Below are 56,918 nucleotides of genomic sequence, written 5' to 3'. Positions count from 1 at the left end.
CACGGCAAGTACCGGTTCATCGTGGGGTTCCTGATCGTCCCACTGGGAATGTACGCGCTTTTCGTCATATGGCCGTTCGTCCAGTCCATCTACTATTCGTTCACGGACTGGACCGGTCTCAGCCCGGACTTCAAGATGGTCGGCTTCGGCAATTACTCGCGGATGCTCGACGACGACACCTTCTGGAGTTCGCTCCAGCACAGCCTGACCCTCGCGCTGTTGCTGCCTGTCGTGGTGCTCGGCCTGGCGCTCTTCTTCGCGTTCATGCTGAATGTCGGTGGACGCCGCAGAAAGGGAGCCGCCATCGCGGGCGTTCGCGGCTCCTCCTTCTACAAGATCGTGTACTTCTTCCCGCAGGTGCTCTCGATCGCCATCGTCGCGCTGCTTTTCCAGTTCGCGTACAACCCGAACAGCGGCGCCATCAACTCCGCGCTCGGCGCGGTCGGTCTGGACAGCGTGCAGCCGGAGTGGCTGGGCGACCCGGACCTGGCGCTGTGGTGCGTGATGGCCGTCCTGGTATGGAGCCAGGTCGGCTTCTTCGTGGTGCTCTTCTCGGCCGGTATGGCCTCCATCCCGAAGGACTTCTACGAGGCGGCGCTGCTGGACGGCGCGAGCCGCGTCACCACCTTCTTCCGTATCACGCTGCCGCTGCTGTGGGACACCGTGCAGTCCGGATGGGTCTACATGGGCATCCTCGCGCTGGGCGCGGAGTCCTTCGCGGTCGTGCAGATCATGACCGTGGGACCGGGCGGCCCCGCCGATTCCACCAATGTCATGATCCTGTTCGTCTACCAGAAGGCGTTCCGTGACGGTCAGGCGGCCTACGCGACGACGATCGGTGTCGCCCTCCTCGTCGTCACGCTGGTCTTCTCCGCCATCGTGATGCGGCTGGGTCGACGTGAGCGGCTGGAGTTCTGATGAAGACCACTGACACCCCTCCCACGCCTCCGCCGGCCGGCACCGTGGAGCCGCGGCCCGCCGTGACCAAGACGGACGTCCCGGCTCCCGGCGAGACGAAGAGCGGCGGCGTCCTCAACGTCTTCTCGCACGGCGTCCTCGTCATCTGGGCCGTCCTGGTCGTTCTGCCGCTGCTGTGGGCCGTGATGACGTCCTTCAAGGACGACAGGTCCATCTTCACCTCGCCCTGGTCCCTGCCGGACACGCTGCACTTCGAGAACTGGTCGCGCGCCTGGACCCAGGCGCACATGAGCGACTACTTCCTCAACACCGTTCTGGTGGTGGCCGGTTCCCTGATCGGCACGCTGCTGCTCAGCTCGATGGCCGCCTATGTGCTGGCGCGCTTCGAGTTCCCCGGGAACCGCTTCATCTACTACCTGTTCATCGGCGGGATGAGCTTCCCGATCATCCTCGCGCTGGTCCCGCTGTTCTATGTCATGAACAACCTGGGCCTGCTGAACTCCATCCACGGTCTGATCCTGGTCTACATCGCCTACTCGCTGCCGTTCTCCGTCTTCTTCCTCACGGCCTTCTTCAAGACGCTGCCCACCTCGGTGGCGGAAGCGGCGATCATCGACGGCGCCTCGCACACCCGGACGTTCTTCCAGGTGATGCTGCCGATGGCCAAGCCCGGCCTCATCAGCGTCGGCATCTTCAACTTCCTGGGGCAGTGGAACCAGTACCTGCTGCCCACGGTGCTGAACACCGACCCGGACCACAAGGTGCTCTCCCAGGGCCTGGTGCAGCTCGCGGTCAGCCAGGGGTACAAGGGCGACTGGTCCGGTCTCTTCGCCGGCCTGGTGATGGCCATGCTCCCGGTGCTCGCCGCGTACATCATCTTCCAGCGCCAGGTCGTGGCCGGTCTGACGGCGGGCGCGCTGAAGTAGTCGCTTTTCCTGGTGAATCGGTGCACATAGCGACATAAGTGAACGAACCGCTCGCCCACTCGATCCGGCGGGCGGTTCGTCGCGTTCCACGCCCCGTCCTGACGGGATGAAGACCGCTCATCCGTAGCCGTGCTCGCTCAAGGTCTTGACGGGAGGTAGCCCGAAAGGCTGAGCTTAGGGTTCACAAGTTGGAGATACGTCGGGGTCTCATTGGCGCGGCCCCGGCCGGGGGCGGTGGTCGTGCCGCCTGCCAAGGGCAGGAGTGGATGAGTCGTGGAGACTCCAGGGTCGCAGTCGTCTCTGCACCGGGCCAACCTCGAGCGGGTCGTACGCGCGGTGCGCATGGCCGGTTCGCTCACCCAGGCGGAGATCGCCCGGAGCACGGGACTGTCGGCGGCCACGGTCTCCAATATCGTCCGCGAGCTGAAGGACGGCGGGACCGTGCAGGTCACGCCCACCTCCGCGGGCGGCCGCCGGGCCCGCAGCGTCTCGCTCAGCGGTGACGCGGGCATTGTCATCGGAGTGGATTTCGGCCACACCCATCTGCGCGTCGCCGTCGGCAACCTCGCCCATCAGGTGCTCGCGGAGGAGTCCGAGCCCCTCGATGTGGACGCCTCGTCCGCCCAGGGCTTCGGTCGGGCCGAGGAACTGGTCGAGCGGCTGATCGTGACCACCGGCGTCAGCCGTCAGAAGGTGATAGGTGTCGGCCTCGGTGTCCCCGGGCCGATCGACGTCGAATCCGGCACGCTCGGCTCGACGTCGATACTGCCCGGCTGGACCGGGATCAACCCCAGTGAGGAGCTGGCCGGGCGCCTCGGCGTACCGGTGTACGTCGACAACGACGCCAATCTCGGCGCCCTCGGCGAACTGGTCTGGGGGAGCGGGCGCGGGGTCAAGGACCTGGCGTACATCAAGGTCGCCAGCGGGGTCGGCGCCGGTCTGGTGATAGGCGGTCAGATCTACCGGGGCCCCGGCGGTACGGCCGGCGAGATCGGGCACATCACGCTGGACGAGTCAGGCCCGGTCTGCCGCTGCGGCAACCGCGGCTGCCTGGAGACCTTCACGGCGGCGCGCTACGTCCTGCCGCTGCTCCGGTCCAGCCACGGAGCCGGTCTGTCCATGGAGCGCGTCGTACAGCTCGCCAGGGAGGGCGACCCGGGCTGCCGCCGGGTAGTGGCCGACGTCGGCCGGCACATCGGCAGTGGCGTGGCGAATCTGTGCAACCTCTTGAACCCCAGCCGGGTGGTGCTCGGCGGAGATCTGGCGGAGGCTGGGGAGTTGGTGCTCACGCCGATCCGGGAGTCGGTCTCCCGGTACGCGATCCCGAGTGCCGCGCGGCAGCTCTCCGTTCTGCCCGGGGCGCTCGGCAGCCGCGCCGAAGTGCTCGGCGCACTCGCTCTCGTGCTGAGCGAAATGGGCGATTCGCCCCTACTTGAGAGCTCCCTCTCGGCCAGTGCACCCGCCTTCACTTAGATAACGAATGGCACCGTTGTCATCTCGTTAAGAATTTACTCCTTGACGCTGGCTGCGGAGCCGAGTTGACTTTCAGCCACCTCGGCCGCAAGGACGCGGCCTCGTCAGGGAGGTTTTTGAAGTGAACGCAACGATGCGTCGTGCCGCCGTGGCCACCGCCGCTACCGCGATGGCCGTCTCCCTCGCCGCCTGTGGCAGCGCCAAGGAGTCCGGCGACAAGGCTGAAGCGTCCAAGTCGGACAAGAAGGGCCCGATCACGATCGGCCTGCTCCTGCCCGAGAACCAGACCGCTCGGTACGAGAAGTTCGACAAGCCGCTGATCGAGAAGAAGGTCGCGGAGCTGACGGACGGCACCGGCAAGGTTCTCTACGCCAACGCCAAGCAGGACGCGACTCTGCAGAACCAGCAGGTCGACACCATGATCACCAACAAGGTCGATGTGCTGGTCGTCGACGCGGTCGACTCCAAGGCCATCGCGGGATCGGTCACGAAGGCCAAGGACGCCGGCATACCGGTCGTCGCCTATGACCGTCTCGCCGAGGGGCCGATCGACGCCTACACCTCCTTCGACAACGAAGAGGTCGGCCGGGTCCAGGGCAAGGCCCTCGTCGAGGCGCTCGGCTCCAAGGCCAAGTCCGGTCAGATCGTCATGATGAACGGTGCCGTCACCGACCCGAACGCCGCTCTGTTCAAGAAGGGTGCGCACTCCGAGCTCGACGGCAAGGTGAACATCGGCAAGGAGTACGACACCAAGGAGTGGAAGCCGGAGAACGCCAACGCCAACATGGAGGGCGCCATCTCCGCCCTTGGCAAGGACAAGATCATCGGCGTCTACTCCGCCAATGACGGCATGGCCGGCGGTATCATCACCGCCCTGAACGCGGCCGGCTTCTCCAAGCTCCCGCCGGTCACCGGCCAGGACGCCGAGCTCGCCGGTGTGCAGCGCATCGTCTCGGGCGAGCAGTTCATGAGCGTCTACAAGTCCTACCCGCAGGAGGCGGCCGTGGCCGCCGAGATGGCCGTCGCGCTCGCCAAGGGCGAGAAGCTCGACTCCATCGCCAAGAGCTCGGTCGACAGCCCCACCACCAAGGGCGTCCCCTCCGTGCTGGTCCCGGTCGTCTCGCTGACCAAGGCCAACATCAATGACACCGTCCTCAAGGACGGCATCTACACGGTGGACGAGATCTGCACCGCGAAGTACAAGGCCGCCTGTGACGCGGCCGGTGTGAAGTAGGTCTCCGCCGGGCCCGCCCGGCGACCTGCTCACGATGAAGCCTGTCCGGCACCCCGCCCATCAACAGCCCCGCAGCCGGGGCGGGGTGCCGGACGGAACGCTTCCCCCCGGCCGCCGTTCCGCGCGTTCGCCGCGGTCCGGGCGGCCGGCGCCTCCGTACTCTTCTGCTCGACCTCCGCGCCTCCCCCCGGCGCGGCATCCCCGCCGGTCAGGCGGCGAAGGAGATGGTTCACGTGACCGCTACGCCCGTGTTGGCGTTGCGAGGGGTCTCCAAGCGATTCGGTGCCGTCCAGGCGCTCACCGACGTAGAGCTTGAGGTCCACTCCGGTGAGGTGGTCGCCCTCGTCGGCGACAACGGCGCCGGGAAATCCACGCTGGTGAAGACCATCGCCGGCGTGCACCCCATCGATGAGGGAGTCATCGAGTGGGAAGGCAGTCCCGTCTCGATCGGCAAGCCGCACGACGCCCAGAACCTGGGCATCGCGACCGTCTACCAGGACCTCGCGCTGTGCGACAACATCGATGTCGTCGGCAACCTCTACCTGGGCCGTGAACTCCGCAGCTGGGGTGTCCTCAACGAGGTCGAGATGGAGCGCCGCTCGCGCGAGCTGCTCACGACGCTCTCGATCCGTATCCCCAGCGTCCGTATCCCGATCGCCTCGCTCTCCGGCGGCCAGCGCCAGACCGTGGCCATCGCCCGGTCCATGCTCGGCGAGCCCAAGCTCGTCATCCTCGACGAGCCGACGGCGGCCCTGGGCGTCGAGCAGACCGCCCAGGTGCTCGACCTCGTCGAGCGGCTGCGCGAGCGCGGCCTCGCCGTGCTCCTCATCAGTCACAACATGGCCGACGTCAAGGCCGTCGCCGACAAGGTGGCCGTGCTCAGGCTGGGCAGCAACAACGGCGTCTTCGATGTCGCGTCCACCTCGCAGGAAGAGATCATCGCCGCCATCACCGGTGCTACGGAAAACGCCGTGACCCGTCGCGCGTCGCGCAATGTGGAGGTTCAGAAGTGAGTACCGACAAGGCCTCCACGTCCCTCGGCAAGGGCCCCGGCGACAAGGCACCCGCCCCGGTCGACGCCCCCGCCGCCGCGGACGGCGCGCTGACCGCGGTCGACCCGCGACTGCTGGTGCGTGAGCAGGGATTCGCGGGCTATCTGTCGGAGTTCCAGCGCAAGATACGCGCCGGTGATCTGGGGTCCATTCCCGTCATCACCGGTCTGATCATCATCTGCGTGGTCTTCCAGAGCCTGAACTCGAACTTCCTCTCGGCGCAGAACCTCAGCAACATCTCCGTGGCCATGGTCGGCACGGGCATGATCGCCGTCGGTATCGTCTTCGTCCTGCTGCTCGGCGAGATCGACCTGTCGGTCGGCTCGGTCAGCGGTGTGTCCGGGGCGATCGTCGCCGTACTGAGCGTCACGCACGGCATGAACGAGTGGCTCGCCCTGGTGATCGCCCTGGTCAGCGGCGCGGCCATTGGCGCGATCCACGGCTTCTTCTTCGCCCGCGTCGGTGCGCCCGCGTTCGCCGTCACCCTGGCAGGTCTGCTCTTCTGGCTCGGCTTCATGCTCCAGATCCTGGGCGACAACGGCACCATCAACCTGGACTCCGAGGGCTTGGTCGCCAAGCTGACCAGCTACTACTTCGCCGATGTCGCGGCCGCCTACGGCCTCGCCCTGGTCGCGGTCGTGGTGTTCTTCCTCACCTCGTTCCTGGAGAACCGCCGCCGTGAGGCGGCCGGAGTCCCGTCCCGCCCGCTCAGCGAGATCGCGCTGCGCACGGCCGTGCTCGCGATCGTGGCCTTCGCCGCGGCGATCATGTTCAACCAGTACAAGGGCCTGCCCCTCGCCCTGGTCATCTTCCTTCTGGTGCTCGTGGTGACCGACTTCGTCCTGCGCCGCACCACGTACGGCCGCAAGATCTTCGCGCTCGGCGGCAGCGTCGAGGCCTCCCGCCGCGCCGGTATCAATGTCACGCTGATCCGCGTCTCGGTGTACTCGATCGCCGGTACGTTCGCGGCCATCGGCGGGCTCTTCATGGCCTCCAAGATCGCCGCCGCCAACCAGGGCGCCGGCACCGGCGACCTGCTGATGAACGCCATCGCGGCGGCCGTCATCGGTGGCACCAGCCTCTTCGGCGGCCGGGGCCGCACCTGGAACGCGCTGCTCGGTGTCATGGTCATCACCTCGATCCAGTACGGCCTGGCGCTGGAAGGCATCGCCACGCCGATCGTGTACATGATCACCGGTGGTGTGCTGCTCGCCACGGTCGTCATCGACTCGGTCACCCGGAAGACCCAGAAGACCGCCGGTCGCGCCTGAGAGACCGTCGGAGCAACTCCGGGCCCGTGCCCGGCACCCACCCCCGGGTGCCGGGCACGGGTGCGTCCCGGGTGCCGTCGATATGACGTACATACAGCCGATCGGGTGACGCATAACGCACCGCCCGATGACTGGTCGCCCGAACGGAACATTAGACTCGGCGGATCGGCAAGCTCGACCAGCTCAAACCCAAGGAGGCACGGGTGGCGTTGCTGACCCACATCAGGGGACCGCGCGATCTGGACCGGCTCGGCCCGGAGCAGCTGGTACAGCTGGCCGGCGAAATCCGGTCTTTTCTCGTCGAGGAAGTCTCCAAGACCGGCGGGCATCTCGGCCCCAATCTCGGTGTCGTCGAGCTGACCATCGCCCTGCACCGCGTCTACGACTCCCCGAAGGACAAGGTCCTCTTCGACACGGGTCACCAGTCATACGTGCACAAGCTGCTCACCGGCCGTCAGGACTTCTCGAAGCTCAAGAGCAAGGGCGGCCTGTCCGGCTACCCGTCCCGTGCCGAGTCCGACCACGACATCATCGAGAACTCCCACGCCTCCACCGTGCTCGGCTGGGCCGACGGTCTCGCCAAGGCCAACGAGGTCCTGAAGAAGGACGACCGGGTCGTCGCGGTGATCGGTGACGGCGCGCTGACCGGCGGTATGGCCTGGGAGGCGCTGAACAACATCGCCGCCGCCAAGGACCGCCCGCTCGTCATCGTCGTCAACGACAACGAGCGCTCGTACGCACCGACCATCGGCGGCCTCGCCAACCACCTCGCGACCCTGCGGACCACCGACGGCTACGAACGCTTCCTGGCCCGCGGCAAGGACCTGCTGGGGCGCACGCCTGTCGTCGGCAGGCCCCTCTACGAGACCCTGCACGGCGCCAAGAAGGGCCTCAAGGACTTCATCGCCCCGCAGGGCATGTTCGAGGACCTCGGCCTGAAGTACGTCGGCCCGATCGACGGCCATGACATCGAGGCCCTGGAGTCCGCGCTGCTGCGCGCCAAGCGCTTCGGCGGCCCCGTCATCGTGCACTGCCTCACCGAGAAGGGCCGCGGCTACCAGCCCGCCCTTCTCGACGAGGCGGACCGCTTCCACGCCGTCGGCAAGATCCACCCCGACACCGGACTGCCCATCGCCTCCTCCGGCGTCGACTGGACCTCGGTGTTCGGCGAGGAGATGGTCAAGCTCGGCACCGAGCGCGCGGACATCGTCGCCATCACCGCGGCCATGCTCCAGCCGGTCGGCCTCGACAAGTTCGCGAAGGCCTTCCCCAAGCGGGTGTACGACGTCGGGATCGCGGAGCAGCACGGCGCGGTCTCCGCGGCCGGCCTCGCCACCGGCGGCCTCCACCCCGTCTTCGCCGTCTACGCGACCTTCCTCAACCGGGCCTTCGACCAGGTCCTGATGGATGTAGCCCTGCACCGCTGCGGGGTGACCTTCGTCCTCGACCGGGCCGGCGTCACCGGCACGGACGGCGCCTCGCACAACGGCATGTGGGACATGTCGATCCTGCAGTGCGTGCCGGGTCTGCGGATCGCCGCCCCGCGCGACGCCGACCAGGTGCGTGCGCAGCTGCGCGAGGCGGTGGAGATCGACGACGCCCCGACCGTGGTGCGCTTCTCCAAGGGCGCGGTCGGCCCGGCGGTCGCCGCCGTCGGCCGGATCGGCGGCATGGACGTGCTGCGCAGGGCCGAGGAGGGTGTGGCGGACGTCCTGCTGGTCTCCGTCGGCGCGCTCGCCCCGATGTGCCTGGAGATCGCCGCCCTCCTCGACAAGCAGGGCATCACGACGACGGTCGTCGACCCCCGTTGGGTCAAGCCCGTCGACGAGGCGCTCGCCCCGCTCGCCGAGCAGCACCGCGTGGTCGTCACCGTCGAGGACAACAGCCGCGTCGGCGGCGTCGGTTCCGCCATCGCCCAGGCGCTGCGCGACGCCGGGGTCGACGTACCACTGCGTGACTTCGGCATTCCGCCGCGCTTCCTCGACCACGCCTCCCGCAAGGAGGTCATGGCCGAGATCGGGCTGACCGCACCGGACATCGCCCGCCAGGTCACCGGGCTGGTCGCGAAGCTGGACGGCCGGCTGGTGGACTCGCCCACCGAGGCCGCCCGCGACTGATCCGCCGTCACGACGCTCTGCCGATGGGCCGGTCGGCCACCCTGTACGGGTGGTCCGACCGGCCCATCCGTGTGAAAAACGCCGTTGCCAGGTATCCGGGGGCCGCAACCTCTCGATCATGGCCGCAACGACGCGCACACGGAGGTACGCCGGTGAGTACGCAGCAGGATCCGGGACGAGCCAGAAACGGAATGTTCCGGACAAAAAACGTAGAACAGTCGATCCGTGACACCGAAGAGCCCGAGTACGCGCTCAAGAAGACTCTCTCCGCGCTCGATCTGATGGTCTTCGGCATCGGTGTGATCATCGGGACGGGCATCTTCGTCCTCACCGGAGTCGTCGCCAAGCAGGCGGCCGGCCCCGCCACCGCGCTCGCCTTCGTCGTCTCCGGCATCGTCTGCGCTCTGGCCGCCCTCTGCTACGCCGAGTTCGCCTCGACGGTGCCGGTCGCCGGATCCGCGTACACCTTCTCGTACGCCTCCCTCGGCGAGCTGCCCGCCTGGATCATCGGCTGGGACCTCGTCCTGGAACTCGCGCTGGGCTCCGCGGTGGTCGCGGTCGGCTGGTCCGGCTATGTGCGCTCCCTGCTGGGCAACGCGGGGGCGAGCCTGCCCGACTTCCTGTCCGGCACACAGAACGGGAAGTTCGGCTTCGACCTGCTCGCCTTCCTCCTCGTGCTCGTGCTGGCCGGCATCCTCATCGCCGGGGTGAAGCTGTCCTCGCGGATCACCGGCATCATCGTCGCCATCAAGGTCACCGTCGTCCTCATCGTGATCATCGTCGGCGCGTTCTTCATCACCAGCTCCAACTACAAGCCGTTCATCCCGCCGTCCGAGCCCAGGCCCAGCGGCAGCGGACTGACCGCGCCGATCATCCAGCTGATGTTCGGCTTCACCCCCAGCAACTTCGGCGTCATGGGCATCTTCACCGCTGCGGCCGTCGTCTTCTTCGCCTTCATCGGCTTCGACATCGTCGCGACCGCCGCCGAGGAGACCGTCAACCCGCAGCGTGACGTACCGCGCGGCATCCTCGGCTCCCTCTTCATCTGCACCGTGCTGTACGTCGCCGTCTCGATCGTCGTCACCGGCATGCAGAAGTACACCCAGCTCTCGGTCGACGCCCCGCTCGCCGACGCCTTCAAATCGGTCGGCCACCCCTTCTGGGCCGGGCTGATCAGCTTCGGCGCGGCGGTCGGACTCACCTCGGTCTGCATGATCCTGCTGCTCGGTCAGACCCGGGTGTTCTTCGCGATGAGCCGCGACGGACTGCTGCCGAGGACCTTCTCCCATGTCCACCCGACGTTCGGCACGCCGTACCGCTCCACCATCCTCCTCGGGGTGATCGTGGCGATCGTCGCGGGCTTCACCTCCATCGAGGAACTCGCCGAACTCGTCAACATCGGTACGCTGTTCGCCTTCATCGTGGTCGCGCTCGGCGTCATCATCCTGCGCAGGCAGCGCCCCGACCTGCCGCGCTCGTTCCGCACCCCGCTGATGCCCTACCTGCCGATCGCCTCGGTGCTCGCCTCCCTGTGGCTGATGCTCAATCTGCCCGCCGAGACCTGGCTCCGCTTCGCCGCCTGGATGGTCATCGGCGCCGTCGTGTACTTCGCGTACGGACGCCGGCACAGCCGGCTCGGCCTGTCCCGCTGACGGCGCACCGTGGCGCGCGCCGGGCGGCCGCCCCGGCCGCGTTGTCGTCAGTCGCCCACGCTCCGCATGTCCTGCCCCGGCACCGACCGTGAGGCCGGATACTGTGCGGCATGCTCGCCGAGCCGCCGTCCGCCCTTGGGTACGTCTCCTCCCCGCGCCGCACCGTACGGCCCCAGGTCCCGCGGACCGGCCGCGGCGCCGGCTACTGGCGCCGCCTGCTTCCCGCCCTCGCGCTGCTGACCGCCGTCACCCGCCTGCCCTCCTTCCTCCACCCCCTGTGGAGCCCCGACGAGGGCTATCTCGCCGTCCAGGCACGGATACTGGCCGACGGGGGAGCGCTGTACGACACGGTCGTCGACCGGAAGCCGCCCCTGCTCCCCTGGCTGTACGAAGCCGTCTTCGCGCTCTTCGGCGACGCGTCCCTGCACGCGGTCAAGGTGCTCGCGGTCCTCGCCCAGCTGCTCACCGCGGCCCTGCTCGCCGCCGTCGCACGCGACCGCTGGGGCGACCGCGCGGGCTGGACCGCCGGAGTCCTCTGCCCGCTGGTCTCCATCGGACTCAACCCCGAGGACACCCAGGCCGCCACCTTCGAGGTCTTCATACTGCCGTTCACGGTCGCGGCCATCTGGTGCGCGGGCCGGGGCCGCTGGGGCGCCGCCGGTCTCGCGGTCGCCGGGGCGCTGCTGACGAAACAGACGGGCGGCGCGGTCCTCCTCCCCGTCCTGTGGCTGCTGTGGCACGCCCCGGCCCGCCGGGCCGGCCTGGCACGTCTGACCGCCGGGCTGGTACTGCCCGTGCTCGCCGCGGCCCTGCTCACCGTCCCGTCGGGCTTTCTCTTCTGGACGGTGACCGGCTCCGGGGCGTACGCCACCTTCACCGGCTCCGAACTCCATGTGGTGTCCCGGGGCGTGGCGAACACCGCCCTGCTCTGTCTCGCGTGCGCCGGCCTGTTCCCGCCGGTCGTCCGCGCTCTGCGCACGGGCGGCCTGCGTACGGGAAGTCTGCCCACGGGCAGTCTGCGCGCAGGCGGAAAGCGGGCCCCGAGACCGGGCGCCGCCGACCTCTGGCTCTGGCTCGCCGCCTCGTGCTTCGCCGTCCTGCTCGGCTTCCACTTCTTCGGCCACTACTTCCTGCAACTGGTCCCGCCGGTCGTCCTGATGGCGACCGCGGCCCTGCGGCTGCTGCCCCACGACCGGCTGGCCCCTGCGCTGCTGACCTCGGCCTGCGTCTGCGCCCTGTTCCTCGCCTGGGGCATCCTGGCGCCCCGCCCGGAGCTGGGCCATGTCCAGCGCCTCGCCGACGCCGTACGGGCCCGTACGGCCCCCACCGAGCGGGTCCTCGTGTGGGGGATGCACCCGGAGACGTACTGGCTCGCCGACCGCGCCCCGGCCAGCCGCTATCTGACGGCGGGTCTGCTCACCAACTACAGCGGCGGCCGCGCGGGCCCCGAGGTCGGGGAGAAGTACGCCGTGGCGGGCGCGTGGCCGGTCCTCGTCTCCGAGCTGCGGTCCCGTCCGCCGGCCCTGATCGTCGACGACTCGCGCGGCAAGCCCTACGCCCCCGACCGGCTGCCCACCCTGCGCGGGCTGCTGGCCCGGCACTACGAGCCGCTGACGCAGACGGTCGACGGCGCGGTGCTCTACGTACGCTCGTCCGGCGGCTGACGTACGGTCCTGGGCCCGACACAGTCCGCGCCGTGCGCGGCCACCCGCCGGCGCAGCTCCCGGTCCGCCGTGACGACGGCGCAGCCGAGGCCGTCCGCCGCCGCCCGCTCGGCCAGTTCCACGATCAGGTCGTCCCCGCTGCCGGGCGCCCGCTCCACCCGTACCCCCGGTACGGGCTCCACGCCCCGGGCGGCGCCCTCGACCACGAGCACGACCTCGACGGGCCCCGGATGCCCCGGCACCCCCCGGCCGGCGAACGGCACCAGGGTGTCGCGCAGCCGTTCGGTGGCCCCGCGCCGGTCGCGCCACCATCCGTCAGGAACGGAACCGACCACATTGGCCGCGTCGACGATCAGCAGAGTCCGCACCTCGGCAGCGTGCCACAGCGGCGCCCCACGGTGCGCGCCCCAGCTCGGGCCGCGTCGTCTACCGGCGAGTACTATCGTCATCTGAGTTTCCTGCGCTCGGGAAGGTGGCGGTGGGTCATGACACCGCGGTCCGGACGGACGTCGAAGCGGCCGGGTGACAGCGCGGGCGACGCGCCGGACGAGCCCCGTGACCGCCGTACGCCCCTCGCCGTCACCCGGGACGAGGCGCTGCCCGCGACCACCGGCTGGCTGCTGCGGGGCAAGGACGGCAGGCTCACCGCGTACGCCCCGACCGCCGACGGCGTGCTCCGCTGGACGGAGACCCGGGTCGGCGGCCCCGACTGGTCGGGGCCCGACCTGCTGGCCGCCGGCGGACTGCTGCCGTATCTGTCCGTCGCGCGGAGCGCCGGGGGCTTCGTCCATCTGCTGGGTGTACGGAAGCGCCCGCGCGCCGACGGTCCCGACGACACCGATCTCCTGCACGCCGTCCAGTTCCAGACGGGCCGTCCGCTGCGCGACTGGCAGTCGCTGGGCAATCCGCACGGCAAGGACCGTGAGAAGGCGGCGGCGATCGGCCTGCCGTCCGCGGTCGTGGACACCACAGGATCGGTGCATCTCTTCCTGCGCAACGCCAACGGCGGCCTCTCGGCCAAGAACCAGTCACCCACCGGCCGCTGGCAGTCCTGGGGCGGGGCCGACGCCGAAGGGACGGCGCTGACCGGTGAGACGGCGGCCGCCATGACCGACCACGGGCTGATCGACGTCCTCGTCCCGGCGCGGGACACCGTCGTGCACTGGCGCAGGGAGAAGCCCGAAGCGCCGCTGGAGCGCGCCGAGGACGAGCCGGGGGCCAGGGTCGCGCCCGGCACGATCACCGCGGAGCGGACCGGCGGCGGGCGGCTCACCCACTTCTGGCGCGACGCCGGGGACTTCACCGTCCGCGCCTGGCGGCCGGGCTCCGAACCCGCCGCCCTGGGCGGCCGCGGCACCGGCCCGCTCGCCCTGCTGCGTACTCCGGTCGACGGCCACGACTGCACGATCCTGGCCCAGCGCTCCACCGACGGCCGTCCCCGCATCGCCGCCTACCCGACCGAGGACGAGGCGGCGGGCCTCAACTGGACCCCGAGCGGCGAACCCTGCGTGGGCGCACCGGCCCTGGCCCTGGACGGCCACGGCAGGGTGGTACTGGCCTGCGTCGACGCGGACGGCACCCTGTGCGTGGCCCGGCAGAAGGCGGAGCCGGGGCTCGCACTGGAGGCGTGGACGCGGATCCGGCCCTGAAACAGACCGGCCGGGCCGGTACGGAAGCAGGCTTCCGTACCGGCCCGGCCGGTGTCGACGCGCTACGCGGGGACGCTCGCCACGCCCGGCGCCAGGAACGGCTTGCCGTTCACCCGCTCCGAGACACCCTCACGGTCCAGGTACGGCGTGATGCCCCCCAGATGGAAGGGCCAGCCGGCGCCCGTGAGCAGACAGAGGTCGATGTCCTGGGCCTCGGCGACGACGCCCTCGTCCAGCATCAGGCCGATCTCCTGCGCCACCGCGTCCAGGACACGGTCGCGGGTCTGCTCCTCGGTCAGGACGACATCGCCCTGCTTCAGGAGCGCGGCGACCTCCGGGTCCAGCTCCGGCTGCCCGGAGTCGTACACATAGAAGCCGCGCTTGCCGGCCTTGACGACCGCCGCGAGATTCCCGGAGACCGTGAAGCGGTCGGGGAACGCGCGGTGCAGGGTCTCGGAGACGTGCAGACCGATCGCAGGGCCGACCAGCTCCAGCAGCACCAGCGGGGACATCGGCAGGCCGAGCGGCTCGACGGCCCGCTCGGCGACCGCGACCGGCGTGCCCTCGTCGATCACGTTCTGGATCTCGCCCATGAAGCGGGTCAGGATGCGGTTGACGACGAACGCCGGGGCGTCCTTCACCAGGACCGCGCTCTTGCGCAGCTTCTTCGCCACCCCGAACGCCGTGGCCAGCGACGCCTCGTCGGTCTGCTCGCCGCGCACGATCTCCAGCAGCGGGAGGATCGCGACCGGGTTGAAGAAGTGGAAGCCGACGACCCGCTCGGGGTTCTTCAGCTTCGACGCCATCTCGGACACCGACAGCGAGGAGGTGTTGGTGGCGAGGATCGCGTGTGCCGGGGCGACCGCCTCGACCTCTGCGAACACCTGCTGCTTGACGCCCATCTCCTCGAAGACGGCCTCGATGATGAAGTCCGCGTCCGCGAAGCCCTCGGCCTTGTCCAGCACACCGGAGACCAGGCCCTTGAGCCGGTTGGCCTTGTCCTGGTTGATACGGGACTTCAGCAGCAGCTTGTCGATCTCGCCGTGGACGTACGAGACGCCCTTGTCGACACGCTCCTGGTCGATGTCCGTGAGGACGACCGGGACCTCCAGGCGGCGCAGGAAGAGCAGCGCCAGCTGCGAGGCCATCAGACCGGCGCCGACGACGCCCACCTTCGTGACCGGGCGGGCCAGCGCCCTGTCGGGGGCGCCGGCCGGGCGCTTGGCACGCCGCTGCACCAGGTTGAAGGCGTAGATGCCGGACCGCAGCTCGCCGCCCATGATCAGGTCCGCGAGGGCCTGGTCCTCGGCGTCGAAGCCCGCCTGCAGATCGCCGTCCTTGGCGGCGGCGATGATGTCGAGCGCGCGGTACGCGGCCGGGGCCGCGCCGTGCACCTTGGAGTCGGCGATGAACCGGCCGCGCGCCACGGCCTGGTCCCAGGCCTCGCCGCGGTCGACCTCGGGGCGTAGGACCTGAAGCTCGCCCTTCAGCACGGACGCGGTCCAGATCAGCGACTGCTCCAGGAAGTCCGCGCCCTCGAAGATCGCGTCGGCGATGCCCAGCTCATATACCTGGGCGCCCTTGAGCTGCTTGTTCTGGTTGAGCGAGTTCTCGATGACGACCGAGACCGCGCGGTCCGCGCCGATCAGATTCGGCAGCAGCGTGCAGCCGCCCCAGCCCGGCACCAGACCGAGGAAGACCTCGGGCAGGGAGAAGGCGGGCAGCGCCGCGGACACCGTGCGGTACCGGCAGTGCAGACCGACCTCGACACCGCCGCCCATCGCCGCGCCGTTGTAGTACGCGAAGGTCGGCACGGCCAGCGCGGCGAGCCGCTTGAAGACCTCGTGGCCGCCCTTGCCGATGGCCAGCGCGTCCTCGTGGCGCTTCAGCAGCTCCACGCCCTTGAGGTCGGCGCCGACCGCGAAGATGAACGGCTTGCCCGTGACACCGACGCCCACGATCGTGCCCTCGGACGCCTCCTTCTCGACCTGGTCGAGGGCGGCGCTGAGATTCGCCAGCGACTGGGGACCGAAGGTGGTCGGCTTGGTGTGGTCCAGGCCGTTGTCCAGCGTGATCAGCGCGAAGCGCCCGGCGGCCGCCGGGAGATCGAGATGGCGCACGTGCGCCTGCGTCACGACCTCGTCGGGGAACAGCTCGGCCGCGCCCTTCAGGAGTTCAGCGGTACTCACTTGGTGCCTCCGTCGAAGTGCGGGTTCTCCCAGATGACCGACGCGCCCATGCCGAAGCCGACGCACATGGTGGTCAGGCCGTAGCGGACGTGCGGCTGCTCCTCGAACTGCCGCGCCAGCTGCGTCATCAGACGTACGCCGGAGGAGGCCAGCGGGTGGCCGTACGCGATGGCGCCGCCGTACTGGTTGACGCGGGCATCGTCGTCCGCGATGCCGTAGTGGTCGAGGAAGGCCAGCACCTGCACGGCGAACGCTTCGTTGATCTCGAACAGACCGATGTCGGAGATCGACAGGCCCGCCTTGGCGAGGGCCTTCTCGGTCGACGGGATCGGGCCGTAGCCCATCACCTCGGGCTCGACACCCGCGAAGGCGTACGAGACCAGCCGCATCTTGACCGGCAGGCCCAGCTCGCGCGCGAAGTCCTCGGCGGCGATCAGCGAGGCGGTGGCGCCGTCGTTGAGCCCCGCCGCGTTGCCCGCGGTGACCCGGCCGTGCGGACGGAACGGCGTCTTGAGACCCGCGAGCGACTCCAGCGTCGTCCCCGGGCGCATCGGCTCGTCGGCGGTGGCCAGCCCCCAGCCGGTCTCGCCCGCTTCCGGGCTCGTACGGCGGATGGAGATCGGCACCAGGTCCTGCTGGATCGTGCCGTTGGCGTACGCCTTGGCGGCCTTCTCCTGCGAGCGGACCGCGTACTCGTCGGCGCGGCGCTTCGTCAGCTGCGGGAAGCGGTCGTGCAGATTCTCGGCCGTCATCCCCATGAAGAGCGCGGAGTCGTCCACGAGCTTCTCGGACACGAAGCGCGGGTTCGGGTCGACGCCCTCGCCCATCGGGTGGCGGCCCATGTGCTCGACCCCGCCGGCGACGACGATGTCGTACGCGCCGAACGCGATGGAGCCCGCGGTGCTCGTCACGGCGGTCAGCGCGCCCGCGCACATGCGGTCGACGGAGTACCCGGGAACGGACTGCGGCAGCCCCGCGAGGATCCCCGCGGTACGGCCGAGGGTGAGGCCCTGGTCGCCGATCTGCGTGGTCGCGGCGATGGCGACCTCGTCGATACGGGCCGGGTCGAGCTCCGGGTTGCGCCGCAGCAGCTCCCGGATCGCCTTCACGACGAGATCGTCGGCACGGGTCTCGTGGTAGATGCCCTTCGGGCCCGCCTTGCCGAACGGGGTGCGGACGCCGTCGACGAAGACGACGTCCCTGACGGTACGAGGCACGATGGCTCTCCTCCAGGGTGCGAGGTGCGGGGCACGCCTGTCGGCGCGCTTCACCCCCATCATGCTACTAACCAGTAACCAACCCGCCCACCCCCCACCCTCTTTTTTTGGGGCTCGGTTCGCCTCCGGGCGCTTTATGCCCCTGTCGACGGTCGACCGTGCACCCCCCTCTTTTTGGGGCTCGGTTCGCCTCCGGGCGCTTTATGCCGCTGTCGACGGTCGATCGTGCTCGGTTCGCTCGTTCCTCACGAACCTGTGCGCGTTCTCCCTTTCGACAGCGGCGCGCCCTTCGGCTCACTCGCCGGCGGTCGTGGAGACGGGCGGTCGTCACACGGGAGGAGCGGCCTACGTCCCACGGGCGCGCGCGTGCCCACTTTCCCCAGGCGGGGCCGGGCGGGCTGGTGGGCCACCGGCGGGAGGGGGGTGGGGGCGCAGGAGGTGTGTGTCCGGACGTAAAGCGTGATTTGTCGGCGCACACAAGCCGCACCCGAGAAACGAGCCGCACGGCGCCGTAAATCATGCAGTCCGGACACACACCTCCGGAGCCCGCGACCCCCGCACCCCGACGAACGGCCCCGCACCCGAACCCCCCCGCCGGGACGGCGAACCGCGAACCGCGAACCGCGACCCCGCTACACCCGCAGCGCCCCCGTCAGCAGCGGCGCCACCTGTTCCACCTGCCACGCGCGCGCCCCGTGCCCCGCCAGCGCCTCCGCCACGTTCGAGACCGTCGGCTCCTGCGGCGGCTCCCAGCAGACGCGGCGGACCGTGTCCGGCGTGATCAGGTTCTCCTGCGGCATGTTCAGCCGCTCGGCGAGCCCCGAGACCGCCGAGCGCGCCGCCGAGAGCCTCGCCGCGGCCTCCGGGTCCTTGTCCGCCCAGGAGCGCGGCGGCGGCGGACCGGAGACCGGCTGGCCGGGCTGGGGCAGTTCCAGGTCGGGCAGCGACTTGGCCCGGTCGACCGCCGCCTGCCACTGCTCCAGCTGGCGCCGTCCCATCCGGTGGCCGAACCCGGGCAGCGCCGTGAGCGCGTGCACGTTGGCCGGCAGCGCGAGGGACGCCTCGACGATCGCGGTGTCGCTCAGCACCTTGCCGGGGGAGACGTCACGCCGCTGCGCGACCCGGTCGCGGGTGGTCCACAGCTCGCGTACGACGGCCATCTGACGGCGCCGGCGCACCTTGTGCATCCCCGACGTACGGCGCCAGGGATCCTTGCGCGGGGGCGGCGGCGGGGCCGAGGCGATGGCGTCGAACTCCTGGTGGGCCCAGTCCAGCTTGCCCTGGCGGTCCAGTTCCTTCTCCAGCGCGTCGCGGAGATCGACGAGCAGCTCGACATCGAGCGCGGCGTAGCGCAGCCACGGCTCGGGGAGCGGACGGGTCGACCAGTCGACCGCGGAGTGGCCCTTCTCCAGGGCGTAGCCGAGGACGTTCTCGACCATCGCCCCGAGGCCGACCCTGGGGAAGCCCGCCAGCCGGCCGGCCAGCTCCGTGTCGAACAGCCGGGTGGGCATCATGCCTATTTCGCGCAGGCACGGAAGATCCTGGGTGGCCGCGTGCAGGATCCACTCCGCGTCGGCGAGGACCTCGCCGAGGCCGGAGAGGTCGGGGCAGCCGACCGGGTCGATCAGCGCCGTCCCCGCGCCCTGGCGGCGCAGCTGGACGAGGTAGGCGCGCTGGCCGTACCGGTAGCCGGACGCCCGCTCGGCGTCGACGGCCACCGGTCCGGTGCCCGCGGCGAAGGCGGCGATCACTTCGGCGAGCGCCTCATCGGTGGCGACCACCGGCGGAATGCCCTCGCGGGGCTCCAGCAAGGGGATCGGCGCCGATTCGACGTCGTCCGGGGGAGCGCCCCCGGTGGTTCGCAGTGCTGGCTCTGCTGCGGTCTCTTGGGCGTCGGTCACCTGTCAAGGGTATCTGTGAACGGAAGGCGCCCGTCGACGGAACGTTCCGTCGACGGGCGGTGAGGGATGAGAAGTGGTCAGTGGATGATGCCGGTGCGGAGGGCCACGGCGACCATCCCCGCCCGGTCGCCCGTGCCGAGCTTGCGCGCGATCCGGGCGAGGTGGCTCTTGACGGTGAGTGCGGACAGGCCCATCGAGACGCCGATGGCCTTGTTGGACTGTCCTTCGGCGACCAGCCGGAGCACCTCGACCTCACGGCCGGAGAGCTCGCGGTAGCCACCCGGGTGGTTCGGGGCACCCGGGGGGCGGCGGTGCATCCGCGGTCCCGCGCCGATGGGGGCGGCGCCGGGGCGGGTGGGGTGGCCGATATTCGTCCGTGTACCGGTCACGACATAGCCCTTGACGCCGCCCGCGAGTGCGTTGCGGACGGCACCGATGTCGTCGGCGGCGGAGAGGGCGAGGCCGTTGGGCCAGCCCGCGGCTCGGGTTTCGGACAGCAGGGTCAGCCCGGAACCGTCGGGCAGGTGGACGTCGGCAACGCAGATGTCGCGCGGGTTGCTGACGCGGGGGCGGGCCTCCGCGATGGACGACGCCTCGATGACGTCACGTACTCCAAGGGCCCACAGGTGGCGGGTGACGGTGGAGCGGACGCGTGGGTCGGCCACGACGACCATGGCCGTCGGCTTGTTCGGGCGGTAGGCGACCAGGCTTGCGGGCTGCTCGAGGAGAACGGACACCAGGCCTCCTGGGGAAGGTGCGGGACAGCACCGGCTCAAGGGGGATGAAGCCGGGGCGAACCGTGCTTGAAGGGTCATAGACCTCTTCGGCAGTAAACGCGTCCGCCTTTAGAGAAAGATCACGATTTGGTGAGTAACAATTCGGGCAATTCGGATGCGTGATCGATCATCGTGGGGCGCGGCGGCACCCCGGGAGGTCCAGGTGGCGTGCGGTGTCATGGCCGTGAAGGGGCGTCAGGGCGCCCAGGGCCAGGAGTGCGGGAATGCCGGACCGGCTACGGGCCCGGATGTGGCAGGTTCAGGACACCTGAGGACCGCGCCGCTGCGGCAGCGACACCACGCCCGCGCCGGTGCCCGCGTCCGCGGGACCGTGGACGGGGCCGGCCGGCGGCAGCCCCGCGACCTGGCACAGCAGATCGCACCAGGCCGCCAGATGTGCCGCCGAGTCGGGCACCCCGCCCCGGCCCTCGCGCGGCGTCCAGGACGCCCGGATCTCGATCTGCGTCGCTGGCCGGCGCTCGGCGAGACCGCCGAAGTAGTGCGAGCCCGCGCGCGTGACGGTGCCGCTGGCCTCTCCGTACGACAGTCCGCGCGCCTCCAGCGCGCCCGTCAGCCAGGACCAGCACACCTCGGGCAGCAGCGGATCGGCGGCCATCTCCGGCTCCAGCTCCGCGCGTACGAGCGTCACCAGCCGGAAAGTCCCCTGCCAGGCGTCGTGCCCGGCCGGATCGTGCAGCAGGACGAGCCGGCCGTCCGCCAGATCGTCGTCGCCGTCGACGACCGCGGCCTCCAGGGCGTACGCGTGCGGTGCGAGCCGCTTCGGCGGCGGCGTCGGGTCGATCTCGATCTCGGAACGCAGTCGCGCCGCCCGCAGTGCTTCGACCGCCAGCCGGAACGCGGACGGGACGGAGTCCCCCTCCGCGCCGTCCGTTCCCTCGGTGCCGTTGGAATGATCGGAAAACTGTCCCTGAGCCGCAGCCATGCGGGGAAGAGTAGGCGGAACCCGCGCCTCGCGCAGGGAGGGACACCCGGGCCGGGGCCGCCGCTTCCCCGTACATGCGAAGATTCTGGGCGTGAGCGCCATTGACCGCCCCTCGGGCCACCAGACGAAGACGTACGAATCGGCCTTTATGAAGGCGTGCCGCCGTGAACCGGTGCCGCACACCCCGGTCTGGTTCATGCGGCAGGCGGGGCGCTCGCTGCCGGAGTATCTGAAGGTGCGCGAGGGGATTCCGATGCTGGAGTCCTGCATGCGGCCCGAGCTGGTCACGGAGATCACGCTCCAGCCGGTACGGCGCCACAAGGTCGACGCCGCGATCTACTTCAGCGACATCGTCGTCCCCCTCAAGGCCATCGGCCTCGACCTCGACATCAAGCCGGGCGTGGGTCCTGTCGTCGCCGACCCGATCCGCAGCCGGGCCGATCTCGCCCGGCTGCGCGACCTCACCCCGGACGACGTGTCGTACGTCACCGAGGCGATCGGCATGCTGACGGGCGAGCTCGGGTCCACCCCGCTCATCGGATTCGCCGGCGCGCCCTTCACCCTGGCGAGCTATCTCGTGGAGGGCGGCCCGTCCCGCAACCACGAACACACCAAAGCGATGATGTACGGCGACCCGGAGCTGTGGGCGGACCTGCTCGACCGGCTCGCCGACATCACCTCGGCCTTCCTGAAGGTCCAGATCGAGGCGGGCGCGAGCGCCGTCCAGCTCTTCGACTCCTGGGTCGGCGCCCTGGCCCCCGCCGACTACCGCCACTCCGTGCTGCCCGCCTCCGCGAAGGTCTTCGACGCGGTCGCCGCGTACGGCGTCCCGCGCATCCACTTCGGCGTCGGCACGGGCGAACTGCTCGGCGCGATGGGCGAGGCCGGCGCGGACGTCGTCGGCGTCGACTGGCGCGTGCCGCTCGACGAGGCCGCCCGCCGCGTCGGCCCCGGCAAGGCGCTGCAGGGCAATCTCGACCCGGCCGTCCTCTTCGCCCCGACCCGGGCGGTGGAGACCAAGACCCGCGAGGTGCTGGACGCGGCGGCGGGCCTGGAGGGCCACATCTTCAACCTGGGCCATGGAGTCCTGCCGAGCATGGACCCGGACGCCCTGAGCCGGCTCGTGGAGTACGTACACACCCGGACGGCCCGCTGAGGGCGACGGCGGCCGGGGGCTACACCCCCGCCTTCCGTACCGCGGCCGTCGCCTTGCGCGCGGCTACCAGCACCGGATCCCAGACCGGGGAGAACGGCGGGGCGTAGCCGAGGTCGAGGGTCGTCATCCGCTCCACCGTCATTCCGGCGGTGAGCGCGACCGCCGCGATGTCCACGCGCTTCGCGGCGCCCTCACGGCCGACGATCTGGGCGCCGAGCAGCCGGCCGGTGCGGCGCTCCGCGAGCATCTTGACCGTCATCAGGGCGGCGCCGGGGTAGTAGCCGGCGCTGTTGGTGGACTCGATGGTCGCGGTGACGAACTGGAGGCCCGCCCGGTGGGCGTCCTTCTCCCGCAGCCCCGTGCGGGCGATCTCCAGCTCGCAGACCTTGCTGACGGCCGTACCGACCACGCCGGGGAACGTGGCGTACCCGCCGCCCACGTTCGCGCCGATGATCTGGCCGTGCTTGTTGGCGTGGGTGCCGAGCGCGATATGGCGGGTGGTGCCCGAGACCAGGTCGAGGACCTCCACGCAGTCGCCGCCCGCCCAGATGTTCTCGTGGCCGCGCACCCGCATCGACAGATCGGTGAGCAGCCCTCCGTACGCCCCGAGAGGCAGACCGGCGGCCTCCGCGAGGGCCGTCTCCGGCTGGACGCCGATGCCGAGCACGACAACGTCCGCCGGATACTCGGCGTCCTCGGTGGCGACGGCCCGTACCCGGCCGTCCTCGCCGGTGAGGATCTTGGAGACCGCGGTGGAGCCGACGGTGGTGATGCCCATCCCGTCCATCGCCGCGTGGACCAGCCGGCCCATGTCGGGGTCGAGCGTGGACATCGGCTGCTCGTCGCGGTGGACGACGGTCACCTCGTAGCCGCGCTTCAGCAGCGCCTCGGCCATCTCCACCCCGATGTAGCCCGCGCCGACGACCACCGCGCGGCCGCCCTCCGTAGCGGCGAGGGTGTCCAGCAGCGCCTGGCCGTCGTCGAGGGTCTGCACGCCGTGCACGCCCGGCGCGTCTATCCCGGGCAGCGGGGGACGCACCGGACGCGCCCCCGTCGCGACGATCAGCTTGTCGAAGCCCGTCCAGCTCTCCGTACCGTCGGAGAGATCACGCGCGCGGACCCGCTGCCCGGCCACATCGAGCTCCGTGACCTCCGTGCGCACCCGCAGATCGATGGCGCGCTCGCGGTGCTCCTGAGGCGTACGGGCGATCAGTTCGTCGCGCCCCGGCACGTCGCCGCCGACCCAGTACGGAATGCCGCACGCGGAGTACGAGGTGAAGTGGCCGCGCTCGAAGGCGATGATCTCCAGCTCCTCCGGACCCTTCATCCTGCGGGCCTGCGATGCGGCGGACATGCCCGCCGCATCACCGCCGATGACCACCATGCGCTCCGCCGCCATTGCGCTCCCCTTCGGTCCGTGTCTGCGGGGGGAACGCTACGCGGGCGCGGTGGAATCAGTCCTGCTCGCGTGCCGTCTCGCCGGAGGGCGCCGGCTGCGCGGGGACCGTCACCGGGCCCCGGGCCGCCGCCGGCGCGGACCGCCGGGGCAGCCGGCCGCGCACCAGCCGCCACAGCAGATAGAGCAGGGCGAGCACGGCCGCGAACGGTGCCAGCGCCCCGATCACCACCGCGATCCACCGCAGGGTCGCGGTGAGCGCGTCCCAGCCGCCGCCCAGCGCGTCCAGGAAGCCCGGGTCGTCGTCCTCCTTCTCCTCCTTCACGACCGGGTTCTCGGAGAGATGAAGGGTGATGGTCGCCAGGGTGGTGCGGTCCTTGAGTGAGGCCTGCTGCGCGAGCAGTGACTCCAACGCCGCCTGACGGGTGCTCAACTCACCTTCCAGCGCCACCACATCGCTGAGTTTGGTGGCCCGGTCCATCAACTCCCTGATGCGGGCCACGCTCACCCGCTGCGAGGAGACCCTGCTGTTCACGTCCACGACCTGGTCGGTGACGTCCTTGGCGTCGGCCTTGCGCGCCAGCAGCGTGCCGGTGCCCGCCAGTTCCGCCAGGACGGCGTCGTACTCCTCCTGCGGGACGCGCAGCACGATGGTCGACTCCACATAGTCGTCCTCGGTCCGCTCGGTGGACTCGTTCTGGACGAGGCCACCGGACTTCCCGGCCGCGTCACGCGCCGTGGTGAGCGCCTTCTGCGTGTGTTTGACGCGCACGGTCAGTTCGGCCGTGCGGATCACATGGGTTCCCTGCGGCGCGGGGGTCTTCGCCGGCTGCCCCTTGCTGCCGGCCGGCGGCGCGGCCGCTTCATCGGCGACGGCATCACCGGCTCCGGCGTCACCGGCTGCGGCGTCACCGGCTCCGGCGGCGCCCTCCTGCCCGGCCTGGACCCCCTTCGCGGCGCTGTCCGAGGATGATCCGCCGTTGTCGGACGCGCCGCATCCGGCGAGAGCGAGTGAGACGGTGAGAAGTGCTGCCGCGAACGCGGGCATCGCGCGCATAATCGGCCCCCCTGGGACGGTTCATGACTGATGACCATTCGACGTGAAAGGCCGGTGGGCGGGTTTCCCCTTTCCGGTCCCGAAGCGGTCACGGTCGGGACTCGGTACGGGTTTGAGAGAGTGGGGGCATGGAGTCGAGCGCGCATCAGATGGACACACATACGGGCCATGTCGTCGTCATCGGCGGCGGCATCGCGGGCCTGGCGGCCGCACACCGCCTGGTGGGCGCCGGCATCAGGGTGACGCTGCTGGAGGCCACCGACCGGCTCGGCGGGAAGCTGCGCACGGGTGAGATCGAGGGCGCCCCCGTCGATCTCGGCGCGGAATCGATGCTCGCGCGCCGGCCCGAGGCCGTCGACCTCGCCCGCGCCGTCGGACTCGGGGAACGGATCCAGCCGCCCGCCACCGCCACCGCCTCGGTATGGACGCGCGGAAAGCTGCGGCCGATGCCCAAGGGCCATGTGATGGGCGTGCCGGGGAACCCCGCCGCCCTCGCGGGCCTGCTCTCCGACGAGGGGCTCGCCCGGATCGCCCGCGAGCACGAGCTGCCGGCCACCGAGGTCGGCGACGATGTCTCGGTCGGTGACTATGTCGCGGAGCGGCTCGGCCGCGAGGTCGTCGACCGGCTGGTGGAGCCGCTGCTCGGCGGGGTCTACGCGGGCGACGCGTACCGCATCTCCATGAGAGCGGCCGTGCCGCAGCTCTTCGAAGCGGTCAGGACCCATGACTCGCTGCTGGAAGGCGTCCGTGACATCCAGGCGAAGGCCGCCGCACGGCAGCTGACCGGTCCCGTCTTCGCGGGCATCGAAGGCGGCGTGGGCCGGCTGCCGGGCGCCGTCGCCGATGCCGTACGGGCCGGCGGCGGCGAGATCCGCATGGAGACGCCGGTCCTCGGCCTGACCCGCCCGCACGGCCCTCGGGGCACGGCGGACGCCCCCTCCGCCGACGGCTGGCGGATCCGCACCGGCCAGGGGGTCCTGGCGGCCGACGGCGTGGTCCTGGCGACGCCCGCCTGGTCCGCCTCGGCGCTGCTCTCCGACGAATCCCCGGCCGCCGCCGCCGAACTCGCCGAGATCGAGTACGCCTCGATGGCGCTGGTGACGATGGCCTTCCGGCGCACCGACCTCGACACGCTGCCCGACGGCAGCGGCTTTCTCGTGCCGCCCGTCGACGGCCTCACGATCAAGGCGTCCACCTTCTCCACCCGTAAATGGGCCTGGGTCGCCGACGCCGCGCCCGGTCTCTTCGTCCTGCGTACCTCGATCGGGCGATACGGCGAGGAGGAACACCTGCACCGCGAGGACGCCGAGCTGGTCGAGGTGTCGCTGCGCGACCTCGGCGAGGCGGCGGGGCTCGCCGCGAAGCCGGTGGCCACCGAAGTGACCCGGTGGATCGGCGGTCTGCCGCAGTATCCCGTCGGGCATCAGGCCCGGGTCGCGCGCGTCCGCGAGGCGGTCGGCAAGCTGCCGGGACTGCGGGTCTGCGGCGCGGCGTACGACGGCGTCGGCATCCCCGCCTGTGTCGCGAGCGCCCGGCGGGCCGCCGACGAGATCATCGCCACGTCCACCCCGGCGCGGGGCACCGGCCGCGGCGCGGGAGAATAGACGTATGACTGCTGCTCCAGAGAAGTCCCCGAACGCGGGCAAGAAGGCAAAGGACCTCAACGAGGTCATCCGCTACACGCTGTGGTCCGTCTTCAAGCTGCGCGATGTGCTGCCCGAGGACCGGACCGGCTACGCGGACGAGGTCCAGGAGCTGTTCGACCAGCTCGGCGCCAAGGACATCACCGTGCGCGGCACCTACGACGTGTCCGGGCTGCGCGCCGACGCCGATGTCATGATCTGGTGGCACGCCGAGACCGCGGACGAGCTCCAGGACGCGTACAACCGCTTCCGCCGCACCCGGCTCGGACGGGCGCTGGAGCCGGTCTGGTCGAACATGGCGCTGCACCGCCCCGCCGAGTTCAACAAGTCGCACGTGCCGGCCTTCCTGGCCGACGAGACGCCCCGTAACTACGTGAGCGTCTACCCCTTCGTGCGGTCGTACGACTGGTACCTGCTGCCCGACGAGGACCGCCGCAGGATGCTCGCGGACCACGGCAAGATGGCCCGCGGCTACCCGGACGTGCGCGCCAACACCGTCGCGTCGTTCTCGCTCGGCGACTACGAATGGGTGCTGGCCTTCGAGGCCGACGAGCTGTACCGCATCGTCGACCTGATGCGTCATCTGCGTGCCTCGGAGGCCCGGATGCATGTCCGTGAAGAGGTCCCGTTCTTCACGGGCCGCCGCAAGTCGGTCGCGGACCTCGTGGCCGGGCTGGCGTAACACCTGACTTGGTGGCCGGGTCCTGGCATGTGCCGGCCCGGCCGCCCCACCCGGAAGATCAGACGATCGGCGGCGGCTTCCGGCCGCTCGGCCGCTCGTCCAGCGACACCGGGTTCGGCTCCGGGTTCCCAACCGGGGCCAGGCAGACGGTAGGCCCGGCGGTGTCCGCCGGGCCTACCGGCGATTACGGATTGGTGTCGGTCCTCGCTGGGCAGTGAGCAGGGGAGATTCTGTCATGTGCACGACTATCTCTCCTGTAAGGAGGTCGACCATGTACGTCCGTAAGTTGACCAGCGGGCTCGCTGCCGCCCTGGCCGTGACCTTTTCTCTGATGAGTGGCCAGGCCGTGGCTACTCCTTCCGCGGACGCGGACAGAGCCTTGGCCGCTCGTGTAGTCACCTACGACGCCAGCGGTTCCGCGGAGTTCAGGTCCGCCGTCGACCGGGGCGCGGCGATCTGGAACGAGAGCGTCGACGCCGTCGAACTGCGACCGGCCGCCGCCGGGCAACGCGCCAACATCCGGGTCCTGGCGGACGACGGCTGGCCCCGCGCCATCACCACCTCCCTGGGCAACGGAACCGTCTACATCGGACGGCAGGCGGTGAACGAGGGCCACAACACGATCCGCATCTCATCCCACGAACTGGGCCACATCCTGGGCCTGCCGGACCGCAAGCCCGGGCCCTGTACGAGCCTGATGTCCGGTTCCAGCGCGGGAACCACGTGCACGAACGCCTACCCGAACACGGCCGAGAAGGCCGAGGTCGAGGGGAACTTCGGTCTTGCGTTCGCGCGGCCGGGCGGAGCAGTGCCACTCAACGTCATGATCGTGGACTGACACGCGGCGCGAGCCCAAGCAGTGGCGTGCGCCCCGGAGCGCAGATCGCGTTCCGGGGCGTACCCGGCTCTGATCGAGGCCGGACGCGGTGGTGCGGACAGCTGATGCGAACGCCCAGTGCTCCCCGGCGCTCAGAAATGAGGAACTGGCTTGAGTCTTCTTTGCAGGTCAAGGCGTTTGTCCGCCGGTTCCTTCGACACCGGGTCCGGCTCCGGATGCGGCGCGCACTCCGCGCGCCGCACCGGTGCCTTTCCGTGCAGCAGGTACTCCTCCACGTAGGAGTGGACACAGGCGTTGCCGCCGCCCGCGATCCCGTGCGTACCGGCTTTCCGCTCGGTCACCAGGACGGAACCGGCCAGCCGCCGCTGGAGTTCGAGCGCCCCCTTGTACGGCGTCGCGGCATCACGCTCCGCGGCCAGGATCAGCGTCGGGGGCAACTCGCCCGGGCCGGTGCGGACATCGGCCGGCTTCTGCCGGGGCGCGGGCCAGTAGGCGCACGGCAGATTCATCCAGGCGTTGTCCCAGGTCTCGAACGGCGCGCGCCGCGCGAGCGCGGTGTTGTCGCGGTCCCACACCCTCCAGTCCGTCGGCCAGGACCCGTCGTTGCACTCGACCGCGGTGTAGACGGCGTTGCCGTTCTCGCTCTCGGCGGCGGCCTCCGGCCTCGGCGCGGCCTGTGCGATCAGCGGCTTGGGGTTGCCCTTGAGGTACTCGGCGAGAGCTGTGGCACGCATCGGCCAGTAGTCGTCGTAGTAGCCGGCCCCGAGCATCGCCGCCTGAAGCTGACCTGGTCCGACCGTCCCGCCGGCCGGCTGCTGCGCGACCCCGGCGCGCACCCGCTCGTAGCTCTTACGCACCGCCTCGGCGGTCGAGCCCAGGTGGTACGTCGTGTGGTGCTTGGCGATCCAGGTACGGAAGTCCGCCCAGCGCGCCTCGAACGCGAGGGACTGGTCGAGGTTGTTGCGGTACCAGATCCGCGCGGGGTCCGGGTCGACCGCGGAGTCGAAGACCATTCTGCGTACGTGCGAGGGGAAGAGCGTCGCGTAGAGCGCCCCGAAGTACGTCCCGTACGAGGCTCCCATGAAGGTCAGCTTCTGCTCGCCGAGGGCCGCGCGCAGCACATCCAGATCGCGGGCGTTGTTGAGCGAGTTGTAGTGGGCGAGCGCGGGGCCGGCGCTGTCGGCGCAGCCCCGCGCGTACGCCTTGGCCTGGGCGATCCGCTCCCGCTTGTACGACTCCGAGGGGTGTACCGGGGACTGCGTCGGGGCCTTCGTGAAGTCGGCCGGGTCCTCGCAGGAGAGCGGGGCGGAGCGGCCCACCCCGCGGGGGGCGTAGCCGACGATGTCGTACGCCTCGGCGACGCGCTTCCACTCGGGTAGCTCGGCGGCCATCGGGAAGTACATGCCGGAGGCGCCGGGGCCGCCGGGGTTGAAGACCAACGCGCCCTGCCGCTGGTCGGCTTCCCCGCTCGCCCGGACCCGGCTGACGGTGAGGCTGATCTTCCGGCCGTCGGACTCGGCGTAGTCCAGCGGGACCTGGACCGTGCCGCACTGGATGGGGGCGGGCAGCTGCTCGGTCCTGGGGCAGGGCCTGAAGGTGATGCCGGCGGCAGCGGCGTGCCGGGCGGCCCGGACGACGCCATGGAGCTCGGCGGTGGTGCCCGCACGGGTGGCGGCGGCAGCTGTGACGGTGTCCGCGCCGCTCGCGGGGGCGGTGACGAGGGCCGACAGGACCAGGGAGCCGAGGGTGGTCAGAGCCCCGTACTTCGCTACTGCTCTCATCGCGTTCCCTTCGTGCCTACGGATGGCGGGATCCACCGCAGAACTGAGGGTCAGCAGAGGGGAGTGGCTTGGCAAGGACGTGTCCACGGGTGTCGGGGTCAACGACCCCGATGCGCGGTGCGGCCACTCCGGTGGGGCTCCCGGGGTGCGGGACGGGCCGGGATGTGCAGGCTCAGAAACTCCCGCCGCCGCCCCCTCCTCCTCCACCCCCGCAGCTGCTGCCGCCTCCGCCGCCGCCTCCGCCGCAGCTGCTACCTCCCCCGCCGCCCCCGCTGCAGCTGCTGCCGCCGCCTCCTCCGGAGCCTCCGCAGCTGCTGCCCCCACCACCGCCACCGCCGCAGCTTCCACCGCCACCGCCCCCGGTGGAACCTCCTCCTCCGGAGCTCGCGCCGCATCCCGAGCCGGCCCCGCCGCACCCCGTACCGGAACCGGGCTGTGCGCCGGAGCACCACGTCACCACCACCGCGGCGGCCGTGTACGGCGTCGCTGAGAAGTCGCGCCCCGGCCGCAACCGCCCGGCCACCTGCAACTGCCCTCGCAGCACCGGGTCCGGCAGCGCCAACAGGCCCCCCGCCGCGACCAGATGAACCGGCGTGACATACGGATGCGCCAGCTGGAATTCCCGCAGCGCCTGCCCGCCCCCCTTGGTGATCCGCTGCTTGGCGAGCCACCCGCAGATCCGGCCGACGATCACACCCACGACCATGCTGATGATCACCGTGAAGGAGAGCGGTCCGCCGCTGCCGGGGCTCGGGTCGTCGAAGGACGCGCTGACGGACAGAGCGAACGACAGGGGCAGGCCGACGATGCAGAGCCCTGTCTGCAGGGCGCTCCACCGCTGCCACGTACGCGCCTCGGCCCGCGGAGTCAGCAGCCCGCGGGCCGCGAGAGCGTCGCCCACCTGTTGCACGGTCGGGCCGCGCATCACCGCGAGGCGCAGCGTGTGCAGGGCGCCGCTGGGCGCCGCGGCATGCTCCTGGAGCACCGCCTCCTCGACCGGGTGCCGGGCGACCGCCCGCCGTACGGCGACGATGCCGGGGCCGCCGACGGTCAGCCGGCCGTCCGCGTGCATCTCGGCGAGAGCGGCGTCCACGACCCGGCCGGGTCCGCCGGCGAGGAACGCGGCCTCCATCACGTCATGGACGCGGCCGCCCGAGCCCCGGCGGCGCAACCGGGTCACACCGGCGATCAGCAGAACGGACGAGATCGCGACGGCGAGATGGGCCGCCAACGTGTACACGGTCATGGTCCGTCATCTCCTGACGAGCGCGGCGCGGGCCACCCGGACGAGGCGGGTCGCACGGCGCGGCGGACGCGAGCCGGCGCGCTCCTCCCACCAGAGGGTCAGCCGACGCCGGGCGGCGGAGTCCTCGGGCCGCCCCTCGATCAGCAGATGCTCGGCGAAGTCGAGGGCGTCGCGGCGGTATCCGGTGCGCAGGGGCCGGTTTCCCGCGTACGCGAGGAACGCGGGCCGGAAGCCGCCGCCCAGGATCTCCGGAAGCTCGGGGGCGATCTTGGCGATGACATCGGCGCGCTTGGCGGTGAGGGCCCGGCTCTGCACGCGCAGCCGCCGGGAGTCGAATCCCTCGGGGGCCGGCGTACCGGCGACCAGGGCGGAGAGCAGGGCGGCCTCCCTGAGAGCGAGCCGCTCGCGGGCGGCCTCGGTGCCGTTCGTCCCGCCGTCCGCGTTGTCTCTCGTGGACCGGGCGGAGTCCGCGGGGGCGGACGGCGCCCCCGCTGCCGGGCTTCCGACGCGCTTCGTTCCGCTTCCGGCGGCCGTGATCGTCTCGCGTATCAGGGTGAGTTCGCCGGCCAGCTCCGACGCCGGCGGGAAGTCGTCGTCCCGCTCCAGCAGAACGCCCGGCGGGGCGACCCGGGAGCACAGCTCCGCCAGCACGTCGAGCACGGGCCGGGTGACCGGGTGGGCGTGGGTGTCGTGCCAGACGCCGTCCCGCTCGATCCCGCCCGCGACATGGACGTACGCGATGGCCTCGACCGGCAGTTCGTCCAGCGCGGTCGCCGGGTCCTCGCCGCGGTTGACATGGTTGGTGTGCAGATTGGCGACATCGATCAGCAGCCGGACGCCGGTGCGCTCGACCAGCTCGGCGAGGAACTGCCCCTCGCTCATCTCCTCGCCCGGCCAGGAGATCAGCGCCGCGATGTTCTCCACCGCGAGCGGCACGGGCAGCGAGTCCTGGGCGATACGGATGTTCTCGCAGAGCACGCGCAGGGCGTCCCGGGTCCGCGGCACCGGCAGCAGATGGCCGGCCTCCAGGACGGGCGAGGCGGTGAGCGGCCCCCCGGCCCGTACGAACGCGATGTGCTCGGTGACCAGAGGGGAGCCGAGGGCCTCGGCCCGGGCCGCGAGGTCCGCCAGGCGCTGTGCGTCGGGGCGGTCCGCGCCGCCCAGGCCGAGTGAGACCCCGTGCGGGACGACGGTGACGCCGCGCGCGCGAAGGCGTACGAGCGAGTCGGGCAGATGGCCGGGGCAGAGGTTCTCCGCGACGGCCTCGACCCAGTCGACGCCGGTCAGCCCCTCCACCGCGTCGGCTATCTCCGGGCGCCAGCCGATGCCGATCCCCAGCCGTGGTGTGCCGTTCATGGCTCCCCCTCTCGGTGCCGCGACCTGCCGCGGTGCGAGGGTGATGACCCCGCCGGGCGGCGGTGAATCCGCAAAGGGAGACGTTCAGAGGTCGATTTGAGGTTCCCGCTTCCTTGGCCCGGCCCACGAAGTCCTTGGCCCGGCCCACGAAGTCCTTAGCCGGGCCCACGAAGACCGACCGGACAGGGCCTACGGCATCGGCATGTCCGGCGCCATACCGGCCGGCGCCGTCCGCTCGCTCTGCGGGTCCGGCCGGTTGGTGTTGATCGCCGTCGGGGCGCCCGGCTGGGTCGAGGGCCGCGAGGTGAAGGACCGGTCCCCGGTGGGCGCGGCGGGCGACGGCGCGGGCGGCAGGTTCCCGTCCGGGGGCTGCGGTCCCGTCGGGCTGGCGGTCGCGGTGCCCGCCGCCTCGTTCGCGAGGGCGTCGAAGTCCACGAAGCCGGTGGCCTCCAGCATCGTGATGTGGTCGAGGACGGTCTGGTTGGCGTCGGTGGCCAACTGCCGTATCAGCGTGTTCCTGGTGGTGTGCCGTACCTGCGCGATCAACGAGAAGACCTTGCCGTGGGCGTTGCGCAGCAGATTGGCGAACTTCCGCTCGTAGTCCTGGCCGTTCGCCGCCGAGAGCTCTCTGAGCCAGCCCTGCTGCTGCTCGTTCGGCTGGTTCGGCAGCTCGATGCCCAGCTTCGCCGCCACATCGCGGGCGCGCTTGTCGAGGTCGGTATGGCCGACGACGAGATGGTCACCGCACTCCTGGATGGCCTTGCTGGGAGCGCGTTCGATGGCCTGCTGCCCGGCCGGCAGCTCCCAGAGCCCGGCCAGCCGGACCTTGACCAGCAGATCGCGGTCGGTCGCGGAGAGCGGGCCCCACTGGGTCGCGACGGTCGAGGCGTTGAGATTGGCCTGGCCGGTGCCGGACCGGTCGGAGTACGACCAGACCGGGAAGGCCAGCGCTCCTACCGTGGCGACCAGGGCCGCGATGATGAGCGCCGTACCGTTGATGCGTCGCACCACTGTGCTGCCTCCCGAGCCGATATGTGACCTCGCTGAACCGACCGCTGACCGAGCGGCCGGCCAACCCTCTTGGCGGTACGGGGAGATACGTGAACCGGAGCCGGAGTGTTCACCTCCGCAGCGCCGGATGATCAGCGACCACGGTGCAGGAACCCGGCGCGATCTCCGTGAATCCGGCGTCACGGACCACCGGCAGCCCACTGACGGTGAGTTGCTGCCAGCGCCGTGCGTCGGGCGTGCGTACGGCGAGCGGGAAACCGGCCTCGCGCCAGGCCTTGCGGTCCGTCTCCGACAGCTCCCACCAGGCGAGTTGGGCGCCGTGCCCGGCCTGGGCCATGGCCTTGCCCGCCGACATCTCCAGGTCCGGGCTCAGCCACAGGACGGGGTGCGCGGGGTCGTGCGCGGGCGGCTCCGCGGGGTCGTCCAGATCGGTGCCGGAGACCTGGAGCTTGGCCAGCTCCTTGGGCCAGCCGTCGAGCGGGACGGGCGGGAACACCCGTACCTCGGCGGCGGTCGCCGCGTCCGTCGTGACCGTGAGGCCGGGGAGCTCCGACGCGCGTCGCCACTCCGCGCCGCGCGCCCGGCGTACCACCTTGCGGATCCTGGCGTCCTGCCAGTCCCGCATGGCCTCGGCCCACTCGCCCTCGCCCAGGGACCGTTCGTCGGAGAGCATGACGAGCACCGCGCGGGCCGCCGTCTCCAGGGCGTCGGTACGGGCCGGAGGCGCGGCCTTCTCGATCCGGACCACCAGCGGCAGCACGTACTGCGGGGCGGCGTCCCGCTCGGTCCGCTCATGCCGGAAGGGGCTGTCGGCACCGGTGCTGCTGGTGCGCTCGGGGCTGTCGGCGTCGGCGGTGCTGTGGCTGCTCACGGGTCCAGTCTGCCAGCCGCCTCGGACCTCATTCTTGGCGGAATGCGTGCCTCCGGGCGAGTATGCACGGCATGAAGAGCGATCTCTTTGCCACAGAGCACATGGCGCAGGCGGCGACCGCCCCCGGGATGACCCTCCAGAACTCCAAATCGATCAAGTACGCCGTCAACGGCGAGATGCACGCGCGGCAGGGATCCATGATCGCCTTCCGCGGGAATCTCCAGTTCGAGCGCAAGGGCCAGGGCATAGGCGGCATGCTCAAGCGGGCCGTCACAGGTGAGGGACTGCCGTTGATGGCCGTCCGGGGCCAGGGCGAGGCGTGGTTCGCGCACGAGGCCGCCAACTGCTTCATCATCGAGGTCGAGCAGGGCGACGCGCTCACCATCAACGGCCGCAACGTGCTGTGCTTCGACCCGACCCTCACGTACGAGATCAAGACGGTGAAGGGCGCCGGGATGACCGGCGGCGGGCTCTTCAACAGCGTCTTCACCGGCTACGGAAAGCTCGCCGTCATCTGTGAGGGCGGCCCGATCGTGATCCCCGTCACGGCCCAGGCGCCGGTGTACGTCGACACGGACGCCGTCGTCGGATGGAGCGCGCACCTCAACACCTCGCTGCACCGCTCGCAGTCCGTCGGCTCGATGCTTCGCGGCGGCTCGGGCGAAGCGGTCCAGCTGATGCTTCAGGGCGAGGGCTTCGTGATCGTCAGACCGAGTGAGGTCACCCCGCAGAAGGCCACGCAGAACTGACGTCCCCGATGAATCTCCGGGGCGTGGGACGCCGCTACGGACTGCGCGGACCCTGGGTGCTGCGCGGCGTCGATCTCGATCTGCCCGCGGGCGGCCTGGTCCGTGTCGAAGGAACGAACGGCAGCGGGAAATCGACTCTGCTGCGCCTGCTCGCGGGCATCGACGCACCCACCGAGGGGCGTCTCACCGGCCGGCCCCGCACGGCGTACGTCCCCGAGCGCTTCCCCGTCTCGCTGCCCTTCACGGCCACCGGCTATCTGGTCCACCTGGGCGCGGTCCACGGGCTGCGGCGCGCGGCCGCGCGGGCCCGCGCCGCCGAGTGGCTGGAGCGGTTCGGGGCGGCGGGACAGGCGCGTACGCCGATGTCCGAGCTGTCCAAGGGCACCAGCCAGAAGATCGCGGTCGCGCAGGCGCTGCTCGCCGAGCCGGAGCTGCTGGTGCTCGACGAGGCCTGGACCGGGCTCGACGGCGCGGCCCGCGCAGAGCTGGACCGGGCGGTCGCCGAGCGCGTCGCGGCGGGTGGCACGGTGGTGTTCGTCGACCACGATCCGCTGCGGCTGGCGGGCGTCGCGGACGCGGTGTACGCGGTGCGGGACCGCGCTCTGGTGCGCCGTACGCCGGACGTCTCCGCGGCGGGACCGGGGCCGCGGGTACGGATCGTGGCCGTGGGACCGCCGGGGGCCGCGCCGCCGAGCGGACTGCCCGGCTCGCCGGCGTACGAGCCGGAGCGGGACGGCTCCGTACTGCTGACGGCCCCGGCGGTGCACTCCGACGCGCTGCTGCGGGCGCTGCTGACGGCGCGTCCGCCCTGGCACATCCGGGAGCTGCGGGTGGCGGAGGCGGCCGGAGTCTCTCCGGCCGCGTCGCGCACTCCTCCCATCGCGACCGACTCCGCCGGGACCGACTCCGCCACGACCGCGAGGCGCCCCTCTTCATGACCGCTCTGCTCCGCTATCAGATCTCCCTGCTGCTGCGCTCCCAGCGCTGGCTGCCGCCGCTCCTGCTGTACGGGATTGTCCTCGTGGTCGGGGTGCGGGCGGGCGAGCCGATCCTGGACTCGCTCGGATTCGCGGCGGCCGCGCTGCTGCCCGTCACCGCCTGGCTGGTCCGGATCTGCGTCGCCCAGGAGCCGGCCGCCGCCCGCGCCGTCACCGCCGCGGCGACCGGGACGCCCCGGGCCCATCTCGCCTCGCTGCTGGCCGCGACGGTCTTCGCGGGTGTGCTCGGGACGGTCGGCACACTGATCGTCACCATGATCAGCAAGCCGGAGAACGCGGACCACACGGTGGAGGTGGACCGGCTGCCCGCCGGGGCGGCGGGGCTGCTCACCGCCGCGGTCTGTCTGCTGCTCGGCGCGGCGGTCGGCGCGCTGTGCGGCAGACCGGTCCTGCGCGGCCGGGGCTGGTCGATCGCGGCCACCGCGCTGGTCGCCCTGCTGGCCCTGGTGACCAGCGGATCGCCCGCGAAGTACGCCGTCACCGCGCTGGTGACCGGCTCGCGGACAGGGGCGGTCCCCGTGCCGGGACTGCCGCTGGCCGCCGCCCTGCTGGTGGCGGCCGTGGCGGCGGCGGTGGCCTGTGTGCTCGCCGCGTTGCGGGGCTGAGTACGCTCCATGGCATGGGTGAGAGACAAGCCGTGGGTGAGCGACAAGCCGTGGGGCAGCCGGCCGTGGAAGAGACCGCGTACGCGGAGTGTGTGCTGTGCCGCGAGCCGACCGAGTACCCGGAGACGGTCAAGGGCGCGACGCTCTGTCCCGTCTGCGAGTGGCAGGAGGCCCAGCGGACGGCGTGCTCCGGCTGACAGGCTCTGGGCGCCGCCTTCCGCCCGGCCGCCCAGCCTCCCGGCTCAGTGCTTCATCAGCTGGGAGACCTTGACGAAGCGGTAGCCGCGCTTGCGCAGCTCGGGAACGATCTGGGCGACCGCGTCCTCCGTCGCGGGCGCCGCGCTGCGCGTGCAGTGCATCACCACCAGTGAGCCCGGCTTCACGCCCTCCAGCACCTGTTCGGCGACGGCGTCCGCGTCGGTGGCGAAGGCGTCCCCGCTGACGACGTCCCACTGGACGGCGGTCACCTTGGCCGGGGCGAGGGCCCGTAGCGACGTGTCGTCGTAGCAGCCGCCCGGGAACCGGAAGTACGGGACCACGTTCCGTGCCCCCGCGGCGTGGAAGGCGCTGAAGGCCGCCTCCACATCGGCGGCCATCTTCTCCTTGCCGAGCACCGGCAGGCCGTAGCAGTCGGCCGTGAAGGAGTAGTGGCTGTAGGAGTGGTTGGCGATCTCGAAGAGCGGATCGTTCCCGATCGCCTCCGCCTGCGTCGGATACTCCTCGGCCCACCGCCCCGTCATGAAGACCGTCGACGGCACCTCGAGGCGGCGCAGCAGGGCGATCAGTGCGGGGTTGTCGAAGCGCTCCCCGTGCGCCGCCCGCGTCCCCTCGTCGGCCGTCATGTCGGCGTCGAAGGTGAGCGCCACGGTCTTGCCGGCGATCGGGGTGCCGCGCTTGAAGACCGGGGTCAGCCCGCCGGGGCCGGGGGCGAGGGTCGGCGGCCCCTTCACCCCGGTGGGCGAGTGCGCCGCGGCGGAACGGGAGGCGGAGTGGGGCGCGGAGTTCGCGGGCCTGTCCGCGCCGTCACCGCATCCGGCGAGGGCGGCACCCAGGACGACGAGGGTCGCGAGTGTGCGTACACATGTGGTCACTCACAGAAAAATATATGACTATTTGTCCGAAATGTGCGTACGGCACTCGCCCCCGTCGAAGTCGCTTCGCCCGCCACAGCGCAGGCCACTCAGCCTGCCGCGTTCCCCGGGCTTCAGGGCCGCCCTTCGGACAGCAGCCGCTCACGGCTCTTCTCGACGTCGAAGTCGGCCTTCGGGTAGGCCGGATCGAGTTCCTCCAGATGTTCCAGCAGCAGGGTGCTGATCGCCCAGTTGCGATACCACTTACGGTCGGCCGGGACGAGGTACCAGGGCGCCGCCTCCGTCGAGCAGCGGTGCAGGGCGAGCTCGTATGCCTCCTGGTAGGCGGGCCACAGGGCGCGGTCGTCGATGTCGGACGGAGAGAACTTCCAGTGCTTGTCCGGGTTGCCGAGGCGGGCCAGGAGGCGGTCGCGCTGTTCCTCGTAGCTGATGTGGAGGAAGACCTTCACGATCGTCACGCCGTCGTCGGCGAGGGACTGTTCGAAGCGGTTGATCTGGCCGTAGCGGCGGCCGACGTCGCGTCGCGGGACCAGCTCGCGGACCCGGGTGATCAGGACGTCCTCGTAGTGGGAACGGTCGAAGATGCCGATCTCGCCCCGCTGCGGGAGCGCCCGCTTGACGCGCCAGAGGAAGGGGTGGCTCCGCTCCTCCGGGGTCGGGGTCTTGAACGCTCTGATCCGGCAGCCCGACGGGTTGAACAGTCCGATCACATGCTTGACCGTGCCGCCCTTGCCGCTGGTGTCCATGCCCTGCAGGACGAGCAGCAGCCGGCGGTGGTCGCCCGCCGTGCTGGCCGCGTACAGCCGGTCCTGAAGGCCGGCGAGACGTTCCGCCATCGGGGTCATGGCCTCCTGGCCCGCCGCCTTGTCCCGGGGGCCGCCCGGGGTGGCGCGGGGGTCGTACGAGGCGAGTTCGGCGCCCTCGCCCGGGGGGATGCGCAGCAGCTCACGGAGGGCGGGCGGCGACTTCTTCCGCTTCTTGTCCGCGTCCCGCTTCGTGTCCTTCTTGGCCACTGCGCACCCCTTCCGACCGTCAGTACTTCCGAGGGTGCTTCGGATCCGCGCGGCCTGCGACCGCTGACAGGTACGAGGTCCAGCTGACAGGTACTAGGACCAGGGGCCGGTCACCGCGAAGGTCGTCCCCGGCGTGTAGCAGTTCAGGTACATCGTGCCGCCGTCCGGTGCGAAGGTGACCCCCGCGAACTCGCCCCACTCGGGTTCCTCGGCGCTGCCGATGTTCTGCGCGCCGCGCGCCATCGCGTAGACCTCGCCCTGCCGCGTCACCCCGAGCACATGCTGCGCGCCCCCGCCGTCCTCACACACCATCAGGCCGCCGCTCGGCGCGAGACAGATGTTGTCGGGGGACTCGCCGGGCAGCTGGATGTCCGTGTCCGGGCCGAAGACGACCACCAGCGTGAGCCGGCGGCGGCGCGGCTCGTACTTCCACACCTGCCCGAAGTGGTCCGCCGCCGAGCCCTCCGCGCTGTGCGCGAAGCTGGACACGAAGTAGACGGAACCGCCGCCCCAGTAGCACCCCTCCAGCTTCTGCGCATGGGTGATGCCCTTGGGGCCGAAGTCCTGCAGCCGGATCGGGGTCTCCCGCGCCAGCGGGTCGGGTACCGGCACCCATTCCACCCGGTCGAAGCTCTTGCCGGGCTCCTGGACGGCCGACAGGTCCGGCACCCCGGGCACCCGCATGGCCTCCAGGGCGCCGCCCGCGCGCAGCGAACCGGTCCCGCCGCGCGGCTTGTGCGGCAGGAAGCGGTAAAAGAGCCCGAACGGCTTCTCGAACGCGTCCTCCGTCTCGTACACGATGCCGCTGTCCGGATCGACCGCGATGGCCTCGTGCGCGAAGCGGCCCATGGCCGTCAGCGGTATGGCTCCGGTACGGCGCGGATCGGCTCCGTCGACCTCGAAGATGAAGCCGTGGTCCTTGGTGTAGCCGTTGGTGCCGGCCCGGTCCTCCGTCTCCTCGCAGGTGAGCCACGTACCCCAGGGGGTGGGCCCGCCCGCGCAGTTGACCGCGGTGCCGGCGATGGCGACGCGCTCGCCGAGGACGTTGTTGCGCCCGTCCAGTTCGAGCGACGTACAGCCGCCCTTGCCCATCGGGTCGTAGGTGAGGCCGGGGACGGCCGGTACGGCGATCCTGCCGTCGACGCGGTTCTCGTGATTGCGTACGAGATGGACGCGGCCGCGGTGGCCCGCGAAGGCGGCCATGCCGTCGTGGTTGCTGGGGACCTTGCCCTCGCCGGAGCGGAGCTGGTCGCCCTCCCGGGAGAGGACCTTGTAGCGGAACCCCTTGGGGAGATCGAGCAGGCCGTCGGGGTCGGGCACGAGCGGGCCGTAGCCGCTGCGCCCGAGGCCTTGTGCGACGGCCGTGCCGGTGAAGAGCTCGGATACGGCCCCGCTGAAGGCGATACCCGCGGCGCTCGCTCCGGTGCGGGCGAGGATCTGTCGTCGTGTGGCGGTCATGAGGCAACTCCCTGCTGGCGGACAGGAGACGTGACCCGCATGTGTGTACCACGTGCGCTGGGACACGTGAACCATGCGGGCCACCGTCAGCCTCGGGTGTCCCGTGGGGCACCTGTGCCGGATGATCCGTCAGCTCGGATCCGTTGGATCGTCACGAACCGGACGCCCGGCAGGTCAGCCGTACGTCAGGCGAGCGAGGCGCTGAGCGTGATGGTCGTCCCCGTGAGCGCCTGGCTGACCGGGCAGTTCACCTTGGCGTCCTCGGCCGCCTTGACGAAGCCCGCCTCGTCCAGACCCGGGACATCGCCCTGCACGGTGAGGTGGATTCCCGTGATGCCGGTGCCGGGCTGGAAGGTGACGTCGGCCTGCGTGGTCAGCTTGGCCGGCGGGGTGCCGCCCTGGGCGAGACCGTTCGAGAGCGCCATCGAGAAGCAGCTGGAGTGGGCGGCCGCGATCAGCTCCTCCGGGCTCGTCTTGCCGTTCGCCTTCTCCGCACGGGAGGCCCAGGAGACCGCCTGGTCGGCGATGCCGGACGAGTCGAAGGTGACGGTGCCCGTGCCCTGGAGGAGGTTGCCCTCCCAGACCGTGTGCGCCTGGCGCGTGGTGGCCATGGTGGAACCCTTCTGCTTGGTTCTGGGTATCACTGGTGTGATGACAACAGATGTGGTGACGCGAGGTGGTACGGCACCGAACCTACTGGGCGACCAGGCCTTTCGCGTCCCGTGCCAGGGCGGTCAGCCGGGAGATCGCCCGGAAGTATTTCTTCCGGTAGCCGCCGTTCAGCATCTCTTCGCCGAACAGCCGGTCGAAGGGGAGGCCGGAGGCCAGGACGGGGATCTCCCGGTCGTACAGCCGGTCCGCGAGGACGACGAGCCGCAGCGCCGTCGACTGGTCGGGCACGGCCAGGACATCCGTGAGGCAGACGGCCCGCAGCCCGTCCGTGAGTGCTCCGTACCGGCTCGGATGGACCCGGGCGAGATGGTCGAGCAGCCCGGGGAAGTCGTCCAGGCTGGCGCCCTCGGTGGCATACGCGGCCTTGGTCACCTGCGCGTCCGAGTACGGGGGAGGCGCCTCCGGCAGTCCGCGGTGGCGGTAGTCCTCGCCGTCGATCCGCAGCGGCCGGAACCGCGCCGCCAGGCCCTGGATCTCGCGAAGGAAGTCGACGGAGGCGAACCGGCCCTCGCCGAGCTTGCCCGGCAGGGTGTTGGAGGTCGCCGCCAGCGCCACGCCGGAGTCGACCAGCTTGCCGAGCAGAGTCGACACGAGCACGGTGTCGCCCGGATCGTCCAGCTCGAATTCGTCGATGCAGAGCAGCCGGTGGCCGCCGAGGGTCTGCACGGTCTGCTGGAAGCCCAGCGCGCCGACCAGATTCGTCAGCTCGACGAACGTGCCGAACGCCTTCTGCTCGGGCGCGGCGGGAGTGGCGTGCCACAGGGAAGCCAGCAGATGTGTCTTGCCGACGCCATAACCGCCGTCCAGATAGATCCCGCGCGGGCCGGTGGGCGCCTCGGGCTTTCTGGCGAACCAGCGCCGTTTGCCGCCCCCCGAGGCATGTGCCCCGCCCAGTCCCGCCGCGAAGGCGCTCAGCACCGTGACCGCCTCGGTCTGGCTGGGCTGGTTCGGGTCGGGGGCGTACGTGTCGAACCGTACGGAGTCGAAGCGCGGCGGCGGCACCATCTCCGCGACCAGCCGGTCGGCGGGGACGCGCGGCTCACGTGCGCAGAGGGAGAGCGGGGCCGCTTCGGCTATCGAGTGCTGGCCGGACGCGGCGGCGGAGGTGGAGGACGACACAGCATTCCACTCTATGCGCCGTGCCAGACTGCTCGGCATGCGACGCCTGTTCCCTGTGACCGATCAGACAGTCTCCGCCGCGGACCGTGAGTGGACGCTCGACGAGCTGGCGGAGGCGTACGCGTACCCGGACGCGTACCCGGCGGCGGGGGCGGCGGCGGGGGCCACCGGCGAGGCGCGACCCGAGGCGCGACCCGTGGGCGACGGAGTCTGGCTGCGCGCCAATATGGTCTCCACGCTGGACGGGGCGGCCCACCACGAGGGCCGGTCGCAGGCGCTCTCCTCCGACGCGGACATGCGGATCTTCGGCACTCTGCGAGCCATCGCCGACGCGGTGGTGGTGGGCGCGGAGACGGTCCGCCTGGAGGGGTACCGGCCGGCCCGCGCCCGGGACGCCTTCGCCGCGCGGCGCGCCGCGGCCGGCCAGGGCCCCGCGCCCGTGATCGCCGTGGTCAGCGCGAGCCTCAACCTGGACTTCTCGCTGCCGCTGTTCACCGAACCGCTCGTCCCGACGCTCGTACTGACCGGCGCCGCCGCGCCCCCGGAGCGGATCCGGGCCGCGGAGAAGGCGGGCACGGAGGTGCTGATCGCGGGCGACGGGCCCGGGGTGGAGCCCGCCAGGGCCGTACGCGCCCTGGCCGGGCGGGGCCTCACCCGGCTGCTGACCGAGGGCGGCCCACGGCTGCTGGGGCAGTTCGTGGCGGCGGGCGTACTGGACGAGCTGTGTCTGACCGTGTCTCCGACGCTCACGTCCGGGTACGCGCAACGCATCGCGGGCGGGCCGGCTCTCGCCGTACCGGAACGGTTGGCCCTGGCGTCACTGCTGGAAGAGGGCGGGTTCCTTTTCACCCGGTACCGCCGCATCTGACAATCGGCGGAATGTGCCGTTCCGGTCAGCCTCCGCTGGGCAGACTTACTTGCGCGGACCCCGTGCGGGCACGGGGAAGGATGGTTTCAGCAGGGGGCCGGCCGGCCCATAGGACGAAGGGCGTCTGCCGTGTTCACAAGCGTACTGATGATCGAGAAGCCCCTGACGTCCGAGGACGTGGAGTTCGTGACGACCCTGCACGGCGAGGAGGCGGTCTCCTTCATCGTGCTCATGCAGCCCCGCGGTGACCAGGCGGATGTGCTGCTGCGCGCCCTCGACGACGTCGCGCTCGGCGAACTGAAGGATGCCACCCGGGAGGGCGACGAGCCGGAGGGCAAAGAGGCGCGGCGGCCCGCGGCCCTGGCGCTCGAACACTCGCTGCAGGCGCTGCGCGCCCACGGGTCCGAGGCCACGGGCGAGGTCATCGAGGACCATCCGCTGGACCGGCTCACAGCGGTCGTGGACGAATCGGGCGCCGACGAGGTGATCGTGATGACCGAGCCCCACTACGTCGAGGAGTTCTTCCACCGGGACTGGGCGTCCCGGGCCCGGCACAAGGTCGGCGTACCGGTGCTCAAACTCTTCGCGCACAGCGAATAGGCTGGGACGACGCGGATCACTCGCACCACACTCCGGTCGCACCGCACCGCACCGCACCGCACTCCGCTCGCACCGCACTCCGCTCGACCTCGGGAGAGACACGTATGGCACCGGCACCCGCTGTCCCCACCGCCATGGAACGGCCGCACTTCATCGGCATCGGCGGCGCCGGAATGTCGGGTATCGCGAAGATCCTCGCCCAGCGCGGCGCCAAGGTCGCGGGCAGTGACGCGAAAGAGTCGGAGACCGCGCAGGCACTGCGCGCGCTGGGCGTGACCGTGCACCTAGGCCACGCCGCCGCCCACCTCGCGGACGACGCGTCGTGCGTGGTCGTCTCCAGCGCCATCCGGGCCGACAACCCCGAGCTGGTGCGGGCCGCGGAGCTGTCCGTACCCGTGGTGCACCGCTCGGACGCGCTGGCCTCGCTGATGGGGGGCCTGCGGTCGATCGCCGTCGCGGGCACCCACGGCAAGACGACCACGACATCCATGCTGGCCGTCGCCCTCACCGAGCTGGGTCTCGACCCCTCGTACGCGATCGGCGGCGACCTCGCAGGACCCGGCACCAACGCCCGGCACGGCGAGGGCGAGATCTTCGTCGCCGAGGCGGACGAGAGCGACCGCAGCTTCCAGAAGTACGACCCCGAGGTCGCGATCGTCCTCAATGTCGAGCTGGACCACCACGCCAATTACGCCTCGATGGACGAGATCTACGAGTCCTTCGAGACCTTCGTCGGCAAGGTCGTCCCCGGCGGCACGCTGGTGATCGCCGCCGACCAGCCGGGCGCCGTCGAGCTGGCCGCGCGGGTCCGTGACCTGTCCACGCTCAAGGTGGTCACCTACGGGGAGGCCGCGACCGCGGACGTACGTGTCCACAAGGTCACCGCACGCGGTCTGACCAGCGAGGTCACCGTCCTGGTCGACGGCCGCTTCCTGACCTTCACGGTCTCGGTGCCCGGCCGGCACTACGCCCACAACGCGGTCGCCGCGCTGGCCGCCGGGGTCGCGCTGGGCATTCCGGTGCACAATCTGGCCTCGGCCCTCGGCAAGTACACCGGCGTCAAGCGCCGCCTCCAGCTCAAGGGCGAGGCGGCCGGCGTCCAGGTCATCGACTCGTACGCCCACCACCCCACCGAGATGACCGCCGACCTGGAGGCGATGCGCGCCGCGGCGGCCCCCGGCTCCCGGCTGCTGGTCGTCTTCCAGCCGCACCTGTTCTCCCGTACCCAGGAGCTGGCTACGGAGATGGGCCAGGCCCTCACCCTCGCCGACGCCTCGGTGGTCCTCGACATCTACCCGGCCCGTGAGGACCCCGTCCCCGGCGTCACCAGCGCCCTGATCATCGACGCGGCCGAGGCGGCGGGCGCCCAGGTCACGGCCGTCCACGACAAGACCACCGTCCCCGATGTCATCGCGGGAATGGCCAGGCCGGGTGATCTCGTTCTCACTATGGGCGCGGGCGATGTCACGGACCTCGGTCCGCATGTCCTGGCCCGCCTGACCGACTGAGGGAGAGCGCATGTCGTACGACATCGAGAAGCCGGACGAGCAGTGGCGCGCGGAGCTGTCCTCCGCGGAGTACGCGGTGCTCCGCAAGGCCGGCACCGAGCCCGCCTTCACCGGCGAATACACCGACACGAAGACGACCGGCGTCTACTCCTGCCGCGCGTGCGGCGCGGAGCTGTTCCGCTCCGACACGAAGTTCGAGTCGCACTGCGGCTGGCCGTCCTTCTACGACCCGAAGGACACGGACGCCGTCGAACTGATCGAGGACCGCTCCCTCGGCATGGCCCGCGTCGAGGTCCGCTGCTCCCGCTGCGGCTCGCACCTGGGCCACGTCTTCGAGGGCGAGGGCTACCCGACCCCCACGGACCAGCGGTACTGCATCAACAGCATCTCGCTCCAACTGACCCCGGACGAAAGCTGAACAGAGCCCCAGCATCATAGAGTCCCGGTTTGGGCCGACTCCTCAAGGAGTCGGCCCTTTCGTCGTGCCCGTGCTGGATGGGTGCTGGACATCCTGACGTGAGATCAGGTGTCGTAGATCGTGGAGCGGTGTCCGACGTGCACGACCCACACCACCAGCTCTCCGTTGTCGATCGTGTAAACGACGCGGTAGTCACCCACTCGTAGGCGACGTCGGTCGGGCTGGGAGACGAGTGCGGTGGTGCTGAAGCCGAGCGGATCGCTTTCCAGCTCGGTCAACTTCGCCAGGATGCGGAGCGCCATGTCGCGGGGAATCTTTCGCAGCTCCGCCTGGGCCTCTGGTCGGAAGACGGTGCGGTACTCACTCACTGCGCGCCAGCGTCTCCCTCATGATGTCCTCGATGGGAATGCCGGCCGAGGGGTTCGCCATGCGCTCGTCGATGATCTGATTGATCTCGCGTTCTTCCCATTCCTGGTACTTCCGGAGCGTCTCGATGGAGACCACTGCGGCGACTTCCTTGCCTCGGCGTGTGATCACGGTGGGCACATCGTCGCGGTCGGCGCGCTCCACGACCTCGGCGAGGTGCGCGCGCACGTCGCGGATGGACTCTATGGGTAGTGGCTGCGTCATGCGCCCAAGGGTACCGAGTGTCGCATGTGTACACAACTGGACGGGTCGAGCGCGCACGGACAGGCCCGCTGCACCCTGCTGCGGCCCAGGCCCAGGCCGCGGTGGATGGGCGCGTCCCCAACCTTGGGTCGCCTGCCTGGCGCGCACAGTGATGCAGTTGGAATGTCGTCTCACTGTCGGGGCCACGACGTTTCGCCGAGGTTCGAGCCCGTGAGAGATCTCGTAGCGTGGGTGTGGCGGGCGCGGCTGCCATGCTGGGTCCATGGCAGAACTCAACGGACGTCCCGTCAGCCTGGATCAGCTTCAGGCGCTCGCGCTGACCAATTACGGTCACTTCACGAGTCTCCGAGTGGACGAAGGCCGCGTTCGCGGCCTGGCGCTTCATCTCGACAGGCTTGGCCGGGACTGCCGAGTTCTGTTCGGAGTGGACCTCGACGTCGAGCGTGTCCGCGAGCTCATCCGGCGAGTGGCGCCGGCCCGCGGGTCGATCACGATTCGCGTCACTGTGTTCGACCCAGCCATGGACCTGGGGCATCCGGACCGCGCCACTGACCCTAAAATCCTCGTCACGCACAGGCCGGCCGTCAGCTTGCCCCTGCCGCCCCTGCGGGTGCAGTCAGCCTTGTACGTACGAGACGCTCCCGAGGTAAAGAGCGTGGGGCTCTTCGGCCTGCTCCACCATCGGCGTGTGGCCCAGCTCAGTGGATTCGACGACGCGCTCTTCATGGATGGGAACGAGCTCATCTCAGAGGGCGGCACCTGGAATGTCGGCTTCTTCGACGGTGAGCAGGTGGTCTGGCCCGAGGCGGACTGCCTCGTGGGTGTGACGATGCGGCTCCTCCAAGAAGCCCACGAGCACCGTGTCGCCCCCGTCGCACTCGGAGACGTCGCTTCCATGAAGGCGGCGTTCGCCACCAATGCCGCCATCGGGGTGCGTGCCATCGCGCGCATCGATGACATGGAGATGCCCGGGGACCACCCGATCATCGACATTCTCCGCAAGGAGTACATGGACGCAACCGGCGACTCCCTCTGATCCGGGAACCCGGGTATGGGGCTGGTCGCTCGGCTCGGGCGCGGAGGAGGGTGGTCTGCTCGGACGGCTCGAACTTCTTGGCCGGCTCCTCCGGCGGATGGGACGGACGCGTCTTCGGCACGCTTAGCTTTGGCGTGGGTTACGAGCTGACTTGAACCAGGGCATGGGTGCCGTTGGTGCGCCAGCCTGGGCCGGCTGCTTCCAGTGCCCGCACGGTCTCTGGGGCGAGCCCTGTGATGACGTCCGACTTCAGCGTGCGCAGAGTCGTGACCGGTCCGGGGAAGTACGACGTGGCGTCGGCGAACGGAGTGGTGGCCGGCCAGTGCTGGTCGCCGACGAGGCGGCGGTAGTTCAGGTCGCCCTTCATGATCGTCAAGGTGGCGGTGGCGAAGTCGTCGTGGAGATCGGCGGGCATGTCCGCGTAGGGGAGCGGGGCGCAGGAGAACGGGTGGGCGTGCAGGGTGAGGCGGCCGGTGGTGAGGGCTCGGCGCAGGCGCTCGCCGATGTCGGAGGCGTAGCCGGGGGCCGTGGCCAGGCGGTGGAGGCAGGCCAGGGTGTCGGTGGTGGTGGCGTCGGAGACGTAGTACGGATACGGCTTCAGGTGGAGGGCGACGGACGCGGCGCGGTCGGTGTGGAGCAGGTGGTCGGCGAGGACCAGGTCGGGGAGGAGTTCGGGTCCGGCGTTATCGGCCACCAGGCAGACCTTGCCCGGCCGGGTGGCGGACAGGGCCGCCCACAGCGCGGCGGAGTCGTCGGCGACGAGCCCGGTGACACGGTCGCCGAGACCGGTGTCGCCCGCCGAGAGGGCGAAGCCCAGATCCGCGCGGTTGCCCCAGAGGGAGGCGTGGAGAAGCGTGCGGTTCCGTTCCTCGGGCGGGAGCTGGGGAAGCTGGTCGAGGGCGGTCAGCTCGGCGTCCACGGTCGGGCCCGCGAGCTCGGCGTTCTTGAACGGGGCGAAGGGGTCGATGCCCTGCCACGGGCCCGGAGTGAAGTAGCTGAGAGCGGCCAGGAGCTTGCGGTAGAAGTAGCTCTCCGCCCAGAGGAACGGGGCGTCCACCCAGCGCCCGCCGAAGTACCCCTTCCCCCAGTCCTGCCACTGGTCCGCGCCGGGCTCACTGTCGGGCAGGGGGAGGATCACGCCGCCCTCGGCGGTTTCCTCCAGGAGGGCGTCCAGGGCGCGCTGCTGCACGGACGGGTAAGGCGTGGCCCGGCGGACGCGCTCGATCAGGGCCGGGTGGCGGTCGTGGAGGACGCCCCAGGCAAAGGAACCTGCGACGTTGCTGATGACGACGGGGGCGGGCTGCGTCATGGTGTGCGGACTTCCTTCACGGTGGTTCGGCGGGGCCGGACGGAGAGGGCGACGGCGCCGGCTCGCTGCCGACGACCGCGCTCCCGGTGGCCCGGCTTGGCCCGCTGAACCACCGTGGTGGGTCAGCGGGCCTGTCTTGTGGTCATGATCGGCGGCCGAAGCGCAGGCTGAGGCGGCCGAAGGCGCCCGGGCGGTTCCAGGTGCGGAATTCCTCGGCCTTGCGGCCCGTGCGCTCCAGGCATTGCTCGACCGCGGCGATGTCCTCGGCGGGCAGCGCACGTACGACGGGACGCAGCACCTTGTCGAGCAGGGCCGTACGGCTCTCGTCCCAGGCGCGGTTCGCCCCCGGGAGGGAGGTCCAGGCGGTGAAACAGTCGGCCGCATAGGCGGGGACGGTGCGCAGCCGGTCGCGTACGCGGTCCTCGCGGGCGGCCCTGCCGTACGCCGCGGTGAGATCCGGGTCGCCGCAGTGGACCAGGGCGTACAGCTCCCCTTCCGGTCGCTGCTCGGAGAGCAGCTCGCGGGACAGGGCGCCGAACACCTGCTCCAGCACGCCGGGTTCCACCGGTTCCGCGTCGGCCCGCAGCGACAGCGCCCGGTCCGTCCAGCCGGATCCCGCCCGCCCCGCCGTGAGGTCACCGGCGAATTCGAGGAGCAACAGGGCTTTCCGTACGCGCGGTTCCAGCTCCTCGGGAAAGCAGCGCAGCAGATCGTGGGCGAGATCCGGGGCCTCGGGGCTGTCGCCGGGCCCGTCGAGCGCGGCCCGCACCAGGACGTGCCAGGTGCCCGCCCCGCGGTGGGCGTCGGACCCGCTTTCCGCGAGCATCAGCCGGGCCTCGCCCGCGGTCGGTGTGCTGTCGCCCCACACCAGCCGGACGGCGGTGCGCAGCACGAGCGGATCGGCGAACGGCGAGACGGCCGCCGCGCGCAGTACGGAGTGCAGTGCGCCGACGCGGTCACCGCCTTCCGGCGTCGGTACGGGAGCCTCGGCGCACATCTTCAGATGCGGCAGCGCCTGAACTCCCCGGAAGGGAAGGGAAGTCCGGCCGAGCAGCCGGGCGCCGGCCGGAGGGTCGCCCGCGGCGAGGCCGTCGAGCCTGCTGAGCACGGCGGTGCGCAGATCGAAGTACTCCTCCAGCGCCGTGTGTACGGCGGGGGTATAGGCCGCCTCCGGCTCCGCGATCAGCGCGTGGGACAGCCGGCGGGCGAGGCCGGGCAGCTGATCCGTACAGTCCACGCCGAGCAGCTCGGCGACGCGCAGCAGTTCCACCGGGCGTGAGGTGGCTGGGCCACCGTCCGTCAGGTCCGCCGCGATGCCCGCGCGCAGATCGGGGGCCAGCTCGTCGGCGAGGCGCCGCTTGAGCTCCTCGGGGAGCGTTGAAAGCCGCAGATCGGGCAGTCCGAGCCCGGCCCGCGGCGTGCGGACGGCCTCGGTCAGCACCAGAGCCCCGAGCGGCGCGGTCGTGGCGGCCGGAGCCCTGCCGTCGAGCGCCTCGAACAGCCGGGTGAGGGCTGCCGTTTCGGCAGGCGTACGGTCCTCGGCGGGCGCGCACAGAGCGTCGACCAGCTGCTGCAGCTGCCGGCCGTCCAGCGCGTGCGCGTGCGCGCGCGCCCAGTCGGCCGCTTCCGTACGGCCGTTCGTACCCGGCGATATCCCCGTGCACAGCGCGGCGACAGCGAGGGGGCCGGGGGCGAACGGGCCGCCCGGCAGCGTGGCCGCCTCGGCGAACACCTCGGGAGCCCTGCCCAGCCATACCCGCGCGGCGATCTCGGCCCAGGCGTCCGCGACGGGTTCCGCCGGCTCACGGCCGGTACGGTCGAGGACGCGGTAGCGGCGCTCATCCCCGGCCAGCCCCTGCGCGTCGTCCGGCAGGACCCCGATGATCTGCTGCCGGGCCAGCTGCGGACGTCTCGTGTACGTGGTGAAGGTCAGCCGGTGGACGCTCTCGCGCGGCAGGACGTTACTGGCCAGCGCGATCCACCGCGCCACATCCGCGCTGTCACGCTCGACAAGAACGATCCGAGGGGCCGATTCGTCCTCACTCAGCGCGCGCAGACCGGCGAAGAACCCCGCGAGCCACGGTGCGCGCGAGGCGGCGAACTCGACCAGCCCGCGCCTCTCGAAGCTCCGCGACACCGGGAGCTCCTCCATCGGCGCGGGCACCCCGCCGGCCGGGGTGGCGATGGCCCACTGCGGAGCGTTCCAGGCGCCGATGGGAGACGCTCCCGCGGACTCCCGCGCCCCTGCGGGCAGATGGGCGGGAAGATGGACCGCATGGGCGTGGAAATTGCCCCAGCCCCCGCTGTGGTCCGCTCCCGTGTACACCGTCCTGGCCAGGAGCCGGCTGCCGTCCGAGAGCACGCTGTGGCTGAACGCCTGCGGAAACGCGGTGAGTTCGGCGTCCGTGGGACGCGAAGGCGCGTCGCGCGGTGGCTCGTACCCGATGAGCTGCTCGGCCTCCCTGAGCAGCGACTCGGGGACGCCGGGCGTGACCGCCGTGAACCGGAAGCCCGACCCGTCGGGTCCGGGCGGCGCGGAGGTGTAGTGCAGCTGTGCCAGGCTCATGCGCCGGCCCCCGTCGTCCCGGCAGCCGTCATCAGGCATCTGTGGGGCCGCCGCGCCGCCGGGGCGCGGCCGAGGCAGTAGGGGCGGATGACGGTCGTCATGTCAGCGAACCACCAGATTTGCGGGGAAGGGCTCTTCGAGGCGCACGGAGGCCGCCCGGCCGCCGAGGAGGAAGCCGCGCGGAGCGTACCGGGACCGGCGGGCGGCCGACCGGATCTCGCGCCCGACCGTACCGGCGCGACGCGGCTCTCCACCACTCGGCCGGACCACGATCGTGCCCCGGTGCCGCGGCCCGGGAAGACGCCCGGACTCCGGCCCCGCCCCGCGCCACCGTCACCACCGGTCAGCCGTGCGCGTCCATCCCAGCAGATCGTCCGCCGCACCGGCTGTGCTTTCCGGAATTCCGGGGCGCCCGCTCTACACGAGCCGACGCCCTACGCGGGCTGGAGCAGGTCCCAGCGATTTCCGTAGAGGTCCTCGAAGACCGCGACCGAGCCGTACGGCTCATGGCGGGGCTCCTCCAGGAAACGGACCCCGGCGGCCACCATCCGGGTGTGGTCGCGGGCGAAGTCCTCGGTGTGGAGGAAGAAGCCGACCCGGCCGCCCGTCTGCGCGCCGACGCTCGCGCGCTGCGCGTCGTCCTTGGCGCGCGCCAGCAGCAGGCCGGTGGATCCGTCGCCGGAGCCGCCGGAGCCGTCGGCACCACGGGGGCGGACCACGACCCAGCGGGAGCCGTCGCCCCGGTCGGTGTCCTCGATCAGCTGGAAACCGAGGGCGTCCGTGTAGAAGGCGATGGCCTTGTCGTAGTCGTCGACGACAAGGGTGACCAGGGCGATAAGCGACATGTCTTTACGTTATACGTATGACTGCGCACGGGCAAGGGTGGAACAATGCCCCCATGGACGCGCAGCAGATCGCTCACCTCACCGGCCGGGCCCGCCGGCTGGCCGTCTCGGGCCGCCGCCGCATCCTCGGCATCGCCGGAGCGCCCGGCGCGGGCAAGACCACCCTCGCCGCCCGGCTCGTCGAAAACCTCGGCGGGCTCGCCGTCCTCGTCCCCATGGACGGCTTCCATCTCGCCCAGGCCGAGCTGAACCGGCTCGGACGCGCGGACCGCAAGGGCGCCCCCGACACCTTCGACGCCGCCGGCTACGCCGCGCTGCTCGCCCGGCTGCGCGCCCCCGCCCCCGGCACCGTCGTCTACGCGCCCGCGTTCGACCGCTCCCTGGAGGAGCCGGTGGCGGGCAGCATCCCCGTCGGGTCGGACATCCCTCTCGTCATCACGGAGGGCAACTATCTGCTGTACGACGACGGCCCCTGGGCGCCGGTCCGTACGCATCTCGACGAGACCTGGTTTCTGGAGCTCGACCCCGAGGTGCGCGTGTCCCGGCTCATCGACCGGCATGTCCGCTTCGGCAAGGACCGGCCCCGCGCCGAGCGCTGGGCCAGGGAGTCGGACGAGGTCAATGCCCGGCTGGTGGCGGAGTGCCGGGACCGCGCCGACGTCGTGGTCGGGATCCAGGCCCTGTCTGGCACGACCTAAGATCTGTGCGGCCGGAAGGTCCTGGTATCGGGGTTTCGGCGGTCGGCAGGGCGACGATCATCACTGGGACGGCAATCGAGACGAATAGCACGCACCCGGACACCGGCGTGGACACGGACAGGCACCGACAGGCACGGACACGGCACGGACACGGCACGGACACGGCACGGACACGGCACGGACACGGCACGGACACGAGTGGAGGCGATGGCGTGGGTTTGTTCCGACGAGGGCCGAAGCGTGACGGACGCGATACGCCTCGTGACCCCGCTTTCTCCTTCTTCTCGGTCGACGAGGGCGCGCTCTTCCGCGGCCAGGTCCGCGAGGCCTTCGCGGAACACGGCCTGGAGGTCACGGTCTACGCGGACGTGGTGACCGACAGCGGCGGCCGCCAGTTCGGCCTGGGCAATCTCGCCGCCGTCTGCCACAACGACGACCGCGGGCCCCGCGTCTGGGGCGAACTGGCCCGGCAGCACGCCGGGATGGTGCTGCGGACCATGGACGCCCCCTCCGCCCTGGACACCCTGCCGCCCGAGCAGATCCGCGCCCAGCTCTACCCGCGCGTGATCAGCCGGGAGGGCCTCGACCCGCAGAGCTTCGGCTATGCGCGGTCTGTCGCCCCCGGGCTGTACGAAGTGCTCGCCCTCGACCTTCCCGAGAGCGTCATGATGCTCACGGACGAGGCGCTGGAGCCGCTCGGTGAGCTCAGGCACCTGCGTGACCAGGCCCTGGGCAATCTCCGGGAGCTGCCGGTCGAGGTGAGCGAGACGGTCAAGGACTCCGACGGGATGCGCTTCGAGGTGCTCCTCGGCGACTCGTTCTACACGGCCAGCCGGGTCCTCGCGCTGGAGGCGGTCGTCCAGCAGGTCACCGGGCAGCGGATCTCCCCGGACGGAGCGCTGGTCGCCATCCCCTTCCGGCATCAGCTCGCCTTCCATGTCATCCGCGACATGACCATGATCCCGTCGCTGAACGCCATGGCGGCCTTCGCCGCCTCCGGTTTCGAGGACACCCCGGGGGCCATCAGCCCGTACGTCTACTGGTGGCGGGGCGGCACACTCACCCAGCTCAGCGACGAGGACGAGGACGGCGAGGGGCTGCGGATCGTCGTCGGCGACGACTTCCAGGAGCTGCTGGAACGGCTGGTCGAGCAGGACCCGCCGGACTGAGCCACCCAGAAGGCCGAGCCCGCCCGGACGACTGAGCCTGCCCGCCGGACCGAGCCCACCCGGAAAACCGAGCCCACCCGGAAAACCCAGAGGACCGAACCCACCCAGCAAGGAGACCCATGCCCACCACCCCCGCGTCCACCACCCCCGCGCCGTTCACCGCGGACGACTACCGCGCCCGGATGGCCCGCGCGGCCGAGTCGGCCGCCGACGCGGGACTGGCGGGCGTGCTGATCGCGCCAGGCCCCGACCTGGCGTATCTCACCGGCTACCGGCCCACCGCGGAGACCGAGCGGCTCACCCTGCTCGTCGTCGCCGCGGGCCAGGACCCGGTGCTGGTGGTGCCCACCCTGGAGGCGTCGGACGCCGCGCGAGCCGCGGGCGCGCCCGCGCTCACCCTGCGCGACTGGACCGACGGCAAGGATCCGTACGGCGTGACCGCCCCGCTGCTGGATCCCGCCGGGCGGTTCGGCGTCAGCGACAACGCCTGGGCGATGCATCTGCTGGCCCTGCAACAGACACTGCCCGGCACCTCGTACGTGGCGCTGACCGAGGCCCTGCCGATGCTGCGGGCGGTCAAGGACGCCCGGGAGCTGGCCAGGGTCGAGGCGGCGGGCGCGGCCGCCGACGCCGCGTACGGAGACATCCTGAACGTCCGCTTCGCCGGCCGCAGGGAGTGCGACGTGGCCGCTGATCTCGCCGCGCTCCTCCTCCGGCACGGCCACTCCCAGGTGGACTTCACCGTCGTCGGCTCGGGCCCCAACGGCGCGGATCCGCACCACGAGGCCGATGAACGCGTCATCGAGCGGGGCGACATGGTCGTCCTCGACTTCGGCGGCCTCAAGCACGGCTACGGCTCCGACACCACCCGTACCGTCCACGTCGGCGAGCCCACCGCCGAGGAGCGGCGTGTCCACGACGTCGTGCGCGAGGCACAGCAGGCCGGGTTCGAAGCGGTACGCCCCGGAGCCGGCTGCCAGGACGTCGACCGGGCGGCCCGTGCGGTCATCGCGGCGGCCGGGTACGGCGAGTACTTCATCCACCGCACCGGACACGGCATCGGCGTCACCACCCACGAGCCGCCCTACATGATCGAGGGCGAGGAGCGGCCGATGGTGCCCGGCATGTGCTTTTCCGTCGAGCCCGGGATCTATCTCCCCGGCCGCTTCGGAGTCAGGATCGAGGACATCGTCACGGTCACGGAGACCGCCGGCCGCCGCTTCAACAACACCTCCCGCGAGATGGCGATCGTCGACTGACGAGTCGACCGGCGTGTCGCCTGACGTATCGCCTGACGTGTCGGTTGACAAGTCGACCGACGAACGGACGCCGTTCCCGCGGAGATTCAGCCGCCGGCGAGGACGACACAGGACTCCGGCGGCAGCCGGAGCACCCCGTCGGCGCCCGGCGGCCGGACCGGCTCCCAGGCGGCGAGCACCCGGCCGCCGCCGCCCAGGGGGATCTCCGCGGGCTCCCCGGAGAGGTTCACCGCGATCCGCAGATCGCCCCTGCGGTACGCCAGCCAGCGCGCCTCTTCGTCGTACGCCACCCGCATCGCCGCCAGATCCGGGTCGGAGAGGTCCGGCTGGCCGTGCCGCAGGGCGATCAGCTCGCGGTGCCAGGCCAGCAGCCGCGCGTGCGGCTCCTTGCCGGTCTCGGTCCGGTCGAGGCAGGAGCGGTCCCGTGTCCCGGGATCCTGTGGATCGGGGATGTCCTCCTCCGCCCAGCCGTGCGCCGCGAACTCCCGCCGCCGGCCGGTACGTACGGCCTCGGCGAGGATCGGGTCGGGGTGGTCGGTGAAGAACTGCCACGGGGTGGACGCGCCCCACTCCTCGCCCATGAAGAGCATCGGGGTGTGCGGCCCTGTCAGTACGAGCGCGGCGGCGCAGGCCAGCAGCCCGGGGGAGAGGGTGGCGGAGAGCCGGTCGCCGAGCGCGCGGTTGCCGATCTGGTCATGGGTCTGGGCGTAGCCGAGGAAGCGGTGCGCCGGCGTTCTCGTACGGTCGACGGGCCGGCCGTGCGCCCTGCCGCGGAAGCTCGAATACGTACCGTCGTGGAAGAAGACCCGGGTGAGGGTCTTCGCGAGCGCGGCGAGCGGCTCGCGGGCGAAGTCGGCGTAGTAGCCCTGGGATTCGCCGGTCAGGGCGGTGTGCAGGGCGTGATGGAAGTCGTCGTTCCACTGGGCGTGCAGTCCGAGGCCGCCCTCGGCGCGGGGCGTGGTGGTGCGGGGGTCGCCGAGGTCGGACTCGGCGATCAGGAAGAGCGGCCGGCCCAGGTCGGCGGAGAGGGCGTCGACGGCGGTCGACAGCTCTTCGAGGAAGGTCAGCGCGCGGTGGTCGGCGAGTGCGTGTACGGCGTCGAGCCGCAGCCCGTCCAGCCGGAAGTCCCGCAGCCAGGCCAGGGCGCTGCCGAGAAGAAAGGCGCGGACCTCGTCCGAGCCGGGGGCGTCGAGATTGACGGCCGCGCCCCACGGGGTGTGGTGGGTCTCGGTGAAGTAGGGCCCGAACTGCGGCAGATAATTGCCGGCGGGACCGAGATGGTTGTGGACGACGTCGAGTACGACACCGAGGCCCAGGCCGTGCGCCGTGTCGACAAAACGCTTGAGCGCCTCAGGGCCGCCGTACGGTTCGTGGACCGCCCACAGTGACACGCCCTCGTACCCCCACCCGTGTGTCCCGGGGAACGGGCAGACCGGCATCAGCTCGACATGGGTGATTCCCAGTTCGGCCAGTGGGGCGAGCCGCGCGGCCGCCGCGTCGAAGGTGCCCTCGGGGGTGAAGGTGCCGATGTGCAGCTCGTACAGGACGGCGCCCGGAAGGTCACGGCCCTGCCACGGGGCACGCCAGTCGTACGCCGCCTGGTCCACGACGGCGCTCGTCCCGTCCGGTCCGTCCGGCTGGCGGCGCGAGCGCGGGTCGGGCAGGACGAGGCCGCCGTCGAGGGCGAAGCCGTACCGCGTCCCCTCGGCGGCGGGCGCCCCGGCGGTCCACCAGCCCGCCCGCTCCGGATCACGCTCCATGGGCCGGGCGCCGTCCTCCAGATGGAGCACGACCCGGTCCCGCGCCTGCGGTGCCCACACCTCGAACTGCACGGGCGATTCCCCCTTGTCATCGGCACTGTCCCCCACATGGTGACAAGAGAGTGGGCCCGGAGCCCGGAGATGCGACGAATCGGGTGGAGGTTTCCCGCCGTCACTGTGGCCGCAGGGGCCGCGGCAGGCGGAGCCGTCCCTTCCGGTGCAGGTCAGTGGGGCGCCGGGAGCGGCGGGAACCCCGGACAGTCTGGACACTCCAGGGCCGTCCGGCGGACAATCAGATCTGTGACATCCTCCTTCGAGTTCCACACGTATCCCGCGCGGCTCTCCGACGCCGAGCGCGACCGTGTCCTTGCGGTGCTCAGGGAGGGCGCGGCACAGGGCAGGCTGTCACACGACACCTTTCTGCGCCGGATGGATCTGGCGCTGGCCGCCCGCAGGGCCGATGAGCTGAAGATACTCACCGCGGATCTGGAGACCGACGGCCGCTGGTCGAGACGGCTGTTCGGCACG

The 56,918-nt window shown here is 71.1% G+C and carries 51 protein-coding genes (2 of these 51 cut by a window edge); 27 read left to right on the top strand and 24 right to left on the bottom strand.

From position 1 onward, the window contains the following. The 9 genes from ACFVWW_RS07220 to ACFVWW_RS07180 all read left to right on the top strand — a co-directional run. Window positions 1-918, top strand: partial view of a carbohydrate ABC transporter permease gene (locus ACFVWW_RS07220; RefSeq protein ID WP_384193106.1) — the 3' portion only. 6 nt of this gene lie to the left of the window's left edge; 918 of the gene's 924 nt are visible here — the last part of the coding sequence; its start codon lies beyond the left edge, outside the window; its stop codon occupies window positions 916-918. Then, the gene (locus tag ACFVWW_RS07215) at window positions 918-1,844 is read left to right on the top strand and encodes a carbohydrate ABC transporter permease (RefSeq protein WP_384329415.1); all 927 of its coding nucleotides are present in this window, start codon (window positions 918-920) and stop codon (window positions 1,842-1,844) included. The genes ACFVWW_RS07220 and ACFVWW_RS07215 overlap by 1 nt, the downstream gene beginning before the upstream one ends. Before the next feature lie 273 nt (window positions 1,845-2,117). Next, window positions 2,118-3,317, top strand: a complete 1,200-nt coding sequence (locus tag ACFVWW_RS07210) for an ROK family protein (RefSeq protein WP_384329413.1) — start codon at window positions 2,118-2,120, stop codon at window positions 3,315-3,317. Window positions 3,318-3,450: 133 nt separating this feature from the next. After that, window positions 3,451-4,551, top strand: coding sequence for a substrate-binding domain-containing protein (locus ACFVWW_RS07205; RefSeq protein WP_384193135.1), 1,101 nt, complete (start codon window positions 3,451-3,453; stop codon window positions 4,549-4,551). 224 nt (window positions 4,552-4,775) lie between these two features. After that, window positions 4,776-5,564 (top strand): ATP-binding cassette domain-containing protein, encoded by a 789-nt coding sequence (locus ACFVWW_RS07200; RefSeq protein ID WP_384193113.1) that lies wholly within the window; start codon window positions 4,776-4,778, stop codon window positions 5,562-5,564. Beyond that, on the top strand, window positions 5,561-6,874 hold the full coding sequence (locus tag ACFVWW_RS07195) for a sugar ABC transporter permease (protein ID WP_384193116.1): 1,314 nt from the start codon (window positions 5,561-5,563) through the stop codon (window positions 6,872-6,874). The genes ACFVWW_RS07200 and ACFVWW_RS07195 overlap by 4 nt, the downstream gene beginning before the upstream one ends. 203 nt (window positions 6,875-7,077) lie before the next feature. After that, a complete protein-coding gene (dxs, locus tag ACFVWW_RS07190; protein WP_386876394.1) occupies window positions 7,078-8,991 on the top strand; it encodes a 1-deoxy-D-xylulose-5-phosphate synthase in 1,914 nt (637 codons plus the stop codon). Between the two features lie 191 nt (window positions 8,992-9,182). After that, a complete protein-coding gene (locus ACFVWW_RS07185) occupies window positions 9,183-10,643 on the top strand; it encodes an amino acid permease (protein WP_384329407.1) in 1,461 nt (486 codons plus the stop codon). Window positions 10,644-10,753: 110 nt separating this feature from the next. Then, entirely contained in the window at window positions 10,754-12,307 is a 1,554-nt protein-coding gene (locus ACFVWW_RS07180) for a glycosyltransferase family 39 protein (protein ID WP_386876392.1), read from the top strand. On the opposite strand, the gene ACFVWW_RS07175 is transcribed toward ACFVWW_RS07180, so the two are convergent. Next, complete coding sequence (locus ACFVWW_RS07175; RefSeq protein ID WP_384329402.1) at window positions 12,283-12,756, bottom strand: NTP pyrophosphohydrolase; 474 nt, start codon at window positions 12,754-12,756, stop codon at window positions 12,283-12,285. The genes ACFVWW_RS07180 and ACFVWW_RS07175 overlap by 25 nt on opposite strands. 36 nt (window positions 12,757-12,792) lie before the next feature. Here ACFVWW_RS07175 and ACFVWW_RS07170 point away from each other — a divergent pair, with 36 nt between their 5' ends. Beyond that, complete coding sequence (locus ACFVWW_RS07170; RefSeq protein WP_386876390.1) at window positions 12,793-13,956, top strand: hypothetical protein; 1,164 nt, start codon at window positions 12,793-12,795, stop codon at window positions 13,954-13,956. Between the two features lie 62 nt (window positions 13,957-14,018). Here ACFVWW_RS07170 and ACFVWW_RS07165 read toward each other — a convergent pair whose 3' ends face one another. The 5 genes from ACFVWW_RS07165 to ACFVWW_RS07145 form a co-directional block, all read right to left on the bottom strand. After that, window positions 14,019-16,145: a 3-hydroxyacyl-CoA dehydrogenase NAD-binding domain-containing protein gene (locus tag ACFVWW_RS07165; protein ID WP_386876388.1), complete on the bottom strand. Its 2,127-nt coding sequence runs from the start codon at window positions 16,143-16,145 to the stop codon at window positions 14,019-14,021. Beyond that, window positions 16,142-17,362 carry a thiolase family protein gene (locus tag ACFVWW_RS07160; RefSeq protein ID WP_384193937.1) on the bottom strand — a complete coding sequence of 407 codons (1,221 nt, stop codon included), beginning with the start codon at window positions 17,360-17,362 and terminating at the stop codon, window positions 16,142-16,144. The genes ACFVWW_RS07165 and ACFVWW_RS07160 overlap by 4 nt, the downstream gene beginning before the upstream one ends. 632 nt (window positions 17,363-17,994) lie before the next feature. Then, the gene (locus ACFVWW_RS07155; protein WP_384189024.1) at window positions 17,995-19,263 is read right to left on the bottom strand and encodes a ribonuclease D; all 1,269 of its coding nucleotides are present in this window, start codon (window positions 19,261-19,263) and stop codon (window positions 17,995-17,997) included. Window positions 19,264-19,340: 77 nt separating this feature from the next. Continuing rightward, window positions 19,341-20,000: a LuxR C-terminal-related transcriptional regulator gene (locus tag ACFVWW_RS07150; RefSeq protein WP_384189022.1), complete on the bottom strand. Its 660-nt coding sequence runs from the start codon at window positions 19,998-20,000 to the stop codon at window positions 19,341-19,343. 298 nt (window positions 20,001-20,298) lie between these two features. Next, window positions 20,299-20,982: a DUF3000 domain-containing protein gene (locus tag ACFVWW_RS07145; protein WP_384189020.1), complete on the bottom strand. Its 684-nt coding sequence runs from the start codon at window positions 20,980-20,982 to the stop codon at window positions 20,299-20,301. 148 nt (window positions 20,983-21,130) lie between these two features. Here ACFVWW_RS07145 and hemE point away from each other — a divergent pair, with 148 nt between their 5' ends. Further along, entirely contained in the window at window positions 21,131-22,138 is a 1,008-nt protein-coding gene (gene hemE, locus ACFVWW_RS07140; protein ID WP_384189029.1) for a uroporphyrinogen decarboxylase, read from the top strand. Window positions 22,139-22,157: 19 nt separating this feature from the next. Here the strand turns inward: hemE and ACFVWW_RS07135 are convergent, their stop codons facing one another. Both ACFVWW_RS07135 and ACFVWW_RS07130 read right to left on the bottom strand, forming a co-directional pair. Continuing rightward, window positions 22,158-23,537 carry an FAD-dependent oxidoreductase gene (locus ACFVWW_RS07135; protein WP_384189018.1) on the bottom strand — a complete coding sequence of 460 codons (1,380 nt, stop codon included), beginning with the start codon at window positions 23,535-23,537 and terminating at the stop codon, window positions 22,158-22,160. A gap of 55 nt (window positions 23,538-23,592) precedes the next feature. Further along, on the bottom strand, window positions 23,593-24,582 hold the full coding sequence (locus tag ACFVWW_RS07130) for a DUF4349 domain-containing protein (RefSeq protein WP_386876385.1): 990 nt from the start codon (window positions 24,580-24,582) through the stop codon (window positions 23,593-23,595). A gap of 137 nt (window positions 24,583-24,719) precedes the next feature. Here ACFVWW_RS07130 and hemG point away from each other — a divergent pair, with 137 nt between their 5' ends. The 3 genes from hemG (at window position 24,720) to ACFVWW_RS07115 (ending at window position 27,754) form a co-directional block, all read left to right on the top strand. After that, window positions 24,720-26,195 carry a protoporphyrinogen oxidase gene (hemG, locus tag ACFVWW_RS07125; protein ID WP_386876383.1) on the top strand — a complete coding sequence of 492 codons (1,476 nt, stop codon included), beginning with the start codon at window positions 24,720-24,722 and terminating at the stop codon, window positions 26,193-26,195. Window positions 26,196-26,199: 4 nt separating this feature from the next. After that, window positions 26,200-26,916 (top strand): hydrogen peroxide-dependent heme synthase, encoded by a 717-nt coding sequence (gene hemQ, locus ACFVWW_RS07120; RefSeq protein WP_384189012.1) that lies wholly within the window; start codon window positions 26,200-26,202, stop codon window positions 26,914-26,916. A gap of 271 nt (window positions 26,917-27,187) precedes the next feature. Continuing rightward, the gene (locus tag ACFVWW_RS07115; protein ID WP_386876380.1) at window positions 27,188-27,754 is read left to right on the top strand and encodes a snapalysin family zinc-dependent metalloprotease; all 567 of its coding nucleotides are present in this window, start codon (window positions 27,188-27,190) and stop codon (window positions 27,752-27,754) included. 131 nt (window positions 27,755-27,885) lie between these two features. Here ACFVWW_RS07115 and ACFVWW_RS07110 read toward each other — a convergent pair whose 3' ends face one another. From ACFVWW_RS07110 to ACFVWW_RS07090, 5 genes are all read right to left on the bottom strand, one after another. Beyond that, a complete protein-coding gene (locus ACFVWW_RS07110) occupies window positions 27,886-29,535 on the bottom strand; it encodes an alpha/beta hydrolase (protein WP_384329381.1) in 1,650 nt (549 codons plus the stop codon). 172 nt (window positions 29,536-29,707) lie between these two features. After that, complete coding sequence (locus ACFVWW_RS07105; RefSeq protein WP_384189007.1) at window positions 29,708-30,781, bottom strand: TIGR04222 domain-containing membrane protein; 1,074 nt, start codon at window positions 30,779-30,781, stop codon at window positions 29,708-29,710. Between the two features lie 6 nt (window positions 30,782-30,787). After that, the gene (locus tag ACFVWW_RS07100; protein ID WP_386876378.1) at window positions 30,788-32,137 is read right to left on the bottom strand and encodes a DUF692 domain-containing protein; all 1,350 of its coding nucleotides are present in this window, start codon (window positions 32,135-32,137) and stop codon (window positions 30,788-30,790) included. A 189-nt stretch (window positions 32,138-32,326) separates the two neighbouring features. After that, window positions 32,327-33,145, bottom strand: a complete 819-nt coding sequence (locus ACFVWW_RS07095; protein WP_386876376.1) for a DUF4142 domain-containing protein — start codon at window positions 33,143-33,145, stop codon at window positions 32,327-32,329. 112 nt (window positions 33,146-33,257) lie between these two features. Beyond that, window positions 33,258-34,019, bottom strand: coding sequence for a peptidyl-tRNA hydrolase (locus tag ACFVWW_RS07090; protein ID WP_386876374.1), 762 nt, complete (start codon window positions 34,017-34,019; stop codon window positions 33,258-33,260). 71 nt (window positions 34,020-34,090) lie between these two features. Here ACFVWW_RS07090 and ACFVWW_RS07085 point away from each other — a divergent pair, with 71 nt between their 5' ends. Genes ACFVWW_RS07085 through ACFVWW_RS07070 form a run of 4 tightly spaced genes read left to right on the top strand, consistent with a single transcriptional unit; the run spans window position 34,091 to window position 36,568 of the window. Continuing rightward, window positions 34,091-34,768, top strand: a complete 678-nt coding sequence (locus ACFVWW_RS07085; RefSeq protein ID WP_384329366.1) for an AIM24 family protein — start codon at window positions 34,091-34,093, stop codon at window positions 34,766-34,768. 8 nt (window positions 34,769-34,776) lie between these two features. Continuing rightward, complete coding sequence (locus ACFVWW_RS07080) at window positions 34,777-35,706, top strand: ATP-binding cassette domain-containing protein (protein ID WP_386876371.1); 930 nt, start codon at window positions 34,777-34,779, stop codon at window positions 35,704-35,706. Beyond that, window positions 35,703-36,371, top strand: coding sequence for an ABC transporter (locus ACFVWW_RS07075; RefSeq protein ID WP_386876369.1), 669 nt, complete (start codon window positions 35,703-35,705; stop codon window positions 36,369-36,371). The genes ACFVWW_RS07080 and ACFVWW_RS07075 overlap by 4 nt, the downstream gene beginning before the upstream one ends. A gap of 14 nt (window positions 36,372-36,385) precedes the next feature. Beyond that, window positions 36,386-36,568, top strand: a complete 183-nt coding sequence (locus tag ACFVWW_RS07070; RefSeq protein ID WP_384329357.1) for a hypothetical protein — start codon at window positions 36,386-36,388, stop codon at window positions 36,566-36,568. Between the two features lie 45 nt (window positions 36,569-36,613). On the opposite strand, the gene ACFVWW_RS07065 is transcribed toward ACFVWW_RS07070, so the two are convergent. The 5 genes from ACFVWW_RS07065 to zapE all read right to left on the bottom strand — a co-directional run bounded on the left by ACFVWW_RS07065 (window position 36,614) and on the right by zapE (window position 41,763). Further along, complete coding sequence (locus ACFVWW_RS07065; RefSeq protein WP_386876367.1) at window positions 36,614-37,462, bottom strand: polysaccharide deacetylase family protein; 849 nt, start codon at window positions 37,460-37,462, stop codon at window positions 36,614-36,616. Window positions 37,463-37,575: 113 nt separating this feature from the next. Then, window positions 37,576-38,475 (bottom strand): PPK2 family polyphosphate kinase, encoded by a 900-nt coding sequence (locus ACFVWW_RS07060; protein ID WP_386876365.1) that lies wholly within the window; start codon window positions 38,473-38,475, stop codon window positions 37,576-37,578. Between the two features lie 93 nt (window positions 38,476-38,568). Continuing rightward, on the bottom strand, window positions 38,569-39,933 hold the full coding sequence (locus tag ACFVWW_RS07055) for an alkaline phosphatase PhoX (protein WP_386876363.1): 1,365 nt from the start codon (window positions 39,931-39,933) through the stop codon (window positions 38,569-38,571). Window positions 39,934-40,118: 185 nt separating this feature from the next. Then, complete coding sequence (locus tag ACFVWW_RS07050; RefSeq protein ID WP_384188991.1) at window positions 40,119-40,544, bottom strand: OsmC family protein; 426 nt, start codon at window positions 40,542-40,544, stop codon at window positions 40,119-40,121. A gap of 82 nt (window positions 40,545-40,626) precedes the next feature. Next, a complete protein-coding gene (zapE, locus tag ACFVWW_RS07045) occupies window positions 40,627-41,763 on the bottom strand; it encodes a cell division protein ZapE (RefSeq protein ID WP_384329348.1) in 1,137 nt (378 codons plus the stop codon). Between zapE and ACFVWW_RS07040 the strand changes: the two genes are divergently transcribed. The 4 genes from ACFVWW_RS07040 (at window position 41,762) to msrB (ending at window position 45,118) form a co-directional block, all read left to right on the top strand. Beyond that, on the top strand, window positions 41,762-42,592 hold the full coding sequence (locus ACFVWW_RS07040; RefSeq protein ID WP_384188989.1) for a pyrimidine reductase family protein: 831 nt from the start codon (window positions 41,762-41,764) through the stop codon (window positions 42,590-42,592). The two genes, zapE and ACFVWW_RS07040, sit on opposite strands and share 2 nt — an antisense overlap. Before the next feature lie 129 nt (window positions 42,593-42,721). Continuing rightward, window positions 42,722-43,192, top strand: a complete 471-nt coding sequence (locus ACFVWW_RS07035; RefSeq protein ID WP_384188987.1) for an indole-3-glycerol phosphate synthase — start codon at window positions 42,722-42,724, stop codon at window positions 43,190-43,192. Between the two features lie 104 nt (window positions 43,193-43,296). After that, window positions 43,297-44,700 carry a UDP-N-acetylmuramate--L-alanine ligase gene (murC, locus tag ACFVWW_RS07030; RefSeq protein ID WP_384329342.1) on the top strand — a complete coding sequence of 468 codons (1,404 nt, stop codon included), beginning with the start codon at window positions 43,297-43,299 and terminating at the stop codon, window positions 44,698-44,700. Between the two features lie 10 nt (window positions 44,701-44,710). Next, window positions 44,711-45,118, top strand: coding sequence for a peptide-methionine (R)-S-oxide reductase MsrB (gene msrB, locus ACFVWW_RS07025; protein WP_384188983.1), 408 nt, complete (start codon window positions 44,711-44,713; stop codon window positions 45,116-45,118). Window positions 45,119-45,222: 104 nt separating this feature from the next. Here msrB and ACFVWW_RS07020 read toward each other — a convergent pair whose 3' ends face one another. Continuing rightward, window positions 45,223-45,486, bottom strand: coding sequence for a type II toxin-antitoxin system RelE/ParE family toxin (locus tag ACFVWW_RS07020; RefSeq protein WP_384188982.1), 264 nt, complete (start codon window positions 45,484-45,486; stop codon window positions 45,223-45,225). After that, window positions 45,479-45,748: a type II toxin-antitoxin system Phd/YefM family antitoxin gene (locus tag ACFVWW_RS07015; protein ID WP_384188980.1), complete on the bottom strand. Its 270-nt coding sequence runs from the start codon at window positions 45,746-45,748 to the stop codon at window positions 45,479-45,481. Before ACFVWW_RS07015 ends, ACFVWW_RS07020 begins: the two co-directional genes overlap by 8 nt. 262 nt (window positions 45,749-46,010) lie before the next feature. Here ACFVWW_RS07015 and ACFVWW_RS07010 point away from each other — a divergent pair, with 262 nt between their 5' ends. Further along, window positions 46,011-46,784 carry an aminotransferase class IV family protein gene (locus ACFVWW_RS07010; RefSeq protein WP_386876358.1) on the top strand — a complete coding sequence of 258 codons (774 nt, stop codon included), beginning with the start codon at window positions 46,011-46,013 and terminating at the stop codon, window positions 46,782-46,784. Between the two features lie 139 nt (window positions 46,785-46,923). On the opposite strand, the gene ACFVWW_RS07005 is transcribed toward ACFVWW_RS07010, so the two are convergent. From ACFVWW_RS07005 to ACFVWW_RS06995, 3 genes are all read right to left on the bottom strand, one after another. After that, window positions 46,924-48,093, bottom strand: coding sequence for a damage-control phosphatase ARMT1 family protein (locus tag ACFVWW_RS07005; protein ID WP_386876356.1), 1,170 nt, complete (start codon window positions 48,091-48,093; stop codon window positions 46,924-46,926). Window positions 48,094-48,235: 142 nt separating this feature from the next. Next, window positions 48,236-50,659 carry a GTPase-associated protein 1-related protein gene (locus tag ACFVWW_RS07000; RefSeq protein WP_386876354.1) on the bottom strand — a complete coding sequence of 808 codons (2,424 nt, stop codon included), beginning with the start codon at window positions 50,657-50,659 and terminating at the stop codon, window positions 48,236-48,238. A 434-nt stretch (window positions 50,660-51,093) separates the two neighbouring features. After that, window positions 51,094-51,504, bottom strand: a complete 411-nt coding sequence (locus ACFVWW_RS06995; protein ID WP_386876352.1) for a VOC family protein — start codon at window positions 51,502-51,504, stop codon at window positions 51,094-51,096. Between the two features lie 53 nt (window positions 51,505-51,557). On the opposite strand from ACFVWW_RS06995, the gene ACFVWW_RS06990 reads away from it, so the two are divergent. The 3 genes from ACFVWW_RS06990 to ACFVWW_RS06980 all read left to right on the top strand — a co-directional run bounded on the left by ACFVWW_RS06990 (window position 51,558) and on the right by ACFVWW_RS06980 (window position 54,630). Beyond that, window positions 51,558-52,202: a nucleoside/nucleotide kinase family protein gene (locus tag ACFVWW_RS06990; protein ID WP_386876350.1), complete on the top strand. Its 645-nt coding sequence runs from the start codon at window positions 51,558-51,560 to the stop codon at window positions 52,200-52,202. A 212-nt stretch (window positions 52,203-52,414) separates the two neighbouring features. Continuing rightward, entirely contained in the window at window positions 52,415-53,371 is a 957-nt protein-coding gene (locus tag ACFVWW_RS06985) for a hypothetical protein (RefSeq protein ID WP_384188970.1), read from the top strand. 119 nt (window positions 53,372-53,490) lie between these two features. Continuing rightward, window positions 53,491-54,630 (top strand): aminopeptidase P family protein, encoded by a 1,140-nt coding sequence (locus ACFVWW_RS06980; RefSeq protein ID WP_384188968.1) that lies wholly within the window; start codon window positions 53,491-53,493, stop codon window positions 54,628-54,630. Between the two features lie 86 nt (window positions 54,631-54,716). Here ACFVWW_RS06980 and treZ read toward each other — a convergent pair whose 3' ends face one another. Further along, window positions 54,717-56,462, bottom strand: coding sequence for a malto-oligosyltrehalose trehalohydrolase (gene treZ, locus ACFVWW_RS06975; protein ID WP_386876347.1), 1,746 nt, complete (start codon window positions 56,460-56,462; stop codon window positions 54,717-54,719). 228 nt (window positions 56,463-56,690) lie between these two features. Here treZ and ACFVWW_RS06970 point away from each other — a divergent pair, with 228 nt between their 5' ends. Beyond that, window positions 56,691-56,918: the beginning of an FHA domain-containing protein gene (locus ACFVWW_RS06970; protein ID WP_384188965.1), read on the top strand. 321 nt of this gene lie beyond the right edge of the window; 228 of the gene's 549 nt are visible here — the first part of the coding sequence; its start codon is at window positions 56,691-56,693; its stop codon lies beyond the right edge, outside the window.

Source organism: Streptomyces sp. NPDC058198 (assembly GCF_042882605.1).
Lineage (GTDB): Bacteria > Actinomycetota > Actinomycetes > Streptomycetales > Streptomycetaceae > Streptomyces.
This window is presented reverse-complemented; position numbering and strand designations above follow the sequence as displayed.

Coding starts and splice junctions, on each gene's coding strand:
- ACFVWW_RS07135 (WP_384189018.1), bottom strand. CDS start 23,537: ATGGCGGCGGAGCGCATGGTGGTCATCGGCGGTGATGCGGCGGGCATG.
- ACFVWW_RS07175 (WP_384329402.1), bottom strand. CDS start 12,756: ATGACGATAGTACTCGCCGGTAGACGACGCGGCCCGAGCTGGGGCGCG.
- ACFVWW_RS07010 (WP_386876358.1), top strand. CDS start 46,011: ATGGCAGAACTCAACGGACGTCCCGTCAGCCTGGATCAGCTTCAGGCG.
- ACFVWW_RS07110 (WP_384329381.1), bottom strand. CDS start 29,535: ATGAGAGCAGTAGCGAAGTACGGGGCTCTGACCACCCTCGGCTCCCTG.
- ACFVWW_RS07080 (WP_386876371.1), top strand. CDS start 34,777: ATGAATCTCCGGGGCGTGGGACGCCGCTACGGACTGCGCGGACCCTGG.
- ACFVWW_RS07170 (WP_386876390.1), top strand. CDS start 12,793: ATGACACCGCGGTCCGGACGGACGTCGAAGCGGCCGGGTGACAGCGCG.
- ACFVWW_RS07185 (WP_384329407.1), top strand. CDS start 9,183: ATGTTCCGGACAAAAAACGTAGAACAGTCGATCCGTGACACCGAAGAG.
- zapE (WP_384329348.1), bottom strand. CDS start 41,763: ATGCCGAGCAGTCTGGCACGGCGCATAGAGTGGAATGCTGTGTCGTCC.
- ACFVWW_RS07200 (WP_384193113.1), top strand. CDS start 4,776: ATGGTTCACGTGACCGCTACGCCCGTGTTGGCGTTGCGAGGGGTCTCC.
- ACFVWW_RS07205 (WP_384193135.1), top strand. CDS start 3,451: ATGCGTCGTGCCGCCGTGGCCACCGCCGCTACCGCGATGGCCGTCTCC.
- ACFVWW_RS07050 (WP_384188991.1), bottom strand. CDS start 40,544: ATGGCCACCACGCGCCAGGCGCACACGGTCTGGGAGGGCAACCTCCTC.
- ACFVWW_RS07130 (WP_386876385.1), bottom strand. CDS start 24,582: ATGCCCGCGTTCGCGGCAGCACTTCTCACCGTCTCACTCGCTCTCGCC.
- ACFVWW_RS07145 (WP_384189020.1), bottom strand. CDS start 20,982: ATGGCTGCGGCTCAGGGACAGTTTTCCGATCATTCCAACGGCACCGAG.
- hemG (WP_386876383.1), top strand. CDS start 24,720: ATGGAGTCGAGCGCGCATCAGATGGACACACATACGGGCCATGTCGTC.
- ACFVWW_RS07115 (WP_386876380.1), top strand. CDS start 27,188: ATGTACGTCCGTAAGTTGACCAGCGGGCTCGCTGCCGCCCTGGCCGTG.
- ACFVWW_RS07015 (WP_384188980.1), bottom strand. CDS start 45,748: ATGACGCAGCCACTACCCATAGAGTCCATCCGCGACGTGCGCGCGCAC.
- hemQ (WP_384189012.1), top strand. CDS start 26,200: ATGACTGCTGCTCCAGAGAAGTCCCCGAACGCGGGCAAGAAGGCAAAG.
- ACFVWW_RS07070 (WP_384329357.1), top strand. CDS start 36,386: ATGGGTGAGAGACAAGCCGTGGGTGAGCGACAAGCCGTGGGGCAGCCG.
- hemE (WP_384189029.1), top strand. CDS start 21,131: ATGAAGGCGTGCCGCCGTGAACCGGTGCCGCACACCCCGGTCTGGTTC.
- ACFVWW_RS07075 (WP_386876369.1), top strand. CDS start 35,703: ATGACCGCTCTGCTCCGCTATCAGATCTCCCTGCTGCTGCGCTCCCAG.
- ACFVWW_RS06990 (WP_386876350.1), top strand. CDS start 51,558: ATGGACGCGCAGCAGATCGCTCACCTCACCGGCCGGGCCCGCCGGCTG.
- ACFVWW_RS07005 (WP_386876356.1), bottom strand. CDS start 48,093: ATGACGCAGCCCGCCCCCGTCGTCATCAGCAACGTCGCAGGTTCCTTT.
- murC (WP_384329342.1), top strand. CDS start 43,297: ATGGCACCGGCACCCGCTGTCCCCACCGCCATGGAACGGCCGCACTTC.
- ACFVWW_RS07180 (WP_386876392.1), top strand. CDS start 10,754: ATGCTCGCCGAGCCGCCGTCCGCCCTTGGGTACGTCTCCTCCCCGCGC.
- msrB (WP_384188983.1), top strand. CDS start 44,711: ATGTCGTACGACATCGAGAAGCCGGACGAGCAGTGGCGCGCGGAGCTG.
- ACFVWW_RS07215 (WP_384329415.1), top strand. CDS start 918: ATGAAGACCACTGACACCCCTCCCACGCCTCCGCCGGCCGGCACCGTG.
- ACFVWW_RS07085 (WP_384329366.1), top strand. CDS start 34,091: ATGAAGAGCGATCTCTTTGCCACAGAGCACATGGCGCAGGCGGCGACC.
- ACFVWW_RS07040 (WP_384188989.1), top strand. CDS start 41,762: ATGCGACGCCTGTTCCCTGTGACCGATCAGACAGTCTCCGCCGCGGAC.
- ACFVWW_RS06980 (WP_384188968.1), top strand. CDS start 53,491: ATGCCCACCACCCCCGCGTCCACCACCCCCGCGCCGTTCACCGCGGAC.
- ACFVWW_RS07000 (WP_386876354.1), bottom strand. CDS start 50,659: ATGAGCCTGGCACAGCTGCACTACACCTCCGCGCCGCCCGGACCCGAC.
- ACFVWW_RS07100 (WP_386876378.1), bottom strand. CDS start 32,137: ATGAACGGCACACCACGGCTGGGGATCGGCATCGGCTGGCGCCCGGAG.
- ACFVWW_RS06995 (WP_386876352.1), bottom strand. CDS start 51,504: ATGTCGCTTATCGCCCTGGTCACCCTTGTCGTCGACGACTACGACAAG.
- ACFVWW_RS07105 (WP_384189007.1), bottom strand. CDS start 30,781: ATGACCGTGTACACGTTGGCGGCCCATCTCGCCGTCGCGATCTCGTCC.
- ACFVWW_RS07055 (WP_386876363.1), bottom strand. CDS start 39,933: ATGACCGCCACACGACGACAGATCCTCGCCCGCACCGGAGCGAGCGCC.